At 56.7% G+C, this 55079-nt stretch carries 60 protein-coding genes and 1 tRNA gene (1 of these 61 running past the window's edge); 21 read left to right on the plus strand and 40 right to left on the minus strand.

Annotated elements, in window-relative coordinates:
- Window positions 1-232: 232 nt before the first annotated feature.
- Complete coding sequence (locus ACR0MS_RS16330) at window positions 233-1102, minus strand: acyl-CoA thioesterase (RefSeq protein WP_480575545.1); 870 nt, start codon at window positions 1100-1102, stop codon at window positions 233-235.
- A 247-nt stretch (window positions 1103-1349) separates the two neighbouring features.
- Here ACR0MS_RS16330 and ACR0MS_RS16335 point away from each other — a divergent pair, with 247 nt between their 5' ends.
- Window positions 1350-1955, plus strand: a complete 606-nt coding sequence (locus tag ACR0MS_RS16335) for a DsbA family protein (protein WP_480575548.1) — start codon at window positions 1350-1352, stop codon at window positions 1953-1955.
- A 36-nt stretch (window positions 1956-1991) separates the two neighbouring features.
- Here the strand turns inward: ACR0MS_RS16335 and ACR0MS_RS16340 are convergent, their stop codons facing one another.
- Window positions 1992-2810, minus strand: coding sequence for an SDR family oxidoreductase (locus tag ACR0MS_RS16340; protein WP_480575551.1), 819 nt, complete (start codon window positions 2808-2810; stop codon window positions 1992-1994).
- 379 nt (window positions 2811-3189) lie between these two features.
- On the opposite strand from ACR0MS_RS16340, the gene aroQ reads away from it, so the two are divergent.
- A complete protein-coding gene (aroQ, locus tag ACR0MS_RS16345; RefSeq protein ID WP_480575554.1) occupies window positions 3190-3639 on the plus strand; it encodes a type II 3-dehydroquinate dehydratase in 450 nt (149 codons plus the stop codon).
- Window positions 3636-4391 (plus strand): helix-turn-helix transcriptional regulator, encoded by a 756-nt coding sequence (locus ACR0MS_RS16350; RefSeq protein ID WP_480575557.1) that lies wholly within the window; start codon window positions 3636-3638, stop codon window positions 4389-4391. Before aroQ ends, ACR0MS_RS16350 begins: the two co-directional genes overlap by 4 nt.
- Window positions 4392-4780: 389 nt before the next feature.
- Here ACR0MS_RS16350 and tsf read toward each other — a convergent pair whose 3' ends face one another.
- The 5 genes from tsf to ACR0MS_RS16375 all read right to left on the minus strand — a co-directional run bounded on the left by tsf (window position 4781) and on the right by ACR0MS_RS16375 (window position 8570).
- Complete coding sequence (tsf, locus tag ACR0MS_RS16355; RefSeq protein ID WP_480575560.1) at window positions 4781-5656, minus strand: translation elongation factor Ts; 876 nt, start codon at window positions 5654-5656, stop codon at window positions 4781-4783.
- A 77-nt stretch (window positions 5657-5733) separates the two neighbouring features.
- Entirely contained in the window at window positions 5734-6525 is a 792-nt protein-coding gene (rpsB, locus tag ACR0MS_RS16360; protein ID WP_480575563.1) for a 30S ribosomal protein S2, read from the minus strand.
- 167 nt (window positions 6526-6692) lie between these two features.
- Window positions 6693-7529: a lyso-ornithine lipid O-acyltransferase gene (gene olsA, locus ACR0MS_RS16365; RefSeq protein ID WP_480575566.1), complete on the minus strand. Its 837-nt coding sequence runs from the start codon at window positions 7527-7529 to the stop codon at window positions 6693-6695.
- Window positions 7530-7533: 4 nt separating this feature from the next.
- Window positions 7534-8289 (minus strand): L-ornithine N(alpha)-acyltransferase, encoded by a 756-nt coding sequence (gene olsB, locus ACR0MS_RS16370; RefSeq protein WP_480575569.1) that lies wholly within the window; start codon window positions 8287-8289, stop codon window positions 7534-7536.
- 98 nt (window positions 8290-8387) lie between these two features.
- Window positions 8388-8570, minus strand: a complete 183-nt coding sequence (locus ACR0MS_RS16375; protein WP_170388360.1) for a DUF3553 domain-containing protein — start codon at window positions 8568-8570, stop codon at window positions 8388-8390.
- A 43-nt stretch (window positions 8571-8613) separates the two neighbouring features.
- On the opposite strand from ACR0MS_RS16375, the gene ACR0MS_RS16380 reads away from it, so the two are divergent.
- Window positions 8614-9210: a histidine phosphotransferase family protein gene (locus tag ACR0MS_RS16380; protein ID WP_480575572.1), complete on the plus strand. Its 597-nt coding sequence runs from the start codon at window positions 8614-8616 to the stop codon at window positions 9208-9210.
- On the opposite strand, the gene ACR0MS_RS16385 is transcribed toward ACR0MS_RS16380, so the two are convergent.
- From ACR0MS_RS16385 to ACR0MS_RS16420, 8 genes are all read right to left on the minus strand, one after another.
- A complete protein-coding gene (locus ACR0MS_RS16385) occupies window positions 9207-10469 on the minus strand; it encodes a glutamate-5-semialdehyde dehydrogenase (protein WP_480575574.1) in 1263 nt (420 codons plus the stop codon). The two genes, ACR0MS_RS16380 and ACR0MS_RS16385, sit on opposite strands and share 4 nt — an antisense overlap.
- 25 nt (window positions 10470-10494) lie before the next feature.
- Complete coding sequence (proB, locus tag ACR0MS_RS16390) at window positions 10495-11601, minus strand: glutamate 5-kinase (protein WP_480575577.1); 1107 nt, start codon at window positions 11599-11601, stop codon at window positions 10495-10497.
- The gene (gene obgE, locus ACR0MS_RS16395; protein ID WP_480575580.1) at window positions 11589-12623 is read right to left on the minus strand and encodes a GTPase ObgE; all 1035 of its coding nucleotides are present in this window, start codon (window positions 12621-12623) and stop codon (window positions 11589-11591) included. The genes proB and obgE overlap by 13 nt, the downstream gene beginning before the upstream one ends.
- A gap of 37 nt (window positions 12624-12660) precedes the next feature.
- Complete coding sequence (locus ACR0MS_RS16400) at window positions 12661-13197, minus strand: GNAT family N-acetyltransferase (protein WP_480575583.1); 537 nt, start codon at window positions 13195-13197, stop codon at window positions 12661-12663.
- Between the two features lie 249 nt (window positions 13198-13446).
- On the minus strand, window positions 13447-13716 hold the full coding sequence (gene rpmA / locus ACR0MS_RS16405) for a 50S ribosomal protein L27 (protein ID WP_010440093.1): 270 nt from the start codon (window positions 13714-13716) through the stop codon (window positions 13447-13449).
- An 11-nt stretch (window positions 13717-13727) separates the two neighbouring features.
- Complete coding sequence (locus ACR0MS_RS16410; protein ID WP_480575587.1) at window positions 13728-14342, minus strand: 50S ribosomal protein L21; 615 nt, start codon at window positions 14340-14342, stop codon at window positions 13728-13730.
- Window positions 14343-14550: 208 nt separating this feature from the next.
- Window positions 14551-15351, minus strand: coding sequence for a DUF2059 domain-containing protein (locus ACR0MS_RS16415; RefSeq protein WP_480575590.1), 801 nt, complete (start codon window positions 15349-15351; stop codon window positions 14551-14553).
- Window positions 15351-16193: a DUF2059 domain-containing protein gene (locus ACR0MS_RS16420; protein ID WP_480575593.1), complete on the minus strand. Its 843-nt coding sequence runs from the start codon at window positions 16191-16193 to the stop codon at window positions 15351-15353. The genes ACR0MS_RS16415 and ACR0MS_RS16420 overlap by 1 nt, the downstream gene beginning before the upstream one ends.
- A 124-nt stretch (window positions 16194-16317) precedes the next feature.
- On the opposite strand from ACR0MS_RS16420, the gene ACR0MS_RS16425 reads away from it, so the two are divergent.
- From ACR0MS_RS16425 to ACR0MS_RS16465, 9 genes are all read left to right on the plus strand, one after another.
- Window positions 16318-16407 (plus strand) — tRNA-Ser (locus ACR0MS_RS16425).
- Window positions 16408-16584: 177 nt separating this feature from the next.
- Complete coding sequence (locus tag ACR0MS_RS16430; protein WP_480575596.1) at window positions 16585-17043, plus strand: hypothetical protein; 459 nt, start codon at window positions 16585-16587, stop codon at window positions 17041-17043.
- Window positions 17044-17245: 202 nt separating this feature from the next.
- Entirely contained in the window at window positions 17246-18274 is a 1029-nt protein-coding gene (locus ACR0MS_RS16435; RefSeq protein WP_480575599.1) for an alcohol dehydrogenase catalytic domain-containing protein, read from the plus strand.
- Between the two features lie 75 nt (window positions 18275-18349).
- Window positions 18350-19225, plus strand: a complete 876-nt coding sequence (locus ACR0MS_RS16440; RefSeq protein ID WP_480575602.1) for a branched-chain amino acid ABC transporter permease — start codon at window positions 18350-18352, stop codon at window positions 19223-19225.
- Window positions 19226-19229: 4 nt separating this feature from the next.
- Window positions 19230-20327 carry a branched-chain amino acid ABC transporter permease gene (locus tag ACR0MS_RS16445; protein ID WP_480575606.1) on the plus strand — a complete coding sequence of 366 codons (1098 nt, stop codon included), beginning with the start codon at window positions 19230-19232 and terminating at the stop codon, window positions 20325-20327.
- A complete protein-coding gene (locus ACR0MS_RS16450) occupies window positions 20324-21088 on the plus strand; it encodes an ABC transporter ATP-binding protein (protein ID WP_480575609.1) in 765 nt (254 codons plus the stop codon). The genes ACR0MS_RS16445 and ACR0MS_RS16450 overlap by 4 nt, the downstream gene beginning before the upstream one ends.
- On the plus strand, window positions 21085-21858 hold the full coding sequence (locus ACR0MS_RS16455; RefSeq protein ID WP_480575612.1) for an ABC transporter ATP-binding protein: 774 nt from the start codon (window positions 21085-21087) through the stop codon (window positions 21856-21858). The genes ACR0MS_RS16450 and ACR0MS_RS16455 overlap by 4 nt, the downstream gene beginning before the upstream one ends.
- 5 nt (window positions 21859-21863) lie before the next feature.
- Window positions 21864-23750, plus strand: coding sequence for an AMP-dependent synthetase/ligase (locus ACR0MS_RS16460; RefSeq protein ID WP_480575615.1), 1887 nt, complete (start codon window positions 21864-21866; stop codon window positions 23748-23750).
- A gap of 29 nt (window positions 23751-23779) precedes the next feature.
- Window positions 23780-24940 (plus strand): ABC transporter substrate-binding protein, encoded by a 1161-nt coding sequence (locus ACR0MS_RS16465; RefSeq protein ID WP_480575618.1) that lies wholly within the window; start codon window positions 23780-23782, stop codon window positions 24938-24940.
- A 60-nt stretch (window positions 24941-25000) separates the two neighbouring features.
- Here the strand turns inward: ACR0MS_RS16465 and rpsI are convergent, their stop codons facing one another.
- The 3 genes from rpsI to ACR0MS_RS16480 all read right to left on the minus strand — a co-directional run bounded on the left by rpsI (window position 25001) and on the right by ACR0MS_RS16480 (window position 27518).
- Window positions 25001-25486, minus strand: a complete 486-nt coding sequence (gene rpsI, locus ACR0MS_RS16470) for a 30S ribosomal protein S9 (protein ID WP_170388395.1) — start codon at window positions 25484-25486, stop codon at window positions 25001-25003.
- Between the two features lie 6 nt (window positions 25487-25492).
- Window positions 25493-25951 (minus strand): 50S ribosomal protein L13, encoded by a 459-nt coding sequence (rplM, locus tag ACR0MS_RS16475; protein WP_039536983.1) that lies wholly within the window; start codon window positions 25949-25951, stop codon window positions 25493-25495.
- 163 nt (window positions 25952-26114) lie between these two features.
- On the minus strand, window positions 26115-27518 hold the full coding sequence (locus tag ACR0MS_RS16480; RefSeq protein WP_480575622.1) for an aminotransferase-like domain-containing protein: 1404 nt from the start codon (window positions 27516-27518) through the stop codon (window positions 26115-26117).
- A gap of 99 nt (window positions 27519-27617) precedes the next feature.
- On the opposite strand from ACR0MS_RS16480, the gene ACR0MS_RS16485 reads away from it, so the two are divergent.
- Complete coding sequence (locus ACR0MS_RS16485; RefSeq protein ID WP_171121406.1) at window positions 27618-27845, plus strand: DUF1127 domain-containing protein; 228 nt, start codon at window positions 27618-27620, stop codon at window positions 27843-27845.
- A gap of 57 nt (window positions 27846-27902) precedes the next feature.
- On the opposite strand, the gene ACR0MS_RS16490 is transcribed toward ACR0MS_RS16485, so the two are convergent.
- Window positions 27903-28346 (minus strand): PaaI family thioesterase, encoded by a 444-nt coding sequence (locus ACR0MS_RS16490; RefSeq protein WP_480575625.1) that lies wholly within the window; start codon window positions 28344-28346, stop codon window positions 27903-27905.
- 58 nt (window positions 28347-28404) lie between these two features.
- Here ACR0MS_RS16490 and ACR0MS_RS16495 point away from each other — a divergent pair, with 58 nt between their 5' ends.
- The 4 genes from ACR0MS_RS16495 to gluQRS all read left to right on the plus strand — a co-directional run bounded on the left by ACR0MS_RS16495 (window position 28405) and on the right by gluQRS (window position 32320).
- Window positions 28405-29190 (plus strand): enoyl-CoA hydratase, encoded by a 786-nt coding sequence (locus ACR0MS_RS16495; protein ID WP_480575628.1) that lies wholly within the window; start codon window positions 28405-28407, stop codon window positions 29188-29190.
- Between the two features lie 256 nt (window positions 29191-29446).
- Window positions 29447-30787, plus strand: a complete 1341-nt coding sequence (trmFO, locus tag ACR0MS_RS16500; RefSeq protein ID WP_480575631.1) for a methylenetetrahydrofolate--tRNA-(uracil(54)-C(5))-methyltransferase (FADH(2)-oxidizing) TrmFO — start codon at window positions 29447-29449, stop codon at window positions 30785-30787.
- A 37-nt stretch (window positions 30788-30824) separates the two neighbouring features.
- Entirely contained in the window at window positions 30825-31439 is a 615-nt protein-coding gene (locus ACR0MS_RS16505; RefSeq protein ID WP_480575634.1) for a class I SAM-dependent DNA methyltransferase, read from the plus strand.
- A complete protein-coding gene (gluQRS, locus tag ACR0MS_RS16510) occupies window positions 31436-32320 on the plus strand; it encodes a tRNA glutamyl-Q(34) synthetase GluQRS (protein WP_480575637.1) in 885 nt (294 codons plus the stop codon). The genes ACR0MS_RS16505 and gluQRS overlap by 4 nt, the downstream gene beginning before the upstream one ends.
- On the opposite strand, the gene hisI is transcribed toward gluQRS, so the two are convergent.
- On the minus strand, window positions 32306-32695 hold the full coding sequence (gene hisI, locus ACR0MS_RS16515) for a phosphoribosyl-AMP cyclohydrolase (protein ID WP_480575640.1): 390 nt from the start codon (window positions 32693-32695) through the stop codon (window positions 32306-32308). The two genes, gluQRS and hisI, sit on opposite strands and share 15 nt — an antisense overlap.
- Window positions 32696-32743: 48 nt before the next feature.
- Between hisI and ACR0MS_RS16520 the strand changes: the two genes are divergently transcribed.
- Both ACR0MS_RS16520 and ACR0MS_RS16525 read left to right on the plus strand, forming a co-directional pair.
- Window positions 32744-33196 (plus strand): iron-sulfur cluster assembly scaffold protein, encoded by a 453-nt coding sequence (locus ACR0MS_RS16520; protein ID WP_480575643.1) that lies wholly within the window; start codon window positions 32744-32746, stop codon window positions 33194-33196.
- A gap of 59 nt (window positions 33197-33255) precedes the next feature.
- Window positions 33256-33894, plus strand: a complete 639-nt coding sequence (locus ACR0MS_RS16525) for a MarC family protein (RefSeq protein WP_480575646.1) — start codon at window positions 33256-33258, stop codon at window positions 33892-33894.
- Between the two features lie 186 nt (window positions 33895-34080).
- Here the strand turns inward: ACR0MS_RS16525 and ACR0MS_RS16530 are convergent, their stop codons facing one another.
- The 5 genes from ACR0MS_RS16530 to sciP all read right to left on the minus strand — a co-directional run bounded on the left by ACR0MS_RS16530 (window position 34081) and on the right by sciP (window position 39743).
- Window positions 34081-34203 carry a hypothetical protein gene (locus tag ACR0MS_RS16530; RefSeq protein ID WP_256367685.1) on the minus strand — a complete coding sequence of 41 codons (123 nt, stop codon included), beginning with the start codon at window positions 34201-34203 and terminating at the stop codon, window positions 34081-34083.
- Window positions 34204-34314: 111 nt separating this feature from the next.
- On the minus strand, window positions 34315-36405 hold the full coding sequence (gene recG / locus ACR0MS_RS16535; protein WP_480575651.1) for an ATP-dependent DNA helicase RecG: 2091 nt from the start codon (window positions 36403-36405) through the stop codon (window positions 34315-34317).
- Window positions 36402-38528, minus strand: a complete 2127-nt coding sequence (ligA, locus tag ACR0MS_RS16540) for an NAD-dependent DNA ligase LigA (RefSeq protein WP_480575654.1) — start codon at window positions 38526-38528, stop codon at window positions 36402-36404. The genes recG and ligA overlap by 4 nt, the downstream gene beginning before the upstream one ends.
- Window positions 38529-38651: 123 nt before the next feature.
- The gene (gene ctrA / locus ACR0MS_RS16545) at window positions 38652-39368 is read right to left on the minus strand and encodes a response regulator transcription factor CtrA (protein ID WP_480575657.1); all 717 of its coding nucleotides are present in this window, start codon (window positions 39366-39368) and stop codon (window positions 38652-38654) included.
- An 81-nt stretch (window positions 39369-39449) separates the two neighbouring features.
- Complete coding sequence (gene sciP / locus ACR0MS_RS16550; RefSeq protein WP_480575956.1) at window positions 39450-39743, minus strand: CtrA inhibitor SciP; 294 nt, start codon at window positions 39741-39743, stop codon at window positions 39450-39452.
- 129 nt (window positions 39744-39872) lie between these two features.
- On the opposite strand from sciP, the gene mnmA reads away from it, so the two are divergent.
- Window positions 39873-41018, plus strand: coding sequence for a tRNA 2-thiouridine(34) synthase MnmA (mnmA, locus tag ACR0MS_RS16555; protein WP_480575659.1), 1146 nt, complete (start codon window positions 39873-39875; stop codon window positions 41016-41018).
- Window positions 41019-41028: 10 nt separating this feature from the next.
- On the opposite strand, the gene ACR0MS_RS16560 is transcribed toward mnmA, so the two are convergent.
- The 15 genes from ACR0MS_RS16560 to ACR0MS_RS16630 form a co-directional block, all read right to left on the minus strand.
- On the minus strand, window positions 41029-41604 hold the full coding sequence (locus tag ACR0MS_RS16560) for a hypothetical protein (RefSeq protein ID WP_480575662.1): 576 nt from the start codon (window positions 41602-41604) through the stop codon (window positions 41029-41031).
- Window positions 41597-42763: a lipid-A-disaccharide synthase gene (lpxB, locus tag ACR0MS_RS16565; protein ID WP_480575664.1), complete on the minus strand. Its 1167-nt coding sequence runs from the start codon at window positions 42761-42763 to the stop codon at window positions 41597-41599. The genes ACR0MS_RS16560 and lpxB overlap by 8 nt, the downstream gene beginning before the upstream one ends.
- Window positions 42763-43557, minus strand: coding sequence for an LpxI family protein (locus ACR0MS_RS16570; RefSeq protein ID WP_480575667.1), 795 nt, complete (start codon window positions 43555-43557; stop codon window positions 42763-42765). Before ACR0MS_RS16570 ends, lpxB begins: the two co-directional genes overlap by 1 nt.
- Before the next feature lie 3 nt (window positions 43558-43560).
- A complete protein-coding gene (lpxA, locus tag ACR0MS_RS16575) occupies window positions 43561-44346 on the minus strand; it encodes an acyl-ACP--UDP-N-acetylglucosamine O-acyltransferase (protein WP_480575670.1) in 786 nt (261 codons plus the stop codon).
- Window positions 44343-44816, minus strand: coding sequence for a 3-hydroxyacyl-ACP dehydratase FabZ (fabZ, locus tag ACR0MS_RS16580; protein ID WP_170487568.1), 474 nt, complete (start codon window positions 44814-44816; stop codon window positions 44343-44345). The genes lpxA and fabZ overlap by 4 nt, the downstream gene beginning before the upstream one ends.
- Window positions 44817-44888: 72 nt before the next feature.
- Entirely contained in the window at window positions 44889-45356 is a 468-nt protein-coding gene (locus tag ACR0MS_RS16585) for an OmpH family outer membrane protein (RefSeq protein ID WP_480575959.1), read from the minus strand.
- 124 nt (window positions 45357-45480) lie between these two features.
- The gene (gene bamA / locus ACR0MS_RS16590; protein WP_480575674.1) at window positions 45481-47841 is read right to left on the minus strand and encodes an outer membrane protein assembly factor BamA; all 2361 of its coding nucleotides are present in this window, start codon (window positions 47839-47841) and stop codon (window positions 45481-45483) included.
- 127 nt (window positions 47842-47968) lie between these two features.
- Window positions 47969-48097 (minus strand): hypothetical protein, encoded by a 129-nt coding sequence (locus ACR0MS_RS16595; protein ID WP_480575677.1) that lies wholly within the window; start codon window positions 48095-48097, stop codon window positions 47969-47971.
- Window positions 48098-48187: 90 nt separating this feature from the next.
- Complete coding sequence (gene rseP / locus ACR0MS_RS16600; RefSeq protein WP_480575680.1) at window positions 48188-49540, minus strand: RIP metalloprotease RseP; 1353 nt, start codon at window positions 49538-49540, stop codon at window positions 48188-48190.
- A 4-nt stretch (window positions 49541-49544) separates the two neighbouring features.
- Window positions 49545-50717, minus strand: a complete 1173-nt coding sequence (dxr, locus tag ACR0MS_RS16605) for a 1-deoxy-D-xylulose-5-phosphate reductoisomerase (protein WP_480575683.1) — start codon at window positions 50715-50717, stop codon at window positions 49545-49547.
- A complete protein-coding gene (locus ACR0MS_RS16610; protein ID WP_480575686.1) occupies window positions 50717-51499 on the minus strand; it encodes a phosphatidate cytidylyltransferase in 783 nt (260 codons plus the stop codon). The genes dxr and ACR0MS_RS16610 overlap by 1 nt, the downstream gene beginning before the upstream one ends.
- Window positions 51496-52227 carry an isoprenyl transferase gene (locus ACR0MS_RS16615; RefSeq protein ID WP_480575689.1) on the minus strand — a complete coding sequence of 244 codons (732 nt, stop codon included), beginning with the start codon at window positions 52225-52227 and terminating at the stop codon, window positions 51496-51498. Before ACR0MS_RS16615 ends, ACR0MS_RS16610 begins: the two co-directional genes overlap by 4 nt.
- Before the next feature lie 7 nt (window positions 52228-52234).
- Window positions 52235-52798: a ribosome recycling factor gene (gene frr / locus ACR0MS_RS16620; protein WP_480575692.1), complete on the minus strand. Its 564-nt coding sequence runs from the start codon at window positions 52796-52798 to the stop codon at window positions 52235-52237.
- Between the two features lie 185 nt (window positions 52799-52983).
- Complete coding sequence (gene acuI / locus ACR0MS_RS16625) at window positions 52984-53979, minus strand: acryloyl-CoA reductase (RefSeq protein ID WP_480575695.1); 996 nt, start codon at window positions 53977-53979, stop codon at window positions 52984-52986.
- Window positions 53980-54082: 103 nt separating this feature from the next.
- Window positions 54083-55079, minus strand: partial view of a dimethylsulfoniopropionate demethylase gene (locus ACR0MS_RS16630; RefSeq protein ID WP_480575698.1) — the 3' portion only. Its footprint extends 107 nt past the window's final position; only the last 997 of its 1104 coding nucleotides appear in the window; the start codon falls outside the window, past its right edge; the stop codon is at window positions 54083-54085.

Below are 55079 nucleotides of genomic sequence, written 5' to 3' on the forward strand. Positions count from 1 at the left end.
GCTCGCTCATGACAACCAATCCCACCGTCACACTCCAATCCTGCCTGCTCGACAGAGAAGTGTGACACTTCTACTTTGCTAATGTGGGACATTTTAACTTTGCTGCTTCATATAGTATGCGTGTAATCGGTATTATGGTAATAAAATACTATGACTGCATGGCATTTTAACTGTGTCGAAATCGACCTCAGACAAGCGATATCAAACAAAAACTTAGAGTTATATTGGGTCCCTAAGGCTTCTTCTGAACCCTGCGCATTAACCCTTCCTGCGCGACAGATGCCACCAAAGTGCCGTCCTCAGAATAGATTGAGCCTCGGTTGAAGTTTCGACCCCGACCTGTCCACGGGGAATCCATCGCGTATAAGTGCCAGTTCTCAAACCGCACCGGAGCGTGAAACCACATAGCATGGTCCAGGCTTGCTCCGTTGACTTCGCCTGTGAACCAGCTCAACCCATGTGGGCGCATTCCAGAACTTAGCAGGCTCATGTCAGACGCATAGGTCAGCAAAAGTTGCTGCGTTCTTTCATCCGCTTCCTTGGCGGCATTCATGCGGATCCAGATTTGGTTTCGATCATCGGCTTTCTCGGGCTTCAAAGGATGCACGTGATTGACTTCGCGGACCTCGATCGGGCGTTCGCGCATGAGTTCGCCATGCAGTTTTTCCGGAAGTGCGCTCAGGTATTTCTCCTGAAGCTCCGACCGTGCCGGATAATTCTCCGGCTTTTCCAGTTGCGGCATATCATGCTGATGATCCCAGCCTTCGTCGCGTACATGAAATGACGCGGACATGTTCAGGATTTGTTTACCATGTTGGATTGCAACAACCCGGCGGGTTGTAAATGAACCTCCATCTCGTGCTCTATCAACTTGATAAATAACGGGTATTGATGGGTCGCCCGGTCGTATGAAATAGGCATGCAAGGAATGACACAGTCGTTCATCCACTGTGCGGTATGCGGCGGCAAGAGCCTGGGCAACCACCTGCCCGCCGAAAATCCGCGTTGGTGTTTCCCCGCCCGACCCTACGCCCCGATACAGGTCAACTTCCAATCTTTCGAGGTTTAGAAGGTCGATGAGGATACGTTCTGCCTCGGTCATATGGGGTCTCCAAGTGGATTTAAGACATGGCGTAACAGCCTAGCCTGTTTCATTCAATCACTGCTCTGACTGATTACCTGTAGGAAGCGGTCATTAAGGGCGGCAAGGTCAAACAGATTGACGGGAAATCGGCAGAATCAGCCTGCTGTCGTATTTTGAGGGGTTCAGTCTGCTAAACTATCATCAGTTAAAGACTCATTTGCCTGCGGTGAGTGCGTTGTCGCCGCATTTCTTCGGGAGGAAGAATATGTCGCAAGCCATAGATTTTGTTTACGATTTTTGCAGCCCTAATGCGTATCTTGCGCATAAGGTATTGCCGGAACTGGCCGTTAGGCACGCAGTAGAAATCAACCTTGAACCGGTGTTATTGACGACGGTATTCAAGGCCACCAACAACCAAAGCCCGTTTCAGGCTTTCTCTGATATTCGCCAGAAAAGTGCTTACCTCACACACGACTTGCATCGTTTTGCCAGACGCCGCGGTTTAAGCTTTCACATGAGCCCGCACTTTCCGGTCAATACCAAGTTTGCCATGAGAGGCGCTGTTTACGCCAAGGGAAAATCGTGGGAAAACAGATATGTGGACGCTGTATTTGATGCGATTTGGGTGCACGGTCAGAAAGTTGATGAGTTGAGTGTTCTGACAGAAATCCTGCAAGAAAACGATTTGCCCGTTCGTAAGCTGCGCGAGGCAATGACAGGCGTTGAGGTGAAACAACAGCTTAAGGATCGAACAAAAGCTGCTGTAAGAAAAGGTGTATTCGGTGTGCCGACGTTCTTTGTTGGGTCCGAAATGTTCTTTGGAAAGAACAGTCTAGGTAATCTTGAACTAGAACTTTCCAACCCCACGTGAATAACGGTTGTTTAGCTATCTTTCCGCAAAAATTCCTCAAAACGCCTCAGCAAAGATGTTCCCGGCGGTGACGACGTTTATACCGCCCGAAACCGGAATGACGGCTCCGGTTACATAGCTGCCGCCACGCCCGCAGAGGAACAGCATGCAACCCGCGATGTCGTCTTCGCTGCCGACCCGCCCGAGCGGGACGGACTTCCCTACCCTGGCCCTCACGTCTTCGTCTGCTGTCGCGAACGCCGTCATTCGGGATACAAAAGGCCCCGGAGCCAGTGCATTTACGGTGACGTGGTACGGCGAAAGTTCCTTTGCCATGATTTTGGTAAGGTGCAGAACCGCCGCCTTCGATGCTGCGTAACTATAGGCACCGTCACCCATGGGAACCTCTCCCATCACGGATCCGACGTTGACGACGCGGGCAGGATCATTCGGCGAGCCGGATTTCATCAACATTGGCAACAGCTTTTGGGTCAAGTCGAAAATCCCAGCGACGTTAACTGACATGACCTTGTCCCAGGCTTCGTAGGGAAATTGCCCCATGGGTGCGCCCCAGGTGACGCCTGCATTATTCATAATGATATCAAGTCTTTCCGTCCGTTTCTGAACCTCGGCAACCATACCGTCGATACCGTCTTTTGTGCTTACGTCCCCTCCGAATCCTTCGGCGCTACCGGGGGCATCCAGCGAATTCAATTCCTGCGCCACGGCTTCGCAGGCATCGCTTTTCCGCGAGGCGATCAGAACGTGCGCCCCTGCCCTTACCAAAGCTTCGGCGGCCATGCGCCCAATTCCGGTCGCCCCACCTGTTACAAGCGCCGTTTTGCCCTGAAGTGAAAACAATGTTTCTGGGGTCATAGTCTTTCTCCTCGGTGTTTCGGTATTGGCGCGCAAAGACTGTGGTCAGCCGGTGCGAAGTTGAACAGACGGTTCGTTCAACAGTCTTTCTGACAACAATTGCAGTGACGCCAAAGTTCCTCCTGACCGGATAACAGGGGCAACAGGTGTGACATGCAAGCTTTACTCAACGTCGCCCCGAAAGAGGCAGCGATCTTGCGTTTGCCTTATTCAGTCCCGGTGCAAAGGGTTGTTCACAATGACACAGGGTTCGCCAAGCCAAACAACCGCCCAAAAGAACTGTGTGAGAAGGGCCATTCTCGCTTGCCTGTAATAGCGCAGGCGGTGGACATTCCTACCTTTTCGCGTTTATGAACTTGTAAACAGGAACAGTGAGATAATGCACAAAGCTCTGATTTTAAACGGTCCGAACCTCAATCTTCTGGGCACGCGGCAGCCCGAGGTGTATGGCAGCACCACGCTTGAGATGGTTGAAAATCTGTGCGTGAAACACGGCAAGTCCGTCGGTTTGGACGTTTCTCATTTCCAATCCAATCATGAAGGCCAGCTTATTGATGCCATTCACGTTGCCAAGGACACCCAGCACGGAATTGTTCTGAACGCCGGGGCGTACACGCACACGTCCATCGCGTTGATGGATGCCATCGCGTCGGTAGAGTTGCCCGTTGTCGAAGTGCATCTGTCCAACATCCATGCGCGAGAGAGCTTTCGACATACCTCGTACATCGCGCGCGTGGCGATAGGGCAAATCTGCGGGTTTGGTCCCCAAAGCTATGTTTTGGCGCTGGATGCATTGTCCGCCCATTTGAACACAAGGGCTTCTACATGAAGCTGAGTGAGTATCTCCAATTTATCAGCTATACGAAAACGCTGGAGGAGCTTTGGGACGCTCATTGCAAGCAGATGGCCGAGTACGGGTTTAATCGCCTGCTCTATGGGTTCACGCGCTATAGAACCGAAACGTCGCTGGGTGATCCAGAGGATTTCGTGATCCTGACCAATCACGGCAAAGACTATCTCGACGGGTTCTTGCGGGGTGGTCTGTACTTTAATGCGCCGATGTTGAAATGGGCGTTGCAGAATGAAGGCGCAGGTAGCTGGAAAATCACTCAGGACATGATGGAGGACGGCACGCTTACGGAACTTGAGCGCAAGGTTATTGAGTTCAACCGGTCCAAGGGTGTCGTGGCCGGATATACGGTCAGCTTCAATTCGGTTTCGATGCGTTCGAAGGGGGCAATCTCTCTTTCCGGCTGCAGTTCGCGCACGCAGGAAGAAGTTGATGAGGTATGGGCCGAACACGGCGAAGACATCCTGTTGATGAACAATGTCGCGCACCTCAAGATCCTGACACTCCCCTACCATGCCCCCAACCGTGCGCTGACCAAGCGGCAGCGCGAAGCTCTGGAATGGGTTGGCGACGGTAAGACAACGCAAGACATCGCGCTGTTGATGGGGCTGACGGCTGCGACGGTCGAAAAGCACTTGCGCCTTGCCCGCGAGTCGCTGGCGGTTGAAACGACAGCTCAGGCCGTGCTCAAAGCGTCGCTTCAGAACCAAATGTTCATAATGGAGGCATAATCGCCCCGAGATTGACGCTTCTCTGCGTCAATTTACCCTAGGTAAGGAAAACATGACTTCCCGAATCTGAGCGCTTGGTTGCAAAATGATAGTGTTCCGTGAGTGGTGGCTTTAGCCTGGGAACATTTGGTCGGACCTTTGCAATAACAAAGCTCTCTGATCGCTCTGGCACAGGGGCGTCTATTCGTCCACGTACCTTTGTCGGAAATTATGAGGGGCCTCGACCATCCCCATCATGCGGGGCCCCTCATTTTACCAAATATGGATAGGACACTTCGGTGTCCTTTTTTATTTGCGCAAGCAAAAGGCCGGCTACGCACTGCGCGGCCGGCCTTTGCTGTAACCTCAGAGCCCGACCGGGCCCTGAGATCGAATTTAGCCCACCAAATTTAGCCCTGAGCGGCTTTGGCTACTTCGGCTGCGAAGTCTTCTTTTTCGACAACGATGCCTTCGCCAACTTCCAGACGGATGAAACCGGTGATGGTTGCGCCTGCTTCCTTGGCCGCTGCTTCAACGGTTAGGTCAGGGTTCACAACAAACTGCTGGTTCAGCAGAGTTGATTCCGCCACGAATTTCTTCATACGGCCTTCGATCATCTTTTCGATCACCTGCTCCGGCTTGCCGGATTCGCGGGCGATATCCATCTGAACCTGCTTTTCCTTCTCGACAACCGCCGGGTCCATGTCCGCCTCGGACAGAGCCGCCGGGTTCACAGCCGCGATGTGCATCGCAATCTGCTTGCCGATCGCTGCGTCGCCACCGGTCAGAGCAACCAAAACGCCGATTTTGCCCATGCCGTTGGTGGCTGCGTTGTGGACGTAGGACACAACAGTGTCGCCCGACAGCTTGGCCATACGGCGCACCGACATATTTTCACCGATGGTGGCGATCTTGTCGGTCAGGGTGTCGGCAACGGTTTTGCCGCCCAGGTCAGCCGCCAGCAGTGAGTCAACATCAGCAACGCCATCAGCCGCATAAGCGATCTTGCCCACCATTTCCTGGAACTCGGCGTTCTTCGCAACGAAGTCGGTTTCCGAGTTCACTTCGACCGCAACACCATTGCCGCCGTCAACGTGAACAGCAACCAGACCTTCGGCTGCGGTACGGCCCGATTTTTTGGCCGCTTTTGCCAGACCTTTGGTGCGCAGCCAGTCAACGGCTTCGTCCATGTTGCCGCCGGTTTCGGTCAGCGCTTTTTTTGCGTCCATCATGCCTGCGCCGGTCGAGTCGCGCAGTTCTTTTACCATTGCTGCTGTGATTGCCATCTCTTGGCTCTCCTCAATTCAAACGGAATTGGGGCAGGTCATACCCTGCCCCATATGTCATTTACGTGACGGGCAGCTTACGCTTCGGCAGGGGTTTCTGCTTCGGCGGGGGCTTCTTCTGCAACGGCTTCTTCAACCGGTGCTTCTTCGAACTCACCCAGGTCAACACCAGCGGCGCCCAGTTGCGCGGTCATACCGTCCAGTGAGGCACGTGCGGCCAGGTCACAGTACAGGCCAATGGCGCGGGCTGCGTCGTCATTGCCGGGGATGATGTAGTCCACACCATCGGGCGAGCAGTTGGTGTCGACAACAGCCACAACCGGGATACCCAGCTTGTTGGCTTCGGCGATGGCCAGTGCTTCTTTTTTGACGTCGATGACGAACAGCAGGTCAGGAACGCCGCCCATCTCGCGGATACCGCCCAGCGACGCTTGCAGCTTGGCCTGGTCACGTTCCATGCCCAGACGCTCTTTCTTGGTCAGGCCTTCTGCGCCGGATTCCATGGCTTCGTCGATCTGGTTCAGACGGTTGATCGACTGGGAAACGGTTTTCCAGTTGGTCAGCGTGCCGCCCAGCCAGCGGTGGTTCATGTAGTACTGAGCCGACTTTTCAGCCGCTTCTGCGATCGGGCCAGCAGCCTGGCGCTTGGTACCAACGAACAGAACGCGGCCGCCTTTTGCAACGGTGTCACGCACGGCCTGGAGCGCCTGATCCAGCATCGGAACAGTCTGGGTCAGGTCCATGATGTGGATGCCATTGCGCGAGCCGTAGATGAACGGGCCCATGCGGGGATTCCAACGCTGTGTCTGGTGACCAAAGTGAACGCCAGCTTCCAGCAGCTGACGCATGGTGAACTCGGGAAGAGCCATGCTATTTTCCTTTTCCGGTTTACGCCTTGGCGGGGGTGAAAGAAGCGGATGCTCCAACCGGCGGGCCTGATGAGGATGTCTCCCTGCAAAAAGCCCAAACCCCGCCTGCGGGTTTGAATGGCGCGCGTATACGGCACGTTTAGAAGCAGCGCAAGAGGCTTTTGCCCTTATTTTTCAAGCTGCGCCAGACTGTGTGCATGACGGACCGCCGCTTCACAATGCGCAGCCAGTTCCTTGCGGTTGGCAAAATCGCTGACCTTGGCCGGAGTGTGATAGATCAACTCGATCGAACCCTGTCTCCACGCCCCGAGTGTTTTCAGCAGATGCGGTCCAAAATCCATGTCGCCCCACCATCCGTAAAACCTGTTCGGCTCGCCTTGGGGCGCGTGATAGATCACTGAAACCGGCTGCACATACATGAAGTCACGCAGTTCATCAGTGAAGAATGCTGCAAAGAGCGTTGTTTTAAAGGGTAAAACCCGAAGGCCATCCGTTGAGGTGCCTTCCGGGAAAAACAGCAACTTGTGACCGGCGGTCAAGCGCTCTTGAAACAGAAGGGTCTGTTCACGCGCTTTCTTGCGGTTCCTCTCGATGAAAACCGTGCCTGTTGCGCGGGCCAGCCATCCAATGCCGGGCCACTTCGCGACCTCGGCCTTCGACACGAAATACACTCTCTTCCGCGCATTCAGCGAAAAGATATCCAGCCAGGAGGAGTGGTTTGCCACAACCGCCCCTCGCTGCGTCATCAACTCACCGGACGTTTGGAATCCGATGCCAAGAATACGCAGGGCATTTCGGCAGACAAACTGCGTAATGTACGGTGTCACCGGGCGGCGCAGTCCGTAGAAGGGAATTTCAATCAGGCGCAGGACAAGCAGGATCGTAAGACCGCCAAGCAGCAACACGATCAACGGTAGACCTCGCAGGATGGCAAGTGCCCAGCCCGAAATGCCGAGCTCGATGGGATCCGGGGCATCTTCTCCGTGCCATGACGATTCACTCAACGCTTCAAGCTCCGCTGTAAATACGCCGCTGGCGTTCGTTCATGCGCGCCGTGTCGAGGATCAGGCACACATCCGTTGTGTTGAAGGCGTGGTCAATGAACGCCCCCTCGCCCACGAACCCGCCTAGCCGCAAATAGGCTTTGATCAAGGCGGGCACCTGCACCATGGCCGCGCGCCGATCCAGAGCGTCCACGTCAACAAGATCCATTGACTGAAACACCTCAGGCTGCGCCCGGACCCTTAGGTCTGGCGGAGCGAGATGGTTGTGATGCAGCATGGACAGAGGCTGCGCCAGGGCCTGCACATCGGTGCCGTGAAAGCTGGCGACGCCGAACAGAACCTCGATCTGGCGCGCGTTCACATAGGCCGCCAGACCATTCCACAGATGATACATTGCCGTGCCGCCGCGATAGTCAGGGTGCAGACAGGACCGCCCCAGTTCCAACAGCTTGCGACCGCTGTCTTTCAGGACGGTCACGTCATATTCGTCTTCGGAATAAAACTGCCCCAGCTCTACGGCACGTTCGCCGGGTAACAGCCTGTAAACACCAACAGTTTCGCCGGTCTGGTCGTCGATTGCCAGCATGTGGTCGAAATAGGGATCGAATTTGTCCCGCTCAAGCCCAGCCTCGTGGTCCACCATCTCTCCGCCGCCGCCCAGCTCGCGCACGAACACGTCATAACGCAGGCGCTGCGCCGCGCGCAGTTCGCCCTCGGTTTCGGCGAGTTTGACGGTGAAGGATGGCCCTCTATCCGGCATCAGAACGTCCCTGTGGTTTCAGGGCTGATACCGCAGGTGCACGGGGAATGGCAACATGGGCTGTAACCGACCGCGCGTTAACCTTTCCTAAACCAGTTTCATGGATCAAAGACGGGCATCAAGGCGATGCGCGATCCGTCAATCACCACTTTCCCCTGCTCGCGGAAGTTCACGGTGATTTTTCCGCCGATATTGGACTGCACCTGTCCAATGCCCCAATCGGGGAAATCGGGGTGGCGGACATACATGCCCGGTGCAAGTATGGCATTGAGGTCTGACATGACTGGGCTCCGGGTCCGGCGGCAGATACAGCAGGAGGTACGCATGAGCGCCACAGACGTCAACCTGGCCGAGCTGATCGGCTCGCGGATCTGCCATGATCTGATCAGCCCGATAGGTGCGATCACCAACGGGCTGGAACTGCTCGAGATGGTTGGCGTCACCCAAGGCCCCGAGATGGAGCTGATCGCGGGCAGTGTCGGCAGCGCCGGAGCGCGGATACGCTTTTTTCGAGTGGCCTTCGGGTCCGCAAGTGATCAGCCCCTAGGACGGGCAGAAGTGGCCGAGCTTCTGAAGGATGTGGAGAAAGCAGGCCGGGTGCACGTGAATTGGCACCTGACCGAAGCGATCGCTCGCAATCAAGTCAAACTGGCGTTCCTGGCGCTGATGTGCTGCGAAAGCGCAATGCCATTGGGCGGTGAGGTCAGCGTTCAAAATGATGGCCGAAACTGGGTCGTCACCGGCGTGGCCGACAGGCTCAACCTTGACAGTGACCTTTGGAAGAACCTTCCGACCGGTCGTTTTACAAGTAAAGTAACCCCGGCGCACGTACAGTTCGCCCTCCTGCCAGATGCGGCGGTTGCAATGGGACGGCGGGTTGCTGTGGATACCACCTCAACCCGCATTGTGATCCGGTTCTAGCCGCGAACCGTTCCGTTGCCGCGGACCAGATATTTGAAACTGGTCAACTGCGCCGCACCAACCGGACCACGCGCATGCATTTTGCCGGTGGCGATCCCGATTTCAGCGCCCATTCCGAACTCACCCCCATCAGCGAATTGGGTCGAGGCGTTGTGCATCAGGATCGCGCTGTCGAGGCGTTCAAAGAACCGATCTGCAGCGGCCTGATCTTCGGTGATGATGCAATCCGTGTGGTTCGAGCCGAATTGACGGATGTGAGCGATTGCTGCGTCGATGTCCTGCACGGGTTTGGCGGCAATGATGTTGTCCAGGAACTCTTTGCCCCAATCCTCGGCAGTTGCGTCAACGGTGCCTTCGATAGCCAGAGAACCCTCTGCGTGAACCTCGACACCCGCCGCCAATAGTGCCTGGATCACACTTTGACCCAGAGTCTCGGCGATATCCTCGTGAACGAGCAGGCATTCGGCGGCACCGCAAATTCCGGTGCGCCGCGTTTTGGCATTCAGAACAACATCCAGCGTTTTCTGCAAATCCGCGGCTTTGTCGACATAGATGTGCACAATCCCCTCGAGATGTGCAAAGACCGGTACGCGGGCTTCGCGTTGCACCAACCCAACCAGCCCTTTGCCGCCACGCGGGACTATCACGTCGACATAGTCAGTCATCCGCAACAATGCCTGCACAGCCGCCCTATCCCGTGTGGGCACCAACTGAATGGCGTCTTCGGGCAGGTTTGCGGCCTTCAACCCTTCGACCAGACAGGCGTGGATCGCGCCAGAAGAATGAAAGCTCTCGGACCCGCCGCGCAGGATCACGGCGTTCCCCGATTTCAGACACAGCGCACCGGCATCTGCCGTCACGTTCGGGCGGCTTTCATAGATCACGCCGATGACGCCGAGCGGTGTGCGCACGCGTTGAATGTTGAGGCCCGACGCCATGTCCCATTCGGAAAGAACTTCACCAACCGGGTCAGTCTGATCAGCCACTGTTCGCAGCCCGTCGACCATGCCCTGCACACGGGCTTCGTCCAGCATCAGGCGGTCCATCATGGCCGGGCTCAAACCCTTTTCGCGCCCGAACTCGAGGTCTTTCTTATTGGCCTCGATAATGTCCGCACGACGCGCCCATACTGCATCAGCCGCCGCGATCAGGGCGGCATGCTTACGCTCGGCACTGGCAAAGGCCAGTTCGGACGAAGCGGCCTTCGCCCGCGCACCGAGATCAGTCATCAGGGCGGGAATGCTGTCAAAATCCTTCATCTCAGGTGCCTTTCTCGTGTAATTTTCATAGCGCCAGATCGTCCCGGTGGATCAACACGGCGCGGCCGGGATAGCCCAGCGTGGCCTCGATCTCTGACGATTTGCGGCCCTTGATTGCATCCGCTTCCTGCGCGGTATAGCGGCTGAGACCTTGCGCCAACCGGCGCGCCTGTGGGTCGATGATCGCCACTGGATCGCCGCGTCCGAAATCGCCGGTCACTTCGACAATACCCGCTGGCAACAGGCTTTTGCCATTACCAAGGGCCCTCGCCGCGCCTGCATCCACCACGATCTCACCGCGCGGTTTCATCGCCGAGATCCAGCGCTTGCGCGCCGCATGAGGATCAACCGTGGCCGTGAACCACGTGCAATTCGCACCACTTTCCAGCGTTTTCAAAGGGTTCATAGGTGATCCTTCGGTGATCGCCATATCACAACCTGCCGCCGTCGCCATCTTAGCGGCCAGCAATTTGGTCTTCATCCCGCCTTTCGACAGGCCCGAACCTGCATCACCCGCCATTTCTTCAATCTCAGGGGTGATTTCTTCGATCACGTCATAGCGCGTGGCCGAAACGTCCTGAACAGGGTTGCCGGTATAGAATCCATCCACGTCCGACAGGAGGATCAGTTGATCTGCACCGACCGTGACGGCGATCTGGGCGGCAAGGCGGTCATTGTCGCCGTATCGGATCTCATCCGTTGCGACTGTATCGTTCTCGTTGACAATCGGCACCACGCCAAGGCTTAGCAATGTCTCAAGCGTCGCGCGCGAGTTCAGGTACCGGCGGCGGTCGGCGCTGTCCTCAAGCGTCACCAGAACCTGAGCGGTGGTGATGTTATGCGGCGTCAGCGCCTCTTCATAGGCGCGGGCCAGTCGGATTTGACCAACCGCGGCAGCGGCTTGTGACTGCTCCAGAGGCAGGGCCTCCATGGGCAATCCTAAAACGCCGCGCCCCAAGGCGATGGACCCGGAGGACACCAGAATAACATCCGTCCCCTGCCCTTTGAGCCACGCCACATCCTGCGCCAGCGAATGCAGCCAATCGGAACGCAACAACCCGGTTTTTCGGTCCACCAGCAAGGCAGACCCGATCTTCACCACCAGTCGTTTGGCCGACGTCAGGGTTGCCAAGACTGCGCCTCCTGAACGGGTTTTTGGCGGACCCGGTTGTCGTCAATTTCCGCACGCAGGGCCCTCAGAACCTCGGTCACGCCCAGATGCGCTACGCCGGACATGGTCATGACAGGGCCGCCCACCGCTTCTTCCAACTCGGACTTGGCCAACTCGCGTTCCTCGTCATCCAGCGCGTCGACCTTGTTCAACACGGTGATCCGAGGTTTCTCGGCAAGCTCGCCGCCATAGGCCTCAAGCTCGTGAATGATGGTGCGGTAATCGTCAGCCACGGATTCCGAGGTGCCATCGACCAGATGCAGCAGCACGGCGCAGCGTTCGACATGGCCCAGAAAGCGGTCGCCAATACCGCGCCCTTCATGGGCACCTTCGATCAGGCCGGGGATGTCGGCGACGACGAATTCCACGTTATCCACGCCCACGACGCCCAGATTGGGGTGTAACGTGGTAAACGGGTAATCCGCGATCTTGGGTCGCGCGTTCGATGTCGCCGCCAGAAAGGTCGACTTGCCCGCGTTGGGCATCCCAAGCAAACCCACATCAGCGATCAGTTTCAGCCGCAGCCAGATGGTGCGGTCGATCCCCGCCTGTCCCGGATTGGCCCGGCGCGGGGCCTGATTGGTGGCAGATTTGAAGTGCAGGTTACCGAAGCCGCCGTTGCCGCCTTTGGCGAGCAGCACGCGCTGGCCCACCTCGGTGAGGTCGCAGATGACTGTTTCTTCGTCTTCGTCCAATATCTCGGTGCCGACGGGGACCCGCAGGACGATATCATCGCCATCCTTGCCTGTGCGCTGTTGGCCCCGACCGGGCTGGCCGTTTTTGGCAAAGAAATGCTGCTGATAGCGAAAGTCGATCAGGGTGTTCAGCCCATCCACGACCTCGGCCCAGACCGAGCCGCCTTTGCCGCCGTCACCACCATCGGGACCGCCATATTCGATGTATTTTTCGCGCCGGAAGCTGACGCAGCCGCTACCCCCGGCCCCGGACCGGATGTAGACCTTTGCAAGATCGAGAAATTTCATGTCTGTCCCCTACTGCAAAGGCCCTATCGACCACAAGTCAGAGTTTCTTTGTATATGTCCAGGTGGGCACATTCGCATCGCGCGCCACCGAATAGCTTTCCGCATCGCCCAGATATTCAAACCCGCAATGGGTCAGCACCCGCGCCGAGGCAGGGTTGTCCTGAAATACACTGGCGAACATGTTGGCGTTCTCCAACGGGTTGGAGTTTACCAACGCTTCAACAGCAAGCGAAGCAACGCCTGTGTTCCAGTAGACGGGCGCGACCCAATAGCCGACCTCGGACTGGTTGCGGTCCAGTCGCGTCAACGAAATCAGGCCGATAAGCTCGGGCCCGTCATCCTTGGTTGCGTCCATGGCCCAAACATCCTCGTCCCGATCTTCGGACATGGCGCGGGTTACAAATGCCTCGGTCGATCCCGGCGGAAGCGGATGCGGGATAGTCGTTGTCATCCGCGCCACGCGCTCATCACCTGCATAATGTTCGATGAGACCCATATCCGACCGGCGCAACGGGCGCAGGTCGAACCGCTCGGTTTCTATCACCGGCTGGTTTATTATCGTCTCAAGCTTCATGAGTGCGGTCCTCCTCCGAACAACACGTAAATTACGGACGCAACAGTGAAACCAATTAACGTCCACATCAGATATTTGCGGCCCAGACGATCTTCAACCGCGTGGGCAATCCGTCCCTGAAACAGGGGTGGTATGGTGCTTGCTGCGTGTGTCATCGGGCTCATTGGTCAAAACTGTGTTAAAAACGAGAAAGGGGACCGGCATTTTCAGCCGGTCCCCCATTTATTTCTAAACCTTTAGGGTTTCGGCTTACTCTGCGGCCTCCGCCACTGGCAGGACCGAAATAAAGGTGCGGTTCTTGAGTCCCTTATGGAACTTCACGGCGCCATCAACAGTTGCAAAGATTGTGTGATCTTTGCCCATGCCTACGCCTTCGCCCGGCCAGAACTTGGTGCCGCGCTGACGTACGATGATGTTGCCTGCGATGGCCGCCTGGCCACCATAGAGTTTCACGCCAAGGCGACGACCCGCTGAGTCGCGACCGTTACGGGAGGAACCGCCAGCTTTTTTATGTGCCATTCTCTCTCTCCTTAGCCTTGAGCCAGCTCTTTGGCTTGCTCAACCCATTCGGCTTTCACTTTGATGGTGTCGATAGCAGCAATCTGCTCGTCCGACAAGGCGGCCAGAGCTGCAAAGCTCTCGATACCTGCGTCGTTCAGCTTTTTGGCAGCGGCGGGGCCGACACCGTTCAGCTTGGTCAGATCGTCAGCGGCAGCAGCAGCGGCAGGAGCCTCTGCCTTGGCTACGGCTTTCTTGGCGGGCTTTGCAGCAGGTGCTGCTTCGCCAGCCGGTGCCGAACCGGTTGCGGCTTTGATGCCCGACTTGTCAGCGCCCGACGACAGGATGTCGGTGATTTTGACCAGAGTCAGTTTCTGACGGTGGCCAACGGTACGCTTCGAGCTGTGCTTACGACGGCGCTTGACGAACTTGATGACCTTGTCACCTTTGATCTGTTCGATCACTTCGGCCTGTACGCCTGCGCCTTCAACGAAAGGTGCGCCAACAACCGGAGCGTCGCCGCCCAGCATCAGAACATCGTTGAATTGAACTTTTTCACCTGCGTCGGCAGCCAGCTTTTCAACGCGGAGGATATCACCCGCCTGAACCTTGTACTGCTTGCCGCCAGTCTTGAGGACCGCAAACATTGCGTCTTTCCTTTGTCTAACCGCGTTCTGTGGTCCCCTTTCGGGTGTTTTGGCTTTCGCCACCTCGAACAGCGCGCCCTTTTCGGGCTGTGTGACGACCCGTGGGATCAGTCCCTTGGGTCAATAATAACGAGACCCGGCGCGGAAACTCCGGCCGGGATGCGCGCTTATCCATAGATTGAAGAGGAAAGTCAACATCAAATGCGGCTTACAGGTCCGATCCGCTCAGGACGTAAGAAACCGCCAACCCGAGGCGGTAATATACATCATCGTAGATACGGTTAAAGCCGTCAAAAAACGCATCATTCATGGCCCGGCCCGTGTCCGTTCGCGAGAATGCAATATTTTCGCGCATCTGCGCCTCAGTGAGTGGCTGATAGGCCAACAACAGGAAAGAATACAGCCAGGTTACGGTTTCCTTTTGGATATTGTCTTTATCGAGCAGCAATTGCTCCAGCAGTTCGGACTCGTCGCCACCAGTATCTTCTGTGAGCGCGCGAAAAAAATTATAGTCAACGTTCAGAGAGCTATCGACGTTCTTCTCGATCAGATCGTTGACCTCGATATATTCGTCAATCAACCGATAAGATTGCGAGGATCGGTCGATTGAGAAATAGCTGTCCTGCGCCATTTCCTTGATGGTTTCGTCCTGAATTGCCAATCGCGCCGAGTTTTCAAGCGAAACGATCGTCTGACCCAGATCGCTTTCAAAAAACACGATTGCGCGGTCCAACTGGCTGTCTGTCAGGTTTTCGACAAACGCCTCGGACATCTGTTCGTGCATCCAGTCCGGATCATAGATGTCTTCAATCTGGGTGTCGAAGTAGTCACCGCCGGAATTTCCCAGAAAGGTTTCGTTCATCATGTGCGCTTGCGCTTTGCCTTCACCTGTCAGGATGTCGACAACCTCGGACAGGCGCAGGGCCTCCATCAGGCGGTCCACTTTTTCTTCGGCATATAGTGGTGTGATCCACAGCGCGGAGAGAATAAAAGCGGCAAGGAAACGCATCAGATATCCTGCGCCGGATGTAGATCGGCCATGCGCGATGCCAGCACTTCGAATTTCATCGCCATGATTTCGTACTGGATTGCGTTTAGCAGCTCATAAACCTCCTGCATCAACGGCTGTTCAAGGGCTTCGGCATAGGCGATCACCTCGTCGTCGGAAAAGCCTTGATAGGTGTAAGCAGCGCCTGCCAGCGCGGAAAGCTGCAAAGCCTGTCGCATGCCGACTTCGTTTTGCTGCATCATCTGGCGCAGTTCGTCAGCGCTGAGTTGCAGATCAATGACACCGGACGCACTGGCGGCCAAAAGGAAGCGGACCTGTATTTCCTGTAGGGCGCGCAATGCCGTTCCGCTGGCGTCAATGGCGTTGTTCATGCGCTTTAGGCTTTCCACCCTTTTCGACCCATGCTTGATCAATCCAGAAACGATTTCCTGACCCTCAAGCTGTTTCGCTTCGTCGTCCTCGATCAGGTGGGATTCGTTTTCAGCCTCCACCAAGCGTTGCCCAAGATCCGAGGCATAGAATTCGACCGCGTGGTTCAGGGCATCGTCGCTGAGTGTTTGTTCCAATATCGACACGGCCGTTTCATGCATGTCGTCCGTGTCGAACACCTCTTCGGTCAGGCGCGTCCAGTCCGAGCCGAATCCGTCGGGATCAATTCCCAGCATTTGCGGCGCAGACGCCGAGGCCAGCGCGATGCTTTCCAATGCCACGTCAAAGCCGGTGGTGGTTAGAAAAGCCTCGATCCGATCCCGATCCGCAGCATTTGCGGGAAGAGTGAACGCGGCAAGCGTGGCGACAAGGACGGAAATCGACTGAAAGACAGAGCGTGCAGAGTGTATCATAGTAACAGAGCCTAGGTGTTTTGCGCCAACAGGCAATGGAAAATCCCATCAGAGTGAATTTCGGGAATTTTCTGCTTGCACCCCTGCGCGTTCCTCACTAAATCCCCCCCTCACAGACCCCCGCGGAGAGGTGCCGGAGTGGTCGAACGGGGCGGTCTCGAAAACCGTTGTGGGTGCAAGCCCACCCAGGGTTCGAATCCCTGTCTCTCCGCCACTATCCCCAGACGTATTGTGCCCGTTTTCCGCATTGCGGCGCGATGTTGCCGGTGTTTTGCATGGGATCGGCGCGGCCCGGCTCAATCCCGCTTATTGAGGACATGGCCGAGGATTTCCCCTTGGATAATCCCTATCTTTAAGCCATCTCGGTCACACATATTCTGAGGAGATTTCGATGTCGCGTACTATCGTCTTAGGTGTAGTTGTCGCCGCCATTGGCGCAGGTATCTACTATTATTTGAACCAACCCGAACCGACCCCCGCGGAACGGTTGCAATCAGCGGCTCAGGAGGCCGGTGACGCTGTCAGTGATGCCGTGGAATCGGCGACGCAACAGGCCTCCGACGCAACGGATCAGGCGGGCCAGGCTGCGGCTGACCTTGCAAATCAGGCCGGTGAAGAAGTGGCTGCATTGGCAGAGCAAGGTCAGGAGTTGCTGAATTCCTGGATCGAAGAAGGCACGCTGACGGTGCAAAATTTCGATTACGAAGCGATGGTCGCGTCGGTTCAGGACAGCGCATTGGCGCAAGATCTGAAGACGCAAGCCATTTCTATTCTGGACGAAATCAAAGCCTCGCCTGAGCTTTTTGCAGCCAAGCTGCAAGAACTTCAGGCCCTGTTGCAGGGGCAATAACAAGATCGGGCCGCGGAATTGCCAGCGGCCCGGTACACTTGCCGGTTGCCTGACTTCCGTGAGGTAAGGCGTCGGCAAAGTTGACGAAGCCCGAACCGTTTGTTTGGCTGGTTGAAAACTCAGAACAATCTTGGATGTGTTCCCGCGAAGCTTTGGTTTTTCGACACGGCGAGGGGAAGGCATTCAAAGAGGAGGAGTCGTAATGGCCGCCCTGCCCTCTAACATGTTTGCCGTCGTACAGACGCATGATGGTTATTCCGATACAGCCTCGGGCCCATTCATTGATGATGCTGCTGATTGGCTTGCCGAAGCTGACCTGCCGGTCCCAACACCTGGTCCGGGTCAGGTTCTGATCAAACTGCGGGCGTCTTCGGTAAATCCGTCGGACATTCACTTTATCAAAGGGGAATACGGCCAGCCGCGTGTCAAAGGGGCCGCAGCAGGGTTCGAGGGCTGTGGCGATGTTGTGGCAACGGGCAAAGGTGCTGAGGCATTGCACGGACAGCGCGTAGCCTTTGTCGCCGCAGGCGCAGGGGCGTGGGCTGAATATGTTGTGACGCAGGCGCTCATGTGCATTCCGCTGCGCCCAGAAGTGTCTGACGAGGATGGAGCGGCACAGATTGTCAATCCGCTGACCGCCATGGCCATGGTTGACATCGCAAGACACTCTGGCGACGCCTTCATCGCATCAGCGGCGACCAGCCAGTTGGGTAAGCTGATGTGCAGCTTGGGCCGCGATCTGGGATTGAAGCCTATCGCGATCGTTCGGCGTGCGGATGCGGTTGAACCCCTGAAATCCTTGGGTGCGCACGACGTGCTGGTCACTTCGGACCCTCAGATGTCCGAGAGGTTTTCCAAGCTGAGTTCCGCGTTGAAGCCTCGTGTTTTCCTCGACGCAGTGGCGGATCAGATATCTGAACAGATCTTCTGCGCGATGCCCAATGGCGCGCGTTGGATCTGTTACGGCAAACTCAGCCCGGAATTGCCCACGCTGACCCAGACCGGCCAACTGATTTTCATGGGAAAACAGATCGAGGGGTTCTGGTTGACGAAGTGGATGACCTCAACCCCACCTGCGGACCAGATGCGCGTTGTCAGTGACGTGCAGGCGCGGTTTGCCGACGGTCGCTGGAAAACCGATGTTTCGCAACGGCTTCCACTCAAGGATGTTGTGGCAGGTCTGGCGGATGCGCTGAAAAAGGGTGACGGAAAGGTGATTATCACGCCATAGTAGAACAAAGCCCCGAACAAGAGAGGAGGTTCGGGGTGCCAAAAACGCCGGGCAAACCGGCAATGGGAGGTGAACTTGGATAACGCTCAGCTGTTGATCAGCGGGCTGGCGAATGGCTGTGTTTATGGCCTGATCGCTCTTGGCTTTGTTTTGATTTATAAGGCGACCGAAGCGGTGAATTTCGCGCAAGGCGATTTCATGATGCTGGGCGCGTTCGTCACCATTGGGCTTACAAACACTGAATATATGGGGCTTCCGTTCTGGATTGCGCTGCCGATCTCACTGGGGATCATGGGGGCGCTGGGGTATCTGCTGGACCGGTTGATTATCCGGCGGCTGTTTGGGGAAAGCCAAACAGCGGTTGTTATCCTGACCATCGCATTGGGCTTCGTGATCCGCTTTGCGGCAGGGTTGATCTGGGGGCACGAGCCGCAGACGCTTCAGAACCCGCTGGCCGGGAAAGAGGTCCGATTTGGCGGTCTCGTACTGGGGATGGAAGATGTGGCTGTCATTGTCGTGACGGTTTTGCTGACCTGGGGGCTATACATCTTCTTCAGTCGAACCAAGCTGGGACTGGCCATGCAGGGGGCGTCGCAAAACCAGTTGGCGGCTTACTACATGGGCGTACCAGTCAAACGCGTTCAGGGCTTTATCTGGGGGTTGGCCGGAGTGGTTGCGGGTATCGCCGGTATCCTTTTCGCAGCCAAGGGCTCGGTTGATCCCTCGACGGGCTTGCTGGGGATCAAAGCCTTTGCTGCGGCTGTCATCGGCGGGTTCGGCAGCTTGCCGGGGGCCCTGGCCGGAGGGTTGATCGTCGGCGTCATCGAACCCTTTGCCAGTCGCTATATCGCTGCTGGCTACAGCCAGATCGCGCCATACGCGCTGCTGCTGGCGGTCCTGATCTTCCGTCCCAACGGGTTGTTCAGTCAGGTTCGGGTCAAGAAGGTTTAGACAGATGCGAATAGTCTTCAAAACCAACTACATGCAGGACATCCGCCCTTGGAAAGACGGCTATCAACTTAGTCTCTACCTTATCCTGTTGGCAGTGGTCGCCGCGGCCCCCTGGTGGCTGGACGATTTCTATCTGGGTGAGCTGACAAACGTCCTGATCTGGGCCATCGCGGGTCTGGGTCTGATGGTGCTGACCGGGCATACCGGCCAAGTCAGTCTGGGCCACGCCGCGTTTTTGGCCTTTGGCTGTTATGCAAACGTCATCCTGATCGAGGCGGGTGTCCCTTTCCTGATCGCTTTTCCGCTGGCGGGTATTCTAACCGGCATCGCAGGCGTGACGGTCGCCATCCCTGCCCTGCGGTTGCACGGTATTTATCTGGCCATTTTCACCATGGCGCTGTCGATCCTGATGGATGACGTGATCGTTCTGGCCGAGCCGCTCACGGGTGGCGTCAGCGGCAAGTATATCGGCGGCGTTGAGATTTTCGGTGTCCTCGTTGACCGCTGGGGAACTCCGGTCCAGTTCTTCTGGCTGGTCTTGGCAGTCGCGGTTTTGGTTACGCTGGGCTATATCAACCTGCTGCGCGCACCGTTGGGGCGCAGCTTTATCGCGGTGCGCGATTCCGAGGTGTCGGCGCAGGCGATGGGTGTCGATATCGCGCGGACCAAGATGATTTCTTTCGCGCTGTCCTGCGCCGTTACCGGTTGGGCGGGCGCGCTGATGGGGATGTTCTCGGGCGCGTTCAACAATGAGACTTTCAGCGTCGTGATCTCGATTCAATTGCTGATGATGATCGTGATTGGCGGGCTTGGCTCGATCCACGGGGCGTTTCTGGGCGCGATCATCGTGGGGTTCCTGCCGCAATTCCTGTCGATTTCAAAGGAATATGTGGGGGCTCTGTTCGGCGGCAATACCGTCGCCATTCCGGGTCTGGAGTTTGGCATTTTCGGGATGATCCTGATCGCTTTCATCCTGTTCGAACCGATGGGCATGTATGGCCGCTGGCTGAAAATCCGAACCTGGTTCGAGCTGTTCCCGTTCTACCGCAAGGACATGTTCAAACGTCAAAAATCCTACCTCAAGACGGAGCGTCTGAGATGAGCCTGCTTGAGTACCAGAACGTGACCCTGAAATTCGGTGGCCTGACGGCGGTGAATGACCTGTCCTTTTCGGTCGAGGAAGGTGAAGTTTTTGCCATAGTCGGCCCCAACGGTGCGGGTAAATCGACCGTTTTCAACCTGATTTCGCGCTTCTATGACCCATTCGCCGGTTCGATCCGGTTTGACGGGCATGATCTGTTGCAGGTCAAACCCTCAGGCGTGGCAGCATATGGCGTGGCGCGGACGTTCCAGAATATCGAACTGTTCGAACACGCCACCGTGCTGCAAAACTTGTTGGTCGGGCGGCATCGTCACCGCAAAACAAACGTGCTGTCTGAGGTTCTGTTCCTGCCCTCGGCCCGGCGGCAGGAGCTCGAGAACCGCGAAAAGGTCGAAGAGATCATCGACTTCCTCGACCTTCAGCCTTACCGCGACAAGATGATCTCGGGCCTGCCCTACGGCGTCCGCAAAGTGGTCGAAGTTGCCCGTGCACTGGCCACGGAACCCAAACTGTTGTTGCTGGACGAACCGGCCTCTGGCCTGTCGGTCGAGGAGACGTCGGATCTGCGCTGGTGGATTGACGATATCCGCAGGCAGATGGGGATCACGGTGCTGATGGTCGAACATGACATGGGGCTGGTCTCGGGCGTGTCTGACCGCGTGTTGGCGATGGCTGATGGTGCGATGCTGGCGCTGGGAACACCGGCCGAGGTGCAATCCCATCCAGCGGTGGTCGAAGCCTATCTGGGGAAAGCCTCATGAGCGCGCCGATCCTGACCATCCGCAATGTCGAAAGCTTTTATGGCCCGATCATGGCCATTCGCGGCGTGTCTCTGGATGTGCATCCGGGGCAGATCGTGTCGATCCTGGGCGCAAACGGCGCGGGCAAGACAACGCTAATGAAGACCGTGTCCGGCGTGATGGACCCCGAAAAGGGGAAGATCACCTTTGATGGTGAAGAAATCCAAGGGTCCGAGCCGCATAAGGTTGTGCAAAAAGGCATCGTCCATGTCCCGGAGGGGCGCGAGGTGTTTCCTCTGCTGACGGTCGATGAAAACCTCAGCCTTGGGGCCTATACTGCAACGGACAAGGGGCAGATCGACCATGATCGCGAGCTGGTGTTTTCATACTTCCCGATCCTGAAAGAGCGTCGCACCCAAGAGGCCGGAACGCTGTCGGGCGGACAGCAACAGATGCTGGCCATCGGGCGCGGGCTGATGGCGAACCCCAAGATCATGCTGCTGGACGAACCCTCGCTGGGTCTGTCACCGCTTCTGGTGCAGGAAATCTTCGGCATCCTCAAACGCCTGAATGACGAACAGAACATGACGATGATGCTGGTTGAACAGAACGCCAACGCCGCGCTGGAACTGGCGCATCATGGTTACGTGATGGAGGTCGGGCGCATCGTCATGGACGGCGACGCTGATGTCTTGATGAAATCCGAAGATATTCAGAATTTTTATTTGGGCGTTCAGGAAGAAGGCGCGCGGGAAAACCGGCGCTGGAAACGCAGAAAGACGTGGAGGTGACCGGTATGAATATCAGCACCCTGCCCCCTCAGACCAAGATCAACGGTGTCCAGTTCAACGCCACGCCCGGACAACGGCCCGTGTTGGTGGATGAATGCTCGACAATTTGCCAATTGTTCCAGAAACGCTGCGCCGATCTGGGCGACCGGACCGCGCATCGCGAAAAGGATTTCGGCATCTGGAAATCCTATTCCTGGGCCGATTATTGGCAGCATGCCAAATGGATCGGCCTTGCATTGCGTAAATTGGGCCTGCAACGGGGCGAGGTTGTCTCGATCCTGTCCGAGGACCGCAAGGAATGGGCGTGGTTCGATATGGGCATCCAATGCGTGGGCGGGATCGCCTCGGGCGTCTATACCACGGATTCAGCCTGCCAGTTGAAGTACCTGATAAATGACAGCGACAGCCGTTTTCTGGTGGTCGAGAATGAAGAGCAGCTAGACAAGTTCCTTGAAGTCGAAACCGAGGTTCCAAGCCTGCTGAACGTCATCATCCTCGAGGATGAGGGTTTGCATGATCTGGACCATGACCGCTGTATCATGATCGACGCCCTATACGACATCGGGCGTCAGGCGGAGGCAGAGGAGCCCGAACGGTTCGATGCCGAGATCGCCCTGGCGTCGCCGCAGGACACAGCCCTTTTGGTCTACACTTCGGGCACGACCGGCGCCCCAAAGGGCGCGATGTTGAGCCATGAAAATATTTTGACGGCCATCGAATGCGGCGCCAACTCTCTGCCGATATATGAGACAGATGAGCAGCTTTGTTTCTTACCGCTGTGCCATATCCTTGAACGCGATGTGTCCGTGTATTTCCCATTGGCTGGAAAATGCGTGGTCAACTTCGCAGAAAGCCCCGAAACCGTGTTTTCGAACCTGCAGGAGGTCTCGCCCTCTACATTCACCGCAGTGCCGCGGGTGTGGGAGAAGATATATTCTCAGGTCCAGATCATGGCGCAGGATGCCACCCCTGCTGGTCGTGCCGCTTTCGGCATGGCGTTGAAAGCAGGGCTTGCCCGGGCGGAATATATTCTGTCAGGCAAACCCGTTCCTGCGGGTGTGGCTGCGAAATTCTGGCTGTGGGATCGCCTTGTGCTGCGCAATCTTCGGCGCATGCTGGGCATGGACAAAATGCGCCGCGGCGGAAGCGGCGCGGCCCCGATCTCGACCGATCTGCTCAAATGGTATTGGGCCATCGGTGTGCCCTTGGTCGAGGGGTTTGGGATGACGGAAACCTCTGGCTTGGCAACGCTGAATACGACTGAGGAAAACAAGATCGGAACGATCGGCAAACCGGTGCCCGGCAATGATGTTCGCATTTCGGATGACGGCGAAATACAGATCAAGGGCCTGAACATCTTTCAGGGATACTGGCGCAACAACGCCAAAACCGCCGAGACGTTCACGGCCGATGGCTGGTTGAAAACTGGCGACATGGGGCGGATCGACGAAGATGGCTATGTTTCCATCACGGGCCGACTAAAGGACATCATCATCACTGCGGGCGGAAAGAACATCACCCCGGCCGAGATCGAAAGCCGTCTGAAATTCAGCCACTATATCTCGGACGCGGTGGTGATTGGTGACAAGCGTAAGTACCTGACGGCCTTGATTATGATAGATCAGGAAAACGTCGAGAAGTTCGCGCAGGACCGCAAAATCCCCTTCTCCAATTTCGCTTCCCTGTGTGCGGCGACCGAGGTGAAGGATCAGATCGCGTCGGAGGTTGCAGCCGTGAACAAAGAGTTCGCGCGCGTGGAGCAGATCAAGGATTTTCGCCTGATCGACGTTTTGCTGACGGCCGATGATGACGAGCTGACCGCGACCATGAAACTTAAGCGAAGCTTTGTCGAAAAGAAACACGGGCATCTTATTGAAGACATGTACAAATAAGTAAGGGATCACCCAAAGGGAGGAAAAACATGAGGACTCTGATCAAACGGATGGCTGCAGCCACCGCGCTGACCGCTTCGGCGACATTTGCCAGTGCGCAAACTCAGGGCGTGACAGATGATGAGATCGTCATCGGCTCGGTCAACGATCTGAGCGGTATTTTCGCAGCGGTTGGTGTGCCGGCCACCAAAGGGGCCAACGTGGTGTTTGATCGCGTGAATGCCGACGGCGGCGTGCATGGCCGCACGATCCGGTTTGTGGTCGAAGATAACGGCTATCAGATGCCACGCGCGATGCAGGGCTATAACAAGCTGCTGAACCGCGACAAGGTCTTTGCGATGATGCAATCATTGGGCACACCGATGAACCTTGCGGGGTTCAAGCTGTTGGATCCAAAGGGTATTCCGAATGTTGCCCCGCTGACCGCAGCGCGCCAGATGTTGCAGGAGCCGATGAAGAACAAGTTCACGTCTTTCTCGACTTACTATGACCAGAGCCGTGTGGGTGTGAAATACCTGGCTGACCAGTTCGGGTCGCAAAAGGTGTGCACGATGTACCTGCCCACGGATTTCGGCGAAGAGATTCTTGAAGGCAGCAAGGCCGGTGCCGAAGAAGCCGGAATAGAATTCGCTGCTGAGACGACGCACAAGCCGGATGAAACCGATTTTGTGGGATCGCTCAGCAAGCTCAAGGAAGAAGGGTGCGACATTGTAACGATGGCCTTGGGTGTTCGTCAGGCAATCACTGTTGTCGGAACAGCCAAGAAGATGGGTTTGGAGGATATGAAGTTCCTCGGCACATCGGCCAGCTTCCTGACCGTGGTCGCGCAGGTGCCGGGCGGCGTGACCGACGGGTTTTACGCTGCCGCCTCTTGGCAGGATCTGTGGGCGCGTGCGGATGAACCTGCCCCGGCTGCCTTTATCGAGGAATACAAGGCCGCAACCGGTGAAGACCCCGTTGGATTTTCGATGCTGGGCTACGCAGCGGCTGAAATGATGGTCAAAGCACTTGAGGCCGCAGGCCCCGATCTGACGCATGACAGCTTTATCGCGGCGATGGAGTCACTCAGCTACACCGACGACTTGGTGGGGAATGAGATCACCTATGGTCCTGACGATCACCAAGGCGCGGATAGTGTCTATGTCAGTGTGGTTGAAAACGGTGTCTGGAAGAAAGTCCACGAAGAATAACCGTCCCAAAGAAAAAGGGCTCGCAAATGCGAGCCCTTTCCAATTCGGTGTGCGTCGCGACTAGCGCTTCGAGAACTGGAACGAACGACGCGCTTTGCGCTTACCGTATTTCTTACGTTCCACAACGCGGCTGTCGCGGGTCAGGAAGCCAGCGGCTTTCAGCGCGCCACGCAGCGAGGGATCATAGAGTTGCAGCGCTTTCGAGATGCCGTGCTTGACCGCACCGGCCTGACCGGTCAGGCCACCGCCTTTGACGGTTGCAACAACGTCGAACTCACCTTCAACACCAGCAACCTGGAACGGCTGGCGCAGGATCAGCTGCAGAACGGGACGAGCGAAGTACTTGTCCTGGTCTTTGCCGTTCACGGTGACCTTGCCGGAACCCGGTTTGATCCAAACGCGGGCAACAGCGTCTTTACGCTTGCCGGTGGCGTAGGAACGACCCAGTTCGTCACGCACGGGTTCACGCGCGATGACTTCTTCGGCCACGGTTTCAACGCCTGCGACGGCGCTCAGCTCTTCGAGAGTATTGATCTGATCAGCCATCGGTCATTAGCTCCGGGTGTTTTTCTTGTTCATGGACTTGACGTCCAGAACTTCGGGCGCTTGCGCCTCGTGGGGATGCTCGGCACCGGCGTAAACGCGCAGGTTGGTCATCTGCTGACGCGCCAGACGGTTGCCCGGCAGCATGCGCTTGACCGCTTGGGTCACGACGCGCTCGGGGTGTGCACCCTCGAGGATCTGCTGCTTGGTACGGGATTTGATGCCGCCCGGGTGACCCGTGTGCCAGTAGAAGTTTTCTTCGCGCTTCTTGCCGGTCATCTGGATTTTGTCAGCGTTGATCACGATGACATTGTCGCCCATGTCCATGTTCGGGGTGAACGACGCTTTGTGCTTGCCACGCAGACGCATGGCGACGATCGAGGCAAGACGGCCAAGAACAACGCCCTCGGCGTCGATCAGGATCCATTTCTTGTCGATGTCTGCAGGTGTTGCAGAAAAGGTTTTCATGGCAGGATAGTCCTGTTTGATGTGAAAGACCGCCCCAAGACAGAGCGGCCCGAATTCGATGGAGCGTATTTAGAGGGGTGCGCTGTGCAGGTCAACAACGTAAATACGAATAAAATATAGCAATAACAGAGATTTATAAAATAGGTATTATTTTACCCCACATCTAAACGCTGATTTGCTCGGGTGGATTGTCCAGCAGGGTCCTTAGGCGCTGCATCGCCTCTTCAAACCGCTCAAGCGAGACATGGCCGTTCATTGCAATGCGAACCGCGTTTGGGGCGCGCCCGTCGCGTAATGCGAACTCGTCGGCTGACCTCAGTTGTATGCCTTCCCGCTCGGCGGCCCGGCTGAAGGCTGCAGCGCGCCAGCCTGAGGGCAAATTCAGCCAGACAAACGGTACATCCGGGGCCCAATTCAGGTCAAACCCGCCCAGAGCGTTGACCGCGACCCGTACATATTCCCCCATCTTCTCGCGTACATCACGGGCAATTCGCCGGGTGCGCGGGTCGGACAGCATGAGCCGGGTCAGTTCCGCCAGCGGTTGCGCCAGACCAAAATACCCGTATTCCGCTGACCGCCGCAGATCTACGCTGCGTTCCCGTGGCGCTATCGCAAAGCCGACGCGCAAAGCCGGTGTCAGGGTTTTTGAAATCGACGACACATGCCACCCTCGTTCCGGTGCCAGCGCCCGGTAGCTGGGTTCGCGCGCGTCGCCCATGCGATAGCAGTCGTCTTCGATGATTTGCAGATCAAAGCGACGGGCGACTTCCACGATTTCCTTGCGCCGTTCCAGCGGCGTATGTGCGCCGGTCGGATTCTGCACCTCGGGCGAGACGCAAACGGCCTGCGCAGCGGTCTGGCGCAGAACATGTTCCATCGCGCTGGGGTCGATCCCCCATTTGTCCATCTTCACGCCGACCACTTCGGCGCGCATCAACTCTCCGGCCCGCCGAAACCCGGCATAGGAAAGGTCCTCGACCAGCACCACGGGCTTGGGCCCGCGCAGGATGGTCTGGAACACAAGGCACAACCCGTTCTGACCGCCATGGGTCAGAACAATGTCGTCATGCGACAGCACTCCCAACGGCAGGTCCGACAGCCAGTCCACAACGGCCTGCCGCATGGGTTGGTAGGCGTCTCGGGTCGGGTAATTCAGGAACAGGCCCGGATCCGCCTGCGAGACTTTCTGAAGACACTCCCGGATCAGGGCCACCTGCCCTACATCCGCCAAACGAGGGCTGAACAGACTGACATTGGCGTTGTACTTGTCATCCCGCAGATGCAACTGCCGCGCCCAAACATCGTCCAGAATCGGCGATTTCGGAGGGGCCACGAATGTACCACGCCCGACCTCGGCTTGTAACAATCCCTCATCCGTCAGAATTGTATAGGCCCGCGCTACGGTTCCCGGCGTGATTTGTAATCGATACGCCAATTCACGGACCGGAGGAAGCTTGGTTCCAACCTCCAGCATTTTGTTATCAATGGCTTTTCGAATTGTGTCGGCCACCAGTGTGTACTTTGGCCCCTTGGATTTCGGCAGTGACTCTGGCCAAATTGTATCCATTACAATTCTTCCTTTGATTTTGACACAATGTGGAATGTATCAAGCGCATATACCGAACATATTACGTTTGTGTCAATACAATTTGAAAGGATACCCACTATGACACGCGCAATGCACACCCCCGCCCTTTTGCTGCTGAACGACAGCCCTCGGCTGCCATTGATCGCTGCGCTGGCCGTGCGGTTTGCGGCGACTGTCACCAAGTGGGAACGTCAACGCCGCAGCAGGGTTAATCTGTCAAAACTGGATGATCGGATGCTGCGTGATGTGGGCCTGACCCGCCATCAGGCCGACCGTGAGATCAATCGTCCGTTCTGGCACGGATAAGTTTTCCCCAGTCCCAAACGGGACCTCTTCCTTGGCCGGGTTCGCCCGGCCATTTTTTTACCCAAAGGATTCGGCAGCGGATCCTTCGGGTGGAAGGGAATATGTCATCGTTGCCCGTGCAACTGGCTTGTCTGATCCCACCGAGTACATAAGCACATCCCCCACCGCCAGGGCCTTTCCCAGCTTCAGCAGTCGACAATGGGCCATCATGTCCTTGTTCCCATCCGGCTTGCGCATGAAGTCCATCGAGCAGCCGGTTGTCACAGCAAGGGACAACCGCCCCTTCCGCGCAAGGATGAGCGCATAGACACAGACATCGGCCAACCCGAACATCGAAGGGCCCGACACGGTTCCGCCCGGTCTGAGATGTCGGTCCTCGACGACCAGCCGCATGACGATCGTATCTTCCGTGACGTCTTCTACGACAAAGTCATCCTCGACCTGCGGAAATACTTGCGCCAAGTATTCCGTCAGCTCTTCACGGTTCAAAACCAACGACATACTTCCCCTCCTCGAATTGCCGACCTAGAGTTGGCCTCACATCAGATCGGAGGGCAAGATGGGAATTCTGGAACGTAACGACACTGGAGCTGTCGCCAGGCTAAAGATGAACGCGCCGGATCGCCTGAATGCCCTCAGCGAAGAAATGCTGGACGCTCTGCAGGCGGAATTTGACGCGCTTCGCGACGACAGCTCAATTCGCGTCGTTATCCTTTCGGGGGCCGGAAAAGGGTTTTGTGCAGGCCACGATCTGAAGCAGATGACCGCCGGCCGTCAGGCAGAAGACGGTGGAAAGGCATATTTTCAGGATTTGTTCGCCCAATGCACCCGGATGATGTTGTCGATCCAGTCCCTTCCCCAACCTGTTATCGCGCAGGTGCACGGGATCGCGACGGCTGCGGGGTGCCAATTGGTGGCCAGTTGCGATCTTGCCGTTGCTGCCGAGGGGACGCGCTTTGGTGTGAACGGTGTGAATATCGGTTTGTTTTGTTCAACTCCGATGGTGGCCCTCAGCCGCAATATACCGCGCAAGCGTGCATTCGAAATGCTGACCACCGGCGATTTCATTTCGGCAGAACGGGCGTCTGAGCTGGGCCTGGTCAATCGCGTTGCACCTGAAATGCTGCTGGAACACGAGACGCAGGCGCTGGCAGATCAACTGGCGACCAAGCTTGGATCCGCGGTGAAAATCGGGAAACAGGCCTTCTATCAGCAGTTGGATATGCCGATTGAACAAGCCTATGCCTATACGGGTGAGGTAATGGCACAGAACATGCTGCACCGGGATACCGAAGAAGGCATATCTGCATTTATCGAAAAAAGGCCACCAAATTGGGATCAATAAGACGACTATTTCATACCTTTTTCGCCACTGTTCGTATTTTTGGACTTTTCAAAAGGGCGACACTGTGGCAATGCTGAGACAAGGCTAAGGCCTTGGATACATTTTTGGGTCGCCGTGGGCGGAAGGTCCCTCCGAGCTGGTTTCTCTCACTGGCGTTGACATTCCCGCAGCGGCGACCCCAAAAACCCCTCTCTTAAATTGCTCCCTGATCAACAGTCGTTTGCGTTGGCGTGCGCTCTGCCCTATGTGGCAGCACATGACACAGAAATTGCATATCGTGGGCGGCGGCATGGCCGGGTCCGAAGCAGCTTGGCAAGCGGCGGAAATGGGCGTTGACGTGGTCATCCACGAAATGCGGCCCAAAGTTGGCACCTTTGCGCATCAAACCGGCAACCTGGCCGAGATGGTGTGCTCGAATTCGTTTCGTTCGGACGATGATGAACAAAACGCGGTCGGGTTGCTGCATTGGGAAATGCGGGCTGCAAACGGTTTGATCATGACCACGGCTGATGCGCATCGCTTGCCAGCCGGTGGTGCGCTTGCCGTCGATCGCGACCCGTTTGCCGAAGCCGTGACCGCAAAGCTCAAATCTCATGACCGTGTTCAGGTTACCGAAGAGGAGATGACCGCCCTGCCCGATGACGGCAAATGGATCATCGCAACGGGTCCGCTGACATCAACAGCGCTTGGAGAATCCATCCGCGCGGAAACCGGGGCCGAGTCGCTTGCGTTTTTTGATGCGATTGCACCAATCGTCTATGCGGACAGTATCGACATGAGCAAGGCGTGGATGCAGTCGCGATACGACAAAGGCGAGACCGAGGAAGAACGGACCGCCTATCTGAATTGCCCAATGGATCGGGATCAGTACGAGGCGTTCATCGACGCGCTGCTGGCTGCCGACAAGACCGAGTTTTACGAGGGCGAAACCGCCGGTTATTTCGACGGCTGTTTGCCGATCGAGGTGATGTCTGAGCGCGGGCGCGAGACGCTGCGGCATGGCCCGATGAAACCCGTGGGCCTGACCAACCCGCATCAGCCTGACGTGAAACCCCATGCGGTGGTCCAGCTAAGACGGGACAATGCGCTTGGCACACTTTTCAACATCGTGGGCTTTCAAACCAAGATGAAATACGGCGCTCAGACCGATGTGTTCCGGATGATTCCGGGTTTGGAGAACGCGAGTTTCGCGCGTCTTGGGGGTATCCACCGGAACACATTTATCAACTCGCCGACGCTTCTGGACTCGCAGATGAGGCTAAAGTCGAAACCCAACATTCGTTTTGCCGGGCAGATCACGGGGGTTGAGGGATATGTGGAAAGCGCCGCCATGGGGTTGCTTGCAGGGCGTTTGGCGGCCGCGGAAATTCTTGGGCAGGACATGCCGACAGTCCCACAAGACAGCGCGATGGGGGCCTTGATTCATCACATAACAGGTGGGGCCGAGGCCAAGACGTTTCAGCCCATGAATGTGAATTTCGGCTTGTTTCGTCCCGTCGATGGGCTCAAAGGAGGTCGCCGGGGAAGGAAAGACCGGTACAAGGCCTACACCGACCGCGCCAAGGCCGAGTGGTCCACGTGGCTGGAACATTGCTGACTGGACGCGGCCCGTATCAGCAGCCTAACATACGGGTATGAACGACAATTACCTTAAGAACGCGTATGGGCTGGACACGCCCGAAGCCACGCGTGAACACTATCAGAAATGGGCGTCGTCATACGATTCCGTAGTTGCCGCCCATGGCTATGTCACTCCCATCCGCGTGGCCGAGGCTCTGTGGTCGCACATGCCAGCAGCCCAGACCCCTGTTTTGGACTACGGTTGCGGGACAGGTTTGTCTGGTGAAGCGTTGCACGCGGTGGGGTTTCGGGTCATCGACGGTGTAGATCCCTCTCCGAAAATGTTGGAAGGTGCCGAGGCCAAGGGGGTTTACAGGCAGTTGTCGACTTTTGATCTGGCTGACCCAAACCCGTTGCAACAAGGGGCATACAAGGCGATTAGCGCCATCGGAGTCATAAGTGTTGGCGCCGCGCCGCCCCAGACATTTGATCTGTTGATGCATGCCTTACCCAAAGGGGGCCTGCTGGCGTTTTCGTTTAATGATCATACACTTGCAGATCGAACCTATACATGCCGCCTGAACGATTGGCTCGACATGGGCGCGGCGCGCTTGCTGTTTCGTGAACATGGGCCTCATCTGCCGGGTATGGACCTCAAGTCAGACGTCTATATTGTTGAAAAAGCGTGACATTTGTAACTCGGTTTGCGCCCTCCCCAACGGGACCACTTCACCTTGGGCATGCGTATTCGGCGCTGTTGGCCAGTGACATGGCCGCGACGCGTGGGGGTGAGTTTCTTCTCAGGATAGAAGATATCGACCGCGCGCGTTCGCGCCCGCAATGGGAAAATCAGATTTTCGACGATTTGCACTGGCTGGGAATAACCTGGCCCACGCCAGTTATGAGACAGTCATCGCGACTGGATGTGTATGAGCAAGCCCTTGAAACGCTTTGGAAGGACGGTTTGCTCTATCCCTGTACGTGCAATCGCCGCGATATCGCTGCGGCTGTCGGAGCACCGCAGGAAGGTGCCCCGTTGCTTGGGCCGGACGGCATAATCTATCCGGGTACCTGTCGGACGAAATCGGACAGAACGGGACCGATGTCAAGAACCATTCCGCTTCGATTAGACATGGAATTGGCGGTAAATCGGTCCGTTGATCTATTCGGAAAATCGGCGGGGTTTCAAGAGGATGGAGCGGGACCTGAAGGAGAATCCGGGTGGATTACTTTTAGCGGCACAGAATTGATCGAAACGATCGGCGATGTCGTTTTGTCCCGGCGGGATATGGGCACCTCATACCACCTTTCGGTTGTGCTGGATGACGCAGAACAGGGTATAAGTCATGTGGTGCGTGGGCAGGACCTTTTCGAAGCAACCCGCATCCACGTTTTGTTACAATCCCTGCTTGGTCTGAAATCGCTAGTCTATCACCATCATAAACTGATCCGGGATGACACCGGTAAGCGGCTTGCGAAACGTGACGATGCACGGGCGATTGCAAAATTCCGCGCCGAGGGCAGCAGCGTGGCGGATATCAGGGCGATGGTGGGTTTACACCATAGGTGACATAAGCTCGGTCTCGCCGCCTTCGCGAACGGCGGTATAAAAACAGCTCCGCCGATTTGTGTGGCAGGCCGGACCGGTTTGACGAACGAGAACAAGCAGGCAATCGCGGTCACAGTCTACACGGAAATCCACCAATTCCTGCGTGTGTCCAGAGCTTTCGCCCTTGATCCAGAAAGACTGCCGCGAGCGGGACCAGTAGGTAACGCGACCCGTTTCCAGCGTTTTATCAACGGCTTCCGCATTCATCCACGCCATCATCAGAACCTCGCCCGAGGTTTCGTCCTGGGCAATCGCCGGGATCAGGCCTGCATCGTTATATTTCAAAGTGGCCGAGTCGAATGTGGTGCGTGCTGACATCGTAAAAACCTTTTGCATCCCGGTGGATGCTCACTATGTATGGGGAACAGTCAACGAGGGAAAGCCATGTCCGGCGATAATGACCTGATAAAGCTATACTCCGGCCGAATTCTGGCGCTGGCGTCTGATATCCCGCATCTGGACCGGCTGGAAAATCCGGATGCAACGGTAAAGAAACGCTCGCCCCTGTGCGGATCGACCGTGACTGTTGATGTCAGGGTTCAGGATGGGCGTGTTGCAGAATTCGGTCAGGACGTGAAAGCCTGTGCCTTGGGTCAGGCGTCGGCCGCTGTCGTTGGCGGGGCGGTTATTGGCGCGACCAGAGCGCAAATTGAAACGGCGCGAGATCAACTGGCTGATATGCTCAAAAAGGACGGCCCTGCCCCCGACGCCCCGTTCGACGGGCTGGAGGTTTTGATGCCTGCCCGCGATTACAAGAATCGTCATGCCTCGATTTTGCTTGCTTTGGACGCAACGGCCGAAGCGATGGAACAGGCAGAGCAGGCAAACTGCGCGTAACCATAGTTTTTTCCGTAAATTCGGTCTAACCTCCTGCGAAATCAGGGGGAGTCCGTGTTTTGAACAACTTGCTGGAACATTTCGTAACGCTTTGGGTTGTCATTGACCCCATCGGCACGATCCCCGTTTTCATAGCCGTTACCGCAGGGCTTGAGGCCGCAGCCAGGCGCAAGATGGCTTTGGTTGCGTCAATCATCAGTGCTGGAATTCTGTTGTTCTTCCTTGTGTTTGGACAATTGCTGATTGAGGCGTTGGATATCGGGCTGAACTCTTTTCAGGTTGCAGGTGGGATCATTCTGTTCCTGTTCGCACTGACGATGATTTTTGGCGAAAGCAAGCAGGACATCGAACAACGCGCTGCCGAAGAAGACATCAAAGACAAGATGCACCAGCACAACCCGGCCATATTTCCGCTGGCCGTTCCGTCTTTGGCGTCGCCAGGCGCGATGTTGGCCATCGTGATCCTGACGGACAATAATAGATACAGCGTTGCGGATCAGGGCATCACGGCTTTGGTCATGATTTCCGTCGTGGCCATTGCGTTTATCCTCATGCTGCTGGCTGAGCCTATCATACGCCTGATTGGTCACTCTGGCGCTGCGATCATCAGCCGTGTCATGGGCATGATTCTGGCCTCTGTCGCGGTGAACTCTGTCCTGTCGGCAATGTTGGAAATTATGAAAACCGGGCAATTATAAAAAAAACCGCCGCACCTTCCGGGCGGAAAGGGCGGCGGCAGGATGTGCGTTTCTCGTGTGGGTCCGGACGTCCGCACGGGGCCGAGGCAAGGCCCCTTCAAGGGAATTAGGACAGGCAGGTCACCCTTGACTGAGATGGGGATGACAGCGCGGATTTGGTCGGCACGAGATCGCAGGCAGAAAGGGTCAGAACGCTCCGGGCAGGTGAAGGGCAACCATCAGAATAACCACCAAAGAAACCGCACCGGCTGCATCCTGCAAAAGCGTGGATTGCGAGCGGGTGATGGCAGTCTTTATCTGGGTCAGCATGGGTCACCTCCGGTCAGGGCTTTAATCCTTTGTTGACCTTTTGTTCTCATATTTTGCCGAGTCGGTAAAGAACTTTTTGGGAACATTTGTGAACTATTGAGAACGATTCCGCTAACCTACTGATATCAAACGGATCGCCTGATCCTGTCTCATCAGCCAAAGAAGAACACGCACCGCCTGCCCTCTGTCCGAACTTAAGTGCGGGTCTTTCGAAAGAAGAGCTCTGGCATCCGTTTGCGCGATGGACATCAATCCCGCCTGACGCTCAAGATCAGCGATCCGAAATTTGGGTAACCCGGATTGCGCCGTCCCGATAAGGTCGCCAGCGCCGCGCATGTGCAGGTCTGTTTCGGATATCCGAAACCCGTCCTCGGTTTCCCGCAGAACTTCCAGACGTTTGCGCCCCCCTTCACTCAGCGGAGGCTGGTACATCAACAAGCAGGTCGAATCCGCTTCTCCGCGACCGACACGGCCGCGCAGTTGGTGTAATTGAGCCAATCCGAAAATCTCGGCGCGCTCGATCACCATGATGGTAGCGTTGGGCACATTTACGCCAACTTCGATAACAGTGGTCGCGACCAGAACCTTGGTCTGACCTTCCTGAAACGCTTTCATGGCGGCGTCTTTGTCCGCTGGCGGCATTTGGCCATGCACCAAACCCACCACGTCATCCCCGAGAATTGCGCGCAACCGTTTGAAACGCTCTTCAGCGGCAGTGAGGTCTGACACTTCGGACTCGTCGACCAGCGGGCACACCCAATAGCATTGCCGCCCCTCGTCAATCGCCCGCCGCAGGTGCGTGATCACTTCTTCCATCCTGTCCGAGCTGATAACGGCCGTTTTGATGGGTTTTCGGCCCGGAGGTTTTTCATCCAGAACCGATACGTCCATATCACCATATTGGGCCAACGCCAGACTGCGCGGGATGGGCGTTGCCGTCATCACCAGCACGTCGGCACCTCGCCCTTTTTCGGACAGTTCCATCCGTTGCCGGACGCCAAATCGGTGTTGTTCATCCACGATTGCCAGCCGCAAGTCGCTGAATTCCACGTCGTTTTGGAACACTGCATGGGTGCCAACCAATATGTGAATGTTCCCTTTTTTCAGCGCGTCCAGCTTGCTGCGCCGCTCGCTCCCTTTATCGCGGCCCGTCAGTATCTCAAGAACAATTCCGGCTTCTTCAGCCAGGGGCCGTAGCCCTTCAAGATGTTGGCGGGCAAGGATTTCGGTCGGAGCCATCATCACGCCCTGCCCTCCGGCCTCGACCGCGACAAGCAGCGCCATGAATGCCACCAGCGTCTTGCCAGCGCCTACATCCCCCTGCAACAGACGATTCATCCGCGCGTCCGAGCCCAAATCCGTCGCGATCTGGTCAATTGCGCGCATCTGCGCACCGGTTGGTTTGTATGGCAGGCTTGCCAGAACCTTGGATTGAAGCGCGCCCGTTCCGACACTGACAACACCCCGCGCCTTTCGTTCCCGCTGCCGCGCCAGCGCCAGGGTCATCTGATGCGCGAACAACTCATCATAGGCCAACCGCTCTCTTGCAGGGGCGTGACTTGCAATATCATCCGCACCTTGCGGGCTGTGGGCTGCTTTGACGGCGGTCGTCCAGTCAGGCCAGTCTTGCTTGGTCACTTGTGCCGGATCAATCCACTCAGCCAGTTCGGGCGCACGGGACAATGCACTGCGAGCCGCCTTGTAAGCGGTCTTTTGTGTAATCCCCTGAGACAGGTGATAGACCGGTTCAAATTCCGGGATGTCACGGGCGCTTTCTAACGGAAGCATATGGTCGGGATGAACCATCTGAGCCATGCCGTCGAATAGCTCAAGCTTACCCGAAATCACCCTGCGCGATCCCTCAGGCAGAACCTTTTTCAAGTAATCTCCGCGCGCATGGAAGAAAACCAACTGGAAATCTACCTGCGAATCCTCGACGTGAACACGATACGCGCCACCCTTATTGCGTGGCGGTCTATGTGGTCCTACCGTCACCTCAACCGTCAAGGTTGTCGGAAGATCAGCGCCTTGGATCGTATCCCTGAGACGACGGTCAATCACCGCATAGGGCAGACCGAAAAGCACGTCACGAGGTGTTTCGATTCCGGCTTGCACCATGGCTTGGGCGGTCTTGGGGCCTACGCCCTCTAGCGTTTCGAGCCGGGCAAAAAGCGGGAACAGGACTTCGGGCCTGCCGCTCATGACGCGCCAATCAGGGTCAGCCAGCCGTCTTCGTCCAGCGTTTCGATACCCAACTCGGCCGCCTTTTTCGCCTTTGATCCAGCGCCCGGTCCAGCCACGAGCAAATCGGTCTTCTTGCTGACCGAGCCTGACACCTTCGCGCCCAGTGCTTCGGCCCGCGCTTTGGCTTCAGCTCTGGTCATTTTTTCCAGCGTGCCGGTGAAGACAACCGTTTTGCCGGCCACAGGACTGCCAGAGGTGTCGGGTCTGGTCGCTTCTTGTATGTTCAACTGCGCCACCAGTGCGTCGATGCTTGACCGTTCGGCATTCTGGGCAAAAGCCGAGACCAAGGCGCGGGCCATGATTTCTCCGACCCCGTCAATGGCCAGCAAATCGTCCCACTCAGGGCCAGAAAAATCGGTGGCGGCGGTGATGGCGCCTTCAAACTCTGCCCATGACCCATAATGGTTGGCGACCAAGTTTGACGCGGCCTCACCCATGTGGCGGATTCCCAGCGCAAACAAAAGGCGTCCGAACGGTATGTCGCGCTTTTCGTCAATCGCGGCCCACAGGTTGCCAGCGCTTTGCGCGCCCCAGCCTTTGCGGTTTGCCAGTTTGTTGAGGTTTGCGGCGTCGCGGGATTGCAGGGTGAAAATATCAACCGGAGTTCTGACCGGAAGATCCGGGTCGTCATAGAACATCTCAATCTGCTTGGCACCCAGACCTTCGATGTCGAACGCTTTGCGTGAAACGAAGTGCTTCAATTTTTCAACCGCCTGAGCCGGGCAGATTATGCCGCCCGTGCAACGCCTTACAGCGTCGCCCTCCTCGCGTACCGCATCGCTCTGACACTCTGGGCAAGTTGTTGGGAATACGTAAGGTTTCACTTCTGCCGGGCGTTTCGAGATATCTACATCCGCCAGTTTCGGAATCACATCACCGGCACGGTAAACTTGTACCCAGTCACCGATGCGAAAATCCTTACCGTCGCGGATTGTCCCGCCCTTTGCGTCGCGCCCGGCGATATAATCTTCGTTATGGAGCGTCGCATTTGATACGACCACACCGCCGACTGTCACCGGATGCAGGCGTGCGACCGGGCTGAGGGCCCCAGTTCGGCCAACTTGAATGTCGATCGCCTCAAGCCGCGTCCAGGCGAGTTCAGCGGGAAATTTGTGGGCAATTGCCCATCGGGGCGTCGTGGACCTGAAGCCAAGCCGCGATTGCAAAGACAGGTCGTTCACCTTGTAAACGACGCCGTCGATATCATACCCAAGCGTCGCGCGCTGTGCCTCGATGCTTCGGTAGTGGTTTAGAATTTGGTCCTTGGTGTCACAAACGGCGGTCAGTGGGTTGGTCGAAAACCCAAAATCGGCCAACCGTTCGATTGCGCCCATTTGCGTGTGGGCCAATGGCTCGGACAATTCACCCCATGCATAGGCAAAGAACCTGAGCGGACGTGACCGCGTGATTGCCGCATCCAGTTGCCTGAGCGATCCGGCAGCGGCGTTGCGCGGGTTCGCAAACAGTTTGTCTCCCTGAGCTTCCTGACGTGCATTCAGATCCTCAAAGTCCTGGTGGGACATATATACTTCGCCCCGGACCTCAAGAATATCCGGCGCATCTGATAGGCTTTGGGGAATGTCGGAAATCGTGCGCGCGTTTGCAGTCACGTTTTCACCGACTTCTCCATCCCCTCGGGTCGCTGCCTGAACCAGGATGCCTTTCTCGTATCTGAGGGACAGAGAAAGACCATCTATTTTAGGTTCCGCCGTAAAGGACAGCGGCTGCGAGTCTGGCAACCCCAAGTACTTACGGACTGAGCGGTCGAAATCGACGACATCTTCTTCGCTGAATGCATTGCCCAGCGACATCATCCGAACGGCGTGCGTGACCTTTGAGAATCCGTCTGATGGTCTTGCACCTACCTGATCGGAGGGGCTGACGGTTCTTTTCAGGTGCGGGAAGCGGCGTTCAATCTCAGCATTGCGCTGTTTGAGGCTGTCATACTCGGCGTCAGAAATCTCGGGAGCGTCTTCCGAGTGGTATAGCGTATTGGCCCGCAAGATCATGGGGGTCAGCCGCGCCAATTCGGATCGGGCCTGTTCTTCCGTCAGCTCGGATACTGGTATTGAATCGCTCATGCCCTCGCCCTGTCACATATTCTTGGAATTCAGTGATAGGGCGAGGGCACTCTCAGGTCCAGACGTGCTGTTCACAGAGTGGTGGTGCCGCTCTCAGCCAAAGGTCAAATTCCCAAATCCGGGCTAGGCTCCGACTGCCAAACGCCTGTCATCGACACTGTTGCTTTGCGGGTCCCTCAGGACGTATCCCCTGCCCCAAACCGTTTCGATATAGTTGTCGCCGCCCGTCGCGTTGCTGAGTTTCTTGCGCAGCTTGCAGATGAAGACGTCGATGATCTTAAGTTCGGGTTCGTCCATTCCCCCATAAAGGTGATTTAGGAACATCTCCTTGGTCAGTGTCGTGCCTTTGCGTAAGCTCAGCAGTTCCAGCATCTGGTATTCTTTGCCCGTCAGGTGCACGGCCTTGTCTTCAACCTCGACCGTTTTGGCATCCAGATTCACTGCGACGCGACCGGTGTGGATCACGGACTGAGAATGCCCTTTTGATCGACGAATGATTGCGTGAATGCGCGCAACCAACTCCTCACGATGAAAAGGCTTGGTCATGTAATCGTCAGCGCCAAAGCCGAAGCCCTTGATTTTGCTTTCGGTATCGTCGGCGCCGGACAGGATGAGGATCGGAGTTTCGACCCGCGCAATGCGCAGCTGACGCAATACTTCGTGCCCATTCATATCGGGCAGGTTCAGGTCCAAAAGGATCAGGTCGTAATCATAGAGTTTTGCCAGATCAATACCTTCCTCGCCGAGGTCGGTCGCATAGACATTGAGGTTGGCGTGGGTCAACATCAACTCGATGCTTTTCGACGTGGTGGGATCATCCTCGACAAGAAGTATACGCATTTACTGCTCCAATTTGGTTCAACGTATCAATTGGGTTGAGCCTGCTCAAAAATGGTTAATCTGACGTTACCGTTGAATCATTTATTCACTTTCATCTTTAGGTTGTCGATATTTTTTTAGCGCGGTCACTTTCAGGGCGTCTTTTCCATGCTCTGCAACGGCAGAGACCCAGGAATTGAACTCTTCATCACTCAACCCATACCTCGATTTCGCGTCAGACAGAGTGATCAGGCCATACAAAACGCCGCGAACGACAACGACTTTTCGCGACGCAACCCAACGTGTCGTATCCGCCGGAGGAAGGTCTGCACGCGACAAAACCGTTCCATCCGGCAGGGTTACGGATCGTGGTCCTTCAACTTTGTGCAAATACATTTCTCGATCCTTTTCGTGCTGCGACAAAGCTGACACCACCCTACTTAATGCCGGGTGAAACCACCCCTTGAGAGTGCGTAGAATTTTCTTATATTCTGCCGGTCTTTCTTAACCCGCACTGGAATCGTCATGGCCCTCGATACCGAGACACCGCTGAACTCGCTTGGCTTTGCCAAACCGCCGTCGGAAACGCGGGTGGTGGTGGCCATGTCCGGCGGCGTGGACAGTTCCGTTGTAGCAGCGCATCTGGCTGATCAGGGCTATGACGTGGTGGGTGTCACGCTGCAACTCTATGACCACGGTGCGGCGCTGGCCAAGAAAGGCGCGTGCTGTGCGGGGATCGACATCCACGATGCGCGGCGCGTGGCCGAAGAGCGCGGCTTTCCCCATTATGTTTTGGATTACGAGAATATCTTCAAGGACGCGGTGATTGACGAATTCGCCGACAGTTATCTGGCGGGCGCTACCCCGGTGCCATGCATCCGCTGCAATGAGCGGGTGAAGTTCAAGGACCTGCTTGAAACCGCCAAGGATCTTGAGGCCGATTGCATGGCCACCGGTCACTATATCCAGCGCAAAGATGGTGAAAACGGGCCTGAATTGCACAGCGCCGAGGATGCGAACCGCGATCAGTCCTATTTCCTGTTCTCAACGACGCCCGAACAGTTGGACTTTCTGCGTTTCCCTCTGGGCCACTTGCCGTCAAAAGATGCCACGCGCGAGATGGCGGCGCAATATGGGCTGGCCGTGGCTGACAAGCCTGACAGTCAGGACATTTGTTTCGTGCCCGACGGCAACTATGCCAGCGTGATCGAAAAACTGCGCCCTGGTGCCGCCGAACCCGGCGAGATTGTCCATGCCGACGGTCGTGTGCTGGCACAGCATAACGGCGTGATCCACTATACGATCGGGCAACGTCGCGGTCTTGGTATCGGTGGCCTGAGTGAGCCTCTTTATGTCGTCAAACTGGATGTAGACAAGAAGCAGGTGGTTGTCGGCCCCAAGGACATGCTGGCCACGCGGACAGTCCCGGTGCGCGAAATCAACTGGCTGGGGGATGAGCCCTTCACCTCGCGCGAGGAATGGCATCTGAAGGTCAAGGTCCGATCCACTCGTCCCCCGCGTGAAGCGATCATTCGGCCCTTGTCCGACACGACCGCCGAGGTAGAGCTGTTGACCCCCGAAGAAGGCATTTCGCCGGGTCAGGCCTGTGTGTTCTACGCGTTGGAAGGCAGCCGCATCTTTGGCGGCGGCTGGATTTGGCGCGGCTACTGACCAGCCGATATCACAGGGCGTCGGTTGGGCTGTTGATCAGGATATAAAGACCGACGGAAACCATGATGTACGGGGCTATTCTGTCCAGCCGTGCGACGCGCGGGCCAAGTTTTTGCGCGCGGGGCGCCCCCCAGCTTGCCAGTGCGACCAGCCCGGTAAGCGCGACAGCCGCACCGATCAATGCGGTTACTCGGAATGCAGGTGTCGAGTCCGCCAACAAGGGCGTCATGGCCGCAAGCGTGTCGATCGACAGGCTTAAAAACAGGACGACCACCGACGTGACCGCGCCACGCTCGGGTATCTTGCGATCATCTTTGCCTGAAATCTGGTGCCAGATACCGCGCAGGCCAAGCGTCAGGGGCACAATTCCAAGATAGCCGACCCATTGCAGAAAGCTCGTTTGGTCCAGCCCGCTGGCAATAGCGAGCGACAGGGACAGGATCAGAACCTGCGCAACAGCAAAGCCAATAACGGCGCGGGCCGTCTTCATCACCATAACCAGCCCAAACAACATGACGAGGTTGTCCAGGTTGGTGGAAATCGTCACGATCCCGGCTGAGATGGCAAAAAGGATATGTTCAACCATGGTGCGTGGGCAGCCTGTCCAACACCGCGCGTGCCGCACGAAGGCCCGGAGCCTCGCCTCCGCGCCCAAGGCGACTCATCGTCAAGTCCATCGCTGCCTGCTGCGCTTTGGGGTTGGAATAAACTTCGGTCAGCGCCTCAGAGATGCGTTCCGGTGTGCAGTCATCCAGCAGACGTTCCGGGACCGCATGTGTATCAGAGACCAGATTTACGAGGGTGACCGTTTCCAGCTTTACCATCCGTTCGGCTATTTTCTGGGTCAGCCAACTGAGCTTGTAGGCAATGACCATCGGTGTGTTTTGTGCGGCCAATTCCAGTGAAACAGTGCCCGAGGCAGCAAGTGCCAGATCCGCCGATGCAAACGCGGCCCGTTTTTGCGCCACGGCTTGATCTGTGGGCAGGTCGCGCGGATCCACAACCACCGGAGCCCCCGGCCAGTCTTTGACATGTTCCCGGACCGCATCGACCATGTGCGAAACAGTCGGGACAATCACCCGCATGTCCGGGCGATCACGTAGAAAGAGCGCAAGCGCCTGCCCAAATACCGGTGCCAGACGATCAACCTCGCCCCGGCGCGACCCCGGTAGAGCGAGCACCAGAGGAGCATCGCCAAGGTCATAATCCTTACGAAATTCGGCTATATCCTGATCCGAGGCTATCGGCTCATCGGCGACGGGGTGGCCGACAAAATCACACTCCATCCCCGCCCGTTCCATATAGGGGGGTTCAAAGGGTAGCAGCGCCAGAACGTGATCAATGACTTTCGCCATTTTATCCGCGCGCCCGGGTCGCCACGCCCAAACGCTTGGGGCGACGTAATGCACGGTTCTTATGTTACTTTGCGCCTTGACGATTTTGGCAACACGCAGGGAAAAATCCGGGCTGTCGATCGTGATCAGTACATCCGGTTGCGTGTCCAGAACCGCCTGGGCAGTTTCGGCAATGCGACGTTTGAGGTGAAAGAATTTCGGCAGGACCTCGACCAGCCCCATCACCGAAAGTTCCGACATTGGAAAGCGGCTGTGTAACCCCTGAGCCTGCATCAAAGGGCCGCCGACCCCGTCAAACTCAACATCCGAGACAAGGCTGCGCAACCCTTCCATCAACGATCCGCCAAGACGGTCGCCCGAAGGTTCGCCGGCGACCAGAAAGACTCGCATCAGTTGGCCCGCTCGCGGACATAAAGGAACAGGCCAAGGCGGTCGCATTCTTCAATGACACGCGCCTGATCCAACACGATGGCACCGCCTTTTTCGATAACGATACCGGTAAGACCCGCAGCCACAGCGCCAGAGACTGTGTCGGGACCTATTGTTGGAAGATCGGCACGACGGTCCTGATCGGGTTTGGGGGCTTTGAACAGAACACCTCCACCCGCATCGGGGCGTTGGGTCAGCGATTGCAGCATCCAGTCGGTGCCAAAGATGCTTTCGACGGCAAGCGCCTGACCTTTTGATACCGCACAGGCTTGACCGATATCAGCCGTTCCCATTGCGCGCAGAATACCAGCGGCCCGGTCTGCGTCAGCCAAATCGCTGTCCGAGGGATGTGCGGTGGTTAAGCAGCCAAGTTGCGGCAACAACGCCGGTGCGATTTCATGGGCTGCGCGCACCTTCAGACCGGAGTCCTCAAGAATACCGATCACAGCGCGCAGCGCACTATCGTCGCCAGACATCAACGCCTGCTGAATTACTGGCACCAGCGGCATCGTGGCGGCATCAATGCGCGAGGGGTCTATCTGAGGCCGCTTTACAGCACCCGCCATGCAGATTTCGGTGACACCGCGCCCCTTCAGATCGGCAATGAAACTGCCCAGATGCTCCAGTGGGAACACGATATCGGCGGAGAGCCTGTCCGGGGAGAACCCTTCCATCGCGCAAATGATCGGTTTGGTTTCGAGATGGCCAACCACCTCATCCGGCAATGCGCCTGTTCCCGCAATCAGCGCCAGCATGGGTTACTTCCTCGGGGTCAGGAAAGACCGGTCCGTCTGTCCAGTGACGAAATCGACGATCCGTTGCACGTATTCGCTTTCATTCTCAGCACCGACACGCTGTGCACGTTCCATAAAGGTGCCGTCGCCCGTCGACAGTTCTCGGAAAGCCGCGCGCAGGGCCGAGATATCCTCGCGAGAGACACCTTTGCGTTTCAGACCAACCAGGTTCAGCCCGTCCAACTCACCGCGCGGTGCCTGAACCAGCCCATAGGGAATGACGTCGTTTGGCACCATGGTCAGCGCGCCAATGATCGCACCGCGTCCGACACGCACCCACTGATGCAGGCCAGAAATGCCCCCTACGATCACGTCATCTTCGATGATGCAGTGTCCGGCAGCCCCGGCGTGGTTCACCATGATCACGCGGTTGCCGATCTGCACGTCGTGCGCCACGTGCACACCTGCCATCAACAGACAATCATCGCCGATCCGGGTCACGCCGCCGCCACCATCGGTGCCAGTATTTACGGTCACGTGCTCGCGGATTCGATTGCGCTTGCCGATCTCAAGCCGCGTATTCTCGCCGCCAAATTTCAGGTCCTGCGGAATCTCGCCGATCACCGAGAAATTGAAGATGACCGTTTCATCCCCGACCGAAGTCTCGCCGGTCACGACCACATGTGACTTCAGCTCGACCCGGTCGCCCAGAGTGACCTGCGCCCCCACATAACAGAACGGCCCGATAACGCAGTCTTCACCGATCTGCGCACCGTCTTCGATGATTGCGCTTGGGTGAATTCCGCTCATGTCGTTTTTTCCATGTCCCAATCAACATAGGCCGAGAATTCAGCTTCGGCGGCAACCTCTCCCTCAACAGTCGCGCGGCCACTGAACTTGAAAATCTTGCCGCCTTTTTTGCCGCGCACGGTTTCCACATGCATCTCAAGCACGTCGCCCGGCACCACTTTGCGGCGGAATTTGCATTTGTCGATATTCATGAAATAGATCAGCAGCTCGCTGTCGATGACGTCCATGCCCACGCCCAGCATCACACCAGCGGTCTGCGCCATCGCCTCGACAATGGTCACGCCGGGCATGATCGGTGTTCCCGGGAAATGCCCCTGAAAATGCGGCTCGTTCATCGTGACATTCTTGATGCCAACCGCGGACTGATAGCCCGAGATATCGACAACCTTGTCGACCAGAAGAAACGGATAGCGGTGCGGCAATATCCGCTGGATCAGCTGAATGTCTGCGCTCTTGGTTTCCGTACTCATGATGAAGGTGTCCCGTTCTGGATTTCTCTTTCCGGCGTGGTTAGCAACACCGCGACCCAAGGGCAAGCAAACCTATTCGTTCGCCCTGTTTTCGATCGAACTGCCGTCCCCAATTACCGTATCAATCCGGGCAATCGCAGCATCAGTCACGTCGGTGCGGTCCGAGCTCAGAAAAACGCTCGAGCGTTCGATGATGACAGTAGCCCCGGTTTCCCGCAGCAGATCTATAAGTACCGGTTGGATCAATTCAAAAAACGTCTGCTGGGCTTCTTCGCTGCGCCGCGCAAGCGCATCCAGTTTTGCCCGCTGCCCGTCCCGATGAGATTGCACCTTTTCATCGAATGCCTCGGCCAGTGGCCGGAATTCTTCGGGTTGAAGCTCGGCCCGTTGTTCCGTCAGGTCTTTTTCCTCGCGGCTCAGCTCGGCGACAATCCGTTCATTTTCTTCAGCCAACAAGGTGCCTTCTGCCTCGATCTCGCGCAGGACACGTTGGCCAAATGCAGAATCAGCGAACAGGCGTTCACTGGAAATCGTCAACACCGCCGTCTGGGGAATACCCAACTGTTGGGCTTGAGCTACGCTGGCGAGGAAAATCGTCAGAAAAACACACAGGGCCCGAAAAGGGCCCTGTAGTTTTGGAGATAACAAGTTCTTCATCCTCTGGTCAGAATTGCGCCTGAATGGTCAGGTCGAAATTCTGCTCCTGGTCAAAGTCCTCTTTCTTCAGCGCTTTCGAGAAGTTGAACCGCAACGGTCCAAACGGCGTTTCCCAAAGCACCGACACACCGATAACGTGGCGGATTGATCCGTTCGCACCAACGATATCAGCACCGGCCGTGTTCACATCGTCGATGTTGTAGAGGTTACCCACGTCATAGAACACGCCACCACGCAGTCCCAGTTCTTCGGGCAGGCCCAGCGGGAAGTCCGATTCAAACCGGGCGACCCAGTAATAGTTGCCTCCAATCGCATCGTCCTGTCCGTTGGACAGATCGCGCGGGCCAAGACCCGCAGGTTCGAAACCGCGGAACGTGTTCGGACCAAGAACAAACCGGTCAATGGTCCGGCTGAAGTCGTCGCCTCTCCAGTGCAGTGCACCCGCTTCAAACGTGGCGCGCAAGACGACTTCTTCGCTGAGGACACGGGTTTGAGCGATCGCTCTGGCGGTCGATTTGTAGTACTCGTTGTCACCGCCCAGACCGGCGGCATCCAGACCAACTTCAAACAGTACACCAGCATTCGGGTTCAGACCACCAATCCGGCTGTCATACACATAGGATACGCCCAAAGAGCTGGTTGTACGCTTGCCCTGATCAATTTCCGACGAAATCACAGCGCCGTTTACTTCGTCATCCTGCTGCGTCATCTCGCTGCGGTCCCAGCCATAGCGCACGCGCAAGGCAGACAGCTCGCCGATTGAGTAGCTGAGCTGTGGGTTGAAGAAAACCCGCTCGGTGTCATAGCTGGCAAAGCTCGAATTCGTGGATGCAAGGCCCAGACCAAGATCAAAACGCAACCGGCGTCCCAAAAGGTAGGGTTCGGTGAAGTTCAGCGTATATTGCTCGGCATCCTGCGCGGTCGACAGTGTGACACCCAGGTTCTGACCCCGGCCTAGGAAGTTCGATTCATTCAGACCGATCGCAATCCCGAAACCGTCGGAAACCGAGTAGCTACCACCAAGGCTCAGCGAGCCGGTTGGTTGTTCTTCCACATCCACGTCAACGATGACCTGGCTGGCCGTTGAACCTTCACGTGGCTCAACGTCTGCTACCGCAAAGAAGCCGAGTGCGCGGATACGTTCAGCCGCCTGCCGGATTTCGCGCGGGTTGAACGGGTCACCTTCAACGGTATCGAACTGACGGCGAATGACACGGTCCAGTGTCGTGGTGTTGCCTTCAATGTCGATGCGTTCAACAAAGATACGCGGTCCTTTGGTCAGGACGAACTGAACATCCAGCGTCAGGTCGCGCGGGTTACGTGTGACACGCGGTTCAACGCGCAGGAAATCAACACCCTGCTTGATACCCAGGCGCTCCTGACGAGCGATCGAGTTCTCAACCAATGACGGCGAATAAGTCACGCCGGGCTTGATTTTCAACGCCTGCTGATACGGAGCCGCATCGACACCGGGAATTTCGCTGACGGTCGAAATCTTTCCGAACGAGAATTTCTGCCCTTCGGTGATATTCATCACAAGGAAGAACGCATCACGCTCGCGGGTGAATTCCACATTCGCGCTGTTGACGCGGAAGTCGATATACCCGCGCGACAGATAGAAATCGCGGATGACCTGTTTGTCGAATTCGATCCGGTCCGCAATAAATGTGTCCCCCCGCAGGAAAGTCCGCAGGAAATTGGCCTGTTTGGTCTCAAGAACCCGGCGCAGGCGGCGATCGGAATACGCGCGGTTGCCAACAAAGCTGACACGTTCAACCTCGATTGTCGTGCCTTCTGCAATTTCAAAGACAAGATCAACGCGGTTGTCGCTGCGGCGAATGATGCGCGGAATAACGGTGGCCGACACCCTGCCCTGCGCCGAATATATCTCGGCGATCAGATCTGCGTCGGCTTCGGCGACCTGTGGCGTGAATACGCGACGCGGCTGCGACGAGATCGCCTCGATCAGAACGTCATCCTTTACGCGGCGGTTTCCTTCGATGCTGATCTGGTTGATCGTCGGATATTCCTGCACCTCGATCAGCAGCGTGTTTCCGCGCGGGGTCAGTTCAACTGTCTCAAAAACACCACTGTCAAGCAAACGCTGGAAGGCGTCGTTCAATTCTCCGGCAGTCACAGTCTGTCCGGGCTGGATGCCAGTACGGGCAATAATCGTGGATGTTTCGATCCTACGGTTCCCGTCAACGTCGAAGGAATTGATGGTGTAACTCTGCGCCTGTGCGACCTGTGGTGCCGACACTAAACTCACTAAAACAATAAGGGAAAAAATGGATAGCGTTCGCCACAAAATATTGTTTGTCAGCTTCTGCCCCCCGCAGGATGTGCCTGCGCCTCGCCTATCAGTCATATTTTTCTCTACCCAAATTTTCAGGACTTTAAGTTTGAGTAGCGGTATTCAGAAATCTTGTCAAAAGCCCAAAAAGTAAAGCGACCCAGAAGGTCGCCAACTGTTGTTTTTCAGTGGAGTGCAAGAATCACATCGTGATCAAATAAGCGCATCCAAACATCGCTAAAGCGGTCGCGCCGAAGAACAGGATCGAGTCCCAGTTCAACAGGAAAAGAAAGCTAAAGCTCTTGTACGACTTTTGCAGGGCCTGTGTCATGGCATCCTCTGAAACAATCATCCGTTTGCCATAGAGATTACTCTTTAATTGAGGCGGAATTGCGGCCTTTCCGCGCCGACCGCGCCACAATCAGCAGAACAAATCGTTGGATACCGAGAAAAGCATCAGGCCCAAGATCAAGGACACCCCGACTCCCATCAGAACGCGCAGCACACCATCGCTGGGTGGTTTTCCTGCAACCGCTTCATAGGCGTAGAACACCAGATGACCGCCATCCAGAGCCGGGATCGGAAACAGGTTCAAAAGACCAACCGCCGTCGACAGCACCGCGATGAAAAAGATGAAATTCTGCGCGCCCTGGCTTGCCATCGCGCCCGAGGTTTCGGCAATACCAATAGGCCCTGACATGTTGCACGTGCTGATCGCACCCGTAACCATGTGCCAAATTCCGGAAAGAGATCCCTCCACGATCCGCATTGTCTGCCGAACGCCACCGGACAGAGACTCAACGATACCGGCCGGTTCCGTTGCTGGTTCCAGCATCATGCCGCCGACAATCCCGATCCGCCAATGGGTCACGAAACCGCCATCTGGTTGCGGTTCATCGGTTCGACGCGGCGCAAGCGCAAACTCCAGCTCTGCCCCGTCCCGCCAGACATCCAGCAAGAGAACTTTGCCGTCAGAGGCTTCCACGTGATCCTTCAACTGCTCGAACGCAAAGATCGGGTCGCCGTCCACCGCCGTGATGACATCGCCTTGCTTCAGGTTGATATCCATTGCAGCGCTGCGTGGTGCGACCTGCTGGATCAGCGGAGGCATCAGCCAAGGCGCGGATACATCCAATGTCTGACCGTCTCGGACAACCGTATAGTCCAGTACAGGTTCAACGGGCAGCGCCTCCAAAAACTCGGACCACGACGCCTCTTCTCCAAATTCGGGCAGCGGAACGCCGGCAATGGCGATGATCTCATCCCCGTCCCGAAGCTCCTGAACCGTTCCCGGCAAAGGTGAGAGTGTGCCAACCGTCAAAGGCTCTTTCGTCACGCCCTGTGACAGGAAAATCATCCCGAAAACCAGTATGGACATGACGAAATTGAAGACCGGCCCCGCGGCAACCGTCGCGGTACGCGCCCAAAGCGGCGCGCCATGCATCGTTCTGCGCAGCTCTTCCGGGCTTTGCTCGGAAATTTCGGACATGGCGGCTTCGTCCTTGCCCGAGGCAGCATTAGCGTCGCCCAGGAATTTGACATATCCGCCAAAGGGTAAAGCCGCGATCTGCCAACGTGTTCCCCGCTTGTCGACACGGCTCCAGAGGACAGGGCCGAACCCGATCGAGAATATTTCGGCATGGATTCCCGACCACCGGCCCACGATATAGTGGCCGTATTCATGCACCGCCACGATCACCGACAATGCAATGACAAAGGCAATAATGGTGTAAATCAGGTTACCGAATTGAGGGATCAGCGAAAGTACGTCCAAATTTCTATCCTGCGCGTTGGGCTACGGTTTCATCTACCCACTTACGTGCCAGATGGTCCGTTTGCAGCACGTTATCAAGTGTCAAAGGGGCATCAATAAGGCTGCTTTCGGTCTCTGCCCTGTCCAGAATTGTTTCGACGATGTCCGCCATTTCCAGAAAGCCAATCTTGCGGTCGATAAAGTGATCCAGCGCTCGCTCTTTGGCTGCGTTGAAGATTGCCCCTGACAGACCACCGCGTTCCATCACATGGCGCGCAAGCCTCAGGGCCGGGTATCGCGCTTCATCCGGGTCGTGGAACCGAAGTTGACCCAATTTCGCCAGGTTCAATCGTTCAACCGGCAGGTCGCGTCGGTCCGGCCAGTTCAGGGCGTATCCGATGGCATGGCGCATGTCCGGGGCACCCATATGGGCCATGACTGCGCCATCCGAAAATCCGACCAAGGCGTGAACGATGGATTCGGGATGGACCAGCACTTCGATCTGACTTGGCACGACGCCAAAGAATTCTTTTGTCTCAATCAGTTCCAAAGCTTTGTTGAACATCGACGCGCTGTCGATAGTGATCCTCTGGCCCATGTTCCAGTTCGGATGGCTCGAGGCTTGTTCGACTGTCGCACGCGCCAGATCACTGAGGGGCCAGTCGCGGAACGCTCCACCGCTCGCCGTGATAATAATACGTTCGACCGCCTGCATATCCTCGCCGACCAGTGCCTGGAAAACCGCAGAGTGTTCGCTGTCGACCGGTAGAAGCCTTGCGTCATGCTTGCGCGCTGTCTCAAGTACGAGTGCGCCCGCACAGACCAGAGTTTCCTTGTTGGCCAACGCAAGGGTTGCGCCCTGCTTCAGCGCCTCAAGACCTGGGGGAAGGCCAGCCGCTCCGACGATGGCGGACATAACCCAGTCTGTCGGACGCGCGGCGGCCTCAATCAAGGCCTGCGGACCGGCGGCCGCTTCGATCCCGCTGCCTGCCAAAGCGTCGCGAAGGTCGCTCAGCCTGTCTTCGTGGGCTGTTACCGCAATGTCCGCGTTCAAACGGATAGCGTCCTTGGCCAGCTGATCAATGTTGGCACCCCCAGTGAGTGCGACGACATCGTAATCCGACGGGTTCCTGCCAATCAGGTCTATTGTGTTTTGACCAATGGAACCGGTTGCGCCAAAAATTGAGACCTTGCGCATTACATTGCACCCGGAGTGTAAATCAGACCTGCAATCAACACGAACAAGGCCGCGCCCATCATTCCATCGAAGCGGTCCAGAAATCCGCCATGGCCTGGGATCAGGTTGGAACTGTCCTTAACCCCAAATTTCCGCTTGGTGGCGCTTTCAATGATGTCACCGGCCTGACTCGCCATCGAAGCCAGTACTGACACCAGCACAAACAAGACACCAAACCCCGCATAGGCGGCGAATATCGTCCCGACCAACGCAGCGGCAACCCAGCCCCCAGCCGTGCCCGACCAGGTTTTCTTGGGGCTGACCTTCGGCCAGAATTTGGGGCCGCCAAAGGCTTTGCCAACGAAATAACCCGCGACATCTGTCGCCACCACGACGGCAATCAGCCAGACCATCCAGCCAAAGCCCATGTTTTCGCGGATAGAGATGAACCCAAGGCCTGCAGCGGCGATCCAAATCGCAAACAGCGCATAGGTCCCCTTGGCGCGGCTGATCTGCCCTGCCCCAACAAGGGCCGGTGCCAGCAGGAACGGCAGCTTGTAAAGCGGCGGCACGTGGTAGCTTAGGACAACGGCAATACCCGTCAGAATGGACAATTGTACAGCGACCGCGGTTCGATCCGGGTCGATCATCCGGACCAGTTCCCACGTCATCAGACCACAGGCTATCGCGATAAAGCTTTCGAACCAGAGCCCACCCAGCCAAACTTCGACCGAGCCAATAGCGACAAGAACTGCTGCCGACAGGACGCGCGCCGTCAGGTCAGACCATCGGCCTTCGCTCATGCTGAAATTGCTCCGAACCGGCGCTCTCGCGTCCCGAAATTGCGGCACAGCTTTTCGAGTTCTTCGGCAGTGAAGTCAGGCCACAGCGTGTCGATGAACTCATATTCCGAATAAGCGGACTGCCACAAAAGGAAATTGGAAATCCGCGCTTCACCGCTTGTGCGGATAACAAGGTCAGGGTCTGGAAGAACATGTGTATCCAGATACTTGGGCAGGGTTTCTTCATCCACGTCTTCCGGTTTCAGACGCCCTTCGGCGACATCCTTTGCCAGACGTTTCGTAGCCCGCGCGACCTCATCCCGGCCGCCATAGTTGATGGCAATGGTCAGGTGCACCAGATCATTGTTCTTGGTGGCGTCTTCCAGAGTGTCCATCAGGTCGATGAGCTTTCGATCCAGACGAACACGATCCCCGATAAACCGAACACGCACCCCGTTGTTGGTAAGATTGCGGGTTTCCTTGATGATATAGCGCCTAAACAGGCTCATGAGACCGGCAACTTCGGCCTGTGTGCGTTTCCAGTTTTCCGTCGAAAACGCAAAGACTGTCAGATATTTGATTCCCAGTCCCGGACACGCCTCGACTACATCACGCACGCGGCGCGCGCCGGCCTGATGCCCGAACAGACGCGGCCTGCCCCGTGCCTGGGCCCAACGGCCATTGCCATCCATGATTATGGCGACGTGGCGGGGACCATCCACTGGCGCTGTATGAGCGGTGTCGGGCATAGTGGTGTCAAACCTGCATGATTTCGGACTGTTTCGTCTCAAGCGCGGTGTCGACGGACTTGATCATCTCGTCGGTCAGGTCCTGAACTTCACTTTCCCAGAATTTCTGGTCGTCTTCAGACATCCCGTCAGCTTTGGCTTTCTTGATCTGGTCCATACCGTCACGGCGCACATTACGGATCGAGACCCGGGCATGTTCTGCATATTGTCCCGCGACCTTGCCAAGTTCGCGACGGCGTTCCTCGTTCAGTTCGGGAATCGGCAGCATAATGATCGTGCCGTTTAATTGAGGGTTGATCCCCAACCCGCTTTCCCGAATGGCCTTTTCGACTTTGCCAACCAGACCTTTGTCCCACACGTTCACCGTGACCATGCGGGGTTCGGGAACATTGACCGTGCCAACCTGATTGATTGGGGTCATCGAGCCATAGGCGTCAACCATGACCGGCTCCAGCATCGAAGCTGACGCGCGACCGGTTCGCAGCGACGCGAACTCGGTTCTGAGGTTGGACATGGCGCCTTCCATGCGGCGCTTCAGATCGTCAGTGTCCAGTTCGAAATCGTCAGACATGCTGCTCACTCCCCGTCTTCAGGTGCTATTTGCTAGGCTCATAAGACATCACGGTTGGGATGTATAGCAATGATGATGGGGAAATGCGTCAATGACCAGAGTTGTTTCCGGCATTTTCGAGTTCTTCAAAGGGCAAAAAGACCGACCAGTCGACAGACTGTCCGGTCCAAAGGAAGAGTTCCGGATCAGGCGTTTACGTCGACTACCACGCGCCCCTTGACCTGCCCTTTGAGGATATCCGCCCCCAATTGTGGCAGGTCATTCAGCGTGGCAAGCTGAATCATCGCATCAAGCTTGTCCATCGGCAGATCAGTGGCCACTCTTTGCCACGCACGCACGCGGTTATCATAGGGCTGCATCACACTGTCGATGCCCAAAAGGTTTACCCCCCGCAACAGGAACGGAATGACCGAGGCTGGCAATCCTGCCCCCCCAGCCAAACCAACAGCCGCGACGGAGGCGCCGTATTTCATCTGGCCCAGAACGCGCGCCAGCATCTCGCCGCCGACCGCGTCGATACATCCCGCCCATGTTTCGCTTTCCAGGGGGCGCTTAACAGTCTCGTTCAGGTCTTCCCGAGGAACGATGGTGGTCGCGCCCAGCGACTTCAGATACTCGCCCGCTTCGGGGCGCCCGGTGACGGCTGCGACCTCATAACCGAGATTGGCCAGAATTGCGGTGGCAACAGATCCAACACCACCAGCAGCACCGGTTACCAAAACAGGCCCTTGGTTGGGTGTCAGACCGTGGTCTTCCAGCGCCATCACGGACAGCATGGCGGTAAATCCGGCAGTACCGACCGCCATCGCCTGTCGAGTGTTCAACCCTTCGGGCAAGGGCACTAGCCAGTCCGCCAAAGCGCTGGCCTTTTGCGCATAGCCGCCCCAATGGGCTTCGCCGACCCGCCAGCCGGTTGAAACCACCTTGTCACCGGGTTTATAGCGGTCGTCTGTCGAAGATTCGACCGTACCGCTATAATCGACACCGGGCACGTGGGGGTAGTTTCTGACCAGTCCGCCGCCTTTGGGCGACATGCACAAACCGTCCTTGTAGTTCACGGTCGAATACTCAACCGCGACCGTCACCTCACCATGCGGCAGGTCTTCTTGCGAAAGCTGCTTGACCGAGGCACTCGCCAGCCCGCTTTCCTCATCCTTATCCATCACCAGCGCATTGAACATCAAAACCTTCCTTTCATCTCCTGGTGCCAGGCCCCGTTCTTCACCTGGCAAAAAATATCTCGGGGGAGTCGCGCAGCGACGGGGGCAGCGCCCCCAGCCACGCCTAAATCCAAAAATGCGCCTGCACGGTTGCGCGTCGCGTTCCGTCGGGTGTCTTTACCTCGACCTGCGTTCCAACATCCCAATGGCTCAATCGCAGCATCCCGATGGCAACATTGGTGCCAAAATCCGGAGACCACGCTGCCGAAGTCACCTGCCCCACGCGTTTGCCATCAACATATACCGGCCAGGGACGGTCGCAGGGCGGAACCGCCTCACCGTCGATGGCGATCGGGCGAATTTGCTGAACCGGACCTTCCTTGGCCACGCGCAACAAGGCATCCCGACCAATGCAGCCAATGGCCGTGTGCGTGTTGCAGAATTTGCCCAAGCCGCATTCGTGCGGCGTGTTGTCGTCGGTCATGTCATTTCCGTATGACAGCAAGCCACCTTCGATCCGCTCAATCAGGTTCGGACATCCTGCGCGCACGCTCAGGTCTTTTCCGGCCTCGAACAACGCGTTCCAAAGCGGCATACCGATGTCAGAGCCTTCAACGTAAATCTCGAACCCGCCCTGTTTGGAATACCCTGACCGCGCCACGGCCAGATCGCGCCCCTGAAAGTCGAACATGTCGAATTTGAAGAAACGGATATCACGAACGCGATCACCGAAGACCCGAGACATCAACTCGTCTGCCTTTGGTCCCTGTACCGCAAGCGGTGACACATCTGGCTCATCAACAAGCACGTCCAGACGATATCCGTTCGCAATACCCTTGACCCACAACAGCAGGTCGCTGTCTGCAATCGAGATCCACCAGCGGTCTTCGGACAATTTCACGGCAACCGGGTCATTCAGCATCCCGCCGGTCTCATCCACGATAGGGACATAGAAACACTGCCCCGGAAGCATTCCCCGCAGATCGCGCGGTGTTAGCATCTGCATCAGGCGGGTCGCCTCTGGTCCGCGCAATTCCACCTGCCGCTCGCATGAGACATCCCACACCTGCACATTGGTCTTCAGATGTCGATAATCCGCCTCGACGGATTCGAAAACCGTT

Source organism: Ruegeria sp. CJ2 (assembly GCF_056536745.1).

Excerpts from the sequence above, each read along its gene's own strand:
- ACR0MS_RS16330 (WP_480575545.1), bottom strand. The coding sequence starts at position 1,102 with ATGACCGAGGCAGAACGTATCCTCATCGACCTTCTAAACCTCGAAAGA.
- ACR0MS_RS16335 (WP_480575548.1), top strand. The coding sequence starts at position 1,350 with ATGTCGCAAGCCATAGATTTTGTTTACGATTTTTGCAGCCCTAATGCG.
- ACR0MS_RS16340 (WP_480575551.1), bottom strand. The coding sequence starts at position 2,810 with ATGACCCCAGAAACATTGTTTTCACTTCAGGGCAAAACGGCGCTTGTA.
- aroQ (WP_480575554.1), top strand. The coding sequence starts at position 3,190 with ATGCACAAAGCTCTGATTTTAAACGGTCCGAACCTCAATCTTCTGGGC.
- ACR0MS_RS16350 (WP_480575557.1), top strand. The coding sequence starts at position 3,636 with ATGAAGCTGAGTGAGTATCTCCAATTTATCAGCTATACGAAAACGCTG.
- tsf (WP_480575560.1), bottom strand. The coding sequence starts at position 5,656 with ATGGCAATCACAGCAGCAATGGTAAAAGAACTGCGCGACTCGACCGGC.
- rpsB (WP_480575563.1), bottom strand. The coding sequence starts at position 6,525 with ATGGCTCTTCCCGAGTTCACCATGCGTCAGCTGCTGGAAGCTGGCGTT.
- olsB (WP_480575569.1), bottom strand. The coding sequence starts at position 8,289 with ATGCCGGATAGAGGGCCATCCTTCACCGTCAAACTCGCCGAAACCGAG.
- ACR0MS_RS16375 (WP_170388360.1), bottom strand. The coding sequence starts at position 8,570 with ATGTCAGACCTCAATGCCATACTTGCACCGGGCATGTATGTCCGCCAC.
- ACR0MS_RS16380 (WP_480575572.1), top strand. The coding sequence starts at position 8,614 with ATGAGCGCCACAGACGTCAACCTGGCCGAGCTGATCGGCTCGCGGATC.
- ACR0MS_RS16385 (WP_480575574.1), bottom strand. The coding sequence starts at position 10,469 with ATGAAGGATTTTGACAGCATTCCCGCCCTGATGACTGATCTCGGTGCG.
- obgE (WP_480575580.1), bottom strand. The coding sequence starts at position 12,623 with ATGAAATTTCTCGATCTTGCAAAGGTCTACATCCGGTCCGGGGCCGGG.
- ACR0MS_RS16400 (WP_480575583.1), bottom strand. The coding sequence starts at position 13,197 with ATGAAGCTTGAGACGATAATAAACCAGCCGGTGATAGAAACCGAGCGG.
- rpmA (WP_010440093.1), bottom strand. The coding sequence starts at position 13,716 with ATGGCACATAAAAAAGCTGGCGGTTCCTCCCGTAACGGTCGCGACTCA.
- ACR0MS_RS16410 (WP_480575587.1), bottom strand. The coding sequence starts at position 14,342 with ATGTTTGCGGTCCTCAAGACTGGCGGCAAGCAGTACAAGGTTCAGGCG.
- ACR0MS_RS16415 (WP_480575590.1), bottom strand. The coding sequence starts at position 15,351 with ATGCGTTTCCTTGCCGCTTTTATTCTCTCCGCGCTGTGGATCACACCA.
- ACR0MS_RS16420 (WP_480575593.1), bottom strand. The coding sequence starts at position 16,193 with ATGATACACTCTGCACGCTCTGTCTTTCAGTCGATTTCCGTCCTTGTC.
- ACR0MS_RS16430 (WP_480575596.1), top strand. The coding sequence starts at position 16,585 with ATGTCGCGTACTATCGTCTTAGGTGTAGTTGTCGCCGCCATTGGCGCA.
- ACR0MS_RS16435 (WP_480575599.1), top strand. The coding sequence starts at position 17,246 with ATGGCCGCCCTGCCCTCTAACATGTTTGCCGTCGTACAGACGCATGAT.
- ACR0MS_RS16445 (WP_480575606.1), top strand. The coding sequence starts at position 19,230 with ATGCGAATAGTCTTCAAAACCAACTACATGCAGGACATCCGCCCTTGG.
- ACR0MS_RS16450 (WP_480575609.1), top strand. The coding sequence starts at position 20,324 with ATGAGCCTGCTTGAGTACCAGAACGTGACCCTGAAATTCGGTGGCCTG.
- ACR0MS_RS16455 (WP_480575612.1), top strand. The coding sequence starts at position 21,085 with ATGAGCGCGCCGATCCTGACCATCCGCAATGTCGAAAGCTTTTATGGC.
- ACR0MS_RS16460 (WP_480575615.1), top strand. The coding sequence starts at position 21,864 with ATGAATATCAGCACCCTGCCCCCTCAGACCAAGATCAACGGTGTCCAG.
- ACR0MS_RS16465 (WP_480575618.1), top strand. The coding sequence starts at position 23,780 with ATGAGGACTCTGATCAAACGGATGGCTGCAGCCACCGCGCTGACCGCT.
- rpsI (WP_170388395.1), bottom strand. The coding sequence starts at position 25,486 with ATGGCTGATCAGATCAATACTCTCGAAGAGCTGAGCGCCGTCGCAGGC.
- rplM (WP_039536983.1), bottom strand. The coding sequence starts at position 25,951 with ATGAAAACCTTTTCTGCAACACCTGCAGACATCGACAAGAAATGGATC.
- ACR0MS_RS16480 (WP_480575622.1), bottom strand. The coding sequence starts at position 27,518 with ATGGATACAATTTGGCCAGAGTCACTGCCGAAATCCAAGGGGCCAAAG.
- ACR0MS_RS16485 (WP_171121406.1), top strand. The coding sequence starts at position 27,618 with ATGACACGCGCAATGCACACCCCCGCCCTTTTGCTGCTGAACGACAGC.
- ACR0MS_RS16490 (WP_480575625.1), bottom strand. The coding sequence starts at position 28,346 with ATGTCGTTGGTTTTGAACCGTGAAGAGCTGACGGAATACTTGGCGCAA.
- ACR0MS_RS16495 (WP_480575628.1), top strand. The coding sequence starts at position 28,405 with ATGGGAATTCTGGAACGTAACGACACTGGAGCTGTCGCCAGGCTAAAG.
- trmFO (WP_480575631.1), top strand. The coding sequence starts at position 29,447 with ATGACACAGAAATTGCATATCGTGGGCGGCGGCATGGCCGGGTCCGAA.
- ACR0MS_RS16505 (WP_480575634.1), top strand. The coding sequence starts at position 30,825 with ATGAACGACAATTACCTTAAGAACGCGTATGGGCTGGACACGCCCGAA.
- hisI (WP_480575640.1), bottom strand. The coding sequence starts at position 32,695 with ATGCAAAAGGTTTTTACGATGTCAGCACGCACCACATTCGACTCGGCC.
- ACR0MS_RS16520 (WP_480575643.1), top strand. The coding sequence starts at position 32,744 with ATGTCCGGCGATAATGACCTGATAAAGCTATACTCCGGCCGAATTCTG.
- ACR0MS_RS16530 (WP_256367685.1), bottom strand. The coding sequence starts at position 34,203 with ATGCTGACCCAGATAAAGACTGCCATCACCCGCTCGCAATCCACGCTT.
- recG (WP_480575651.1), bottom strand. The coding sequence starts at position 36,405 with ATGAGCGGCAGGCCCGAAGTCCTGTTCCCGCTTTTTGCCCGGCTCGAA.
- ligA (WP_480575654.1), bottom strand. The coding sequence starts at position 38,528 with ATGAGCGATTCAATACCAGTATCCGAGCTGACGGAAGAACAGGCCCGA.
- ctrA (WP_480575657.1), bottom strand. The coding sequence starts at position 39,368 with ATGCGTATACTTCTTGTCGAGGATGATCCCACCACGTCGAAAAGCATC.
- sciP (WP_480575956.1), bottom strand. The coding sequence starts at position 39,743 with ATGTATTTGCACAAAGTTGAAGGACCACGATCCGTAACCCTGCCGGAT.
- mnmA (WP_480575659.1), top strand. The coding sequence starts at position 39,873 with ATGGCCCTCGATACCGAGACACCGCTGAACTCGCTTGGCTTTGCCAAA.
- ACR0MS_RS16560 (WP_480575662.1), bottom strand. The coding sequence starts at position 41,604 with ATGGTTGAACATATCCTTTTTGCCATCTCAGCCGGGATCGTGACGATT.
- lpxB (WP_480575664.1), bottom strand. The coding sequence starts at position 42,763 with ATGCGAGTCTTTCTGGTCGCCGGCGAACCTTCGGGCGACCGTCTTGGC.
- ACR0MS_RS16570 (WP_480575667.1), bottom strand. The coding sequence starts at position 43,557 with ATGCTGGCGCTGATTGCGGGAACAGGCGCATTGCCGGATGAGGTGGTT.
- lpxA (WP_480575670.1), bottom strand. The coding sequence starts at position 44,346 with ATGAGCGGAATTCACCCAAGCGCAATCATCGAAGACGGTGCGCAGATC.
- fabZ (WP_170487568.1), bottom strand. The coding sequence starts at position 44,816 with ATGAGTACGGAAACCAAGAGCGCAGACATTCAGCTGATCCAGCGGATA.
- bamA (WP_480575674.1), bottom strand. The coding sequence starts at position 47,841 with ATGACTGATAGGCGAGGCGCAGGCACATCCTGCGGGGGGCAGAAGCTG.
- ACR0MS_RS16595 (WP_480575677.1), bottom strand. The coding sequence starts at position 48,097 with ATGACACAGGCCCTGCAAAAGTCGTACAAGAGCTTTAGCTTTCTTTTC.
- dxr (WP_480575683.1), bottom strand. The coding sequence starts at position 50,717 with ATGCGCAAGGTCTCAATTTTTGGCGCAACCGGTTCCATTGGTCAAAAC.
- ACR0MS_RS16610 (WP_480575686.1), bottom strand. The coding sequence starts at position 51,499 with ATGAGCGAAGGCCGATGGTCTGACCTGACGGCGCGCGTCCTGTCGGCA.
- ACR0MS_RS16615 (WP_480575689.1), bottom strand. The coding sequence starts at position 52,227 with ATGCCCGACACCGCTCATACAGCGCCAGTGGATGGTCCCCGCCACGTC.
- frr (WP_480575692.1), bottom strand. The coding sequence starts at position 52,798 with ATGTCTGACGATTTCGAACTGGACACTGACGATCTGAAGCGCCGCATG.
- acuI (WP_480575695.1), bottom strand. The coding sequence starts at position 53,979 with ATGTTCAATGCGCTGGTGATGGATAAGGATGAGGAAAGCGGGCTGGCG.